This window comes from Actinoplanes sp. NPDC023801, assembly GCF_040639655.1.
GTDB lineage: Bacteria > Actinomycetota > Actinomycetes > Mycobacteriales > Micromonosporaceae > Actinoplanes.
Genome location: NZ_JBFAAI010000002.1, coordinates 1 through 55644, shown reverse-complemented (window position 1 = coordinate 55644; position 55644 = coordinate 1). Strand labels below are relative to the sequence as shown.

At 72.2% G+C, this 55644-nt stretch carries 54 protein-coding genes (1 of these 54 only partly in view); 35 read left to right on the top strand and 19 right to left on the bottom strand.

Annotated features, from left to right (window positions below; genetic code table 11):
• Together AB0G04_RS04780 and AB0G04_RS04775 are read left to right on the top strand one after the other, a co-directional pair.
• Positions 1-529: the 3' end of a glycosyltransferase gene (locus tag AB0G04_RS04780; protein WP_360976446.1), read on the top strand. The gene continues 731 nt to the left of window position 1, outside the view; 529 of the gene's 1260 nt are visible here — the last part of the coding sequence; the start codon falls outside the window, past its left edge; it ends in the stop codon at positions 527-529.
• A 58-nt stretch (positions 530-587) separates the two neighbouring features.
• Positions 588-968: a hypothetical protein gene (locus AB0G04_RS04775; RefSeq protein ID WP_360976444.1), complete on the top strand. Its 381-nt coding sequence runs from the start codon at positions 588-590 to the stop codon at positions 966-968.
• Here the strand turns inward: AB0G04_RS04775 and AB0G04_RS04770 are convergent.
• On the bottom strand, positions 851-1348 hold the full coding sequence (locus AB0G04_RS04770) for an SRPBCC family protein (protein WP_360976441.1): 498 nt from the start codon (positions 1346-1348) through the stop codon (positions 851-853). The two genes, AB0G04_RS04775 and AB0G04_RS04770, sit on opposite strands and share 118 nt — an antisense overlap.
• Positions 1345-1719, bottom strand: a complete 375-nt coding sequence (locus tag AB0G04_RS04765) for a metalloregulator ArsR/SmtB family transcription factor (protein WP_360976438.1) — start codon at positions 1717-1719, stop codon at positions 1345-1347. Before AB0G04_RS04765 ends, AB0G04_RS04770 begins: the two co-directional genes overlap by 4 nt.
• Positions 1720-1964: 245 nt before the next feature.
• Here AB0G04_RS04765 and AB0G04_RS04760 point away from each other — a divergent pair, with 245 nt between their 5' ends.
• On the top strand, positions 1965-2219 hold the full coding sequence (locus AB0G04_RS04760) for a hypothetical protein (protein WP_360976435.1): 255 nt from the start codon (positions 1965-1967) through the stop codon (positions 2217-2219).
• A gap of 131 nt (positions 2220-2350) precedes the next feature.
• On the opposite strand, the gene AB0G04_RS04755 is transcribed toward AB0G04_RS04760, so the two are convergent.
• The gene (locus AB0G04_RS04755) at positions 2351-3505 is read right to left on the bottom strand and encodes a glutamate-cysteine ligase family protein (RefSeq protein WP_360976432.1); all 1155 of its coding nucleotides are present in this window, start codon (positions 3503-3505) and stop codon (positions 2351-2353) included.
• A 514-nt stretch (positions 3506-4019) separates the two neighbouring features.
• Here AB0G04_RS04755 and AB0G04_RS04750 point away from each other — a divergent pair.
• A complete protein-coding gene (locus AB0G04_RS04750) occupies positions 4020-4598 on the top strand; it encodes a hypothetical protein (protein ID WP_360976429.1) in 579 nt (192 codons plus the stop codon).
• 75 nt (positions 4599-4673) lie between these two features.
• Positions 4674-5519 (top strand): ATP-grasp domain-containing protein, encoded by an 846-nt coding sequence (locus AB0G04_RS04745; RefSeq protein WP_360977850.1) that lies wholly within the window; start codon positions 4674-4676, stop codon positions 5517-5519.
• Between the two features lie 58 nt (positions 5520-5577).
• Here the strand turns inward: AB0G04_RS04745 and AB0G04_RS04740 are convergent, their stop codons facing one another.
• The gene (locus tag AB0G04_RS04740; RefSeq protein WP_360976426.1) at positions 5578-6042 is read right to left on the bottom strand and encodes an SHOCT domain-containing protein; all 465 of its coding nucleotides are present in this window, start codon (positions 6040-6042) and stop codon (positions 5578-5580) included.
• Between the two features lie 56 nt (positions 6043-6098).
• On the opposite strand from AB0G04_RS04740, the gene AB0G04_RS04735 reads away from it, so the two are divergent.
• On the top strand, positions 6099-6776 hold the full coding sequence (locus tag AB0G04_RS04735; protein ID WP_360976423.1) for a spermidine synthase: 678 nt from the start codon (positions 6099-6101) through the stop codon (positions 6774-6776).
• Here the strand turns inward: AB0G04_RS04735 and AB0G04_RS04730 are convergent.
• A complete protein-coding gene (locus AB0G04_RS04730) occupies positions 6751-7215 on the bottom strand; it encodes a GNAT family protein (protein WP_360976420.1) in 465 nt (154 codons plus the stop codon). The genes AB0G04_RS04735 and AB0G04_RS04730 overlap by 26 nt on opposite strands.
• A 376-nt stretch (positions 7216-7591) precedes the next feature.
• Here AB0G04_RS04730 and AB0G04_RS04725 point away from each other — a divergent pair, with 376 nt between their 5' ends.
• The 3 genes from AB0G04_RS04725 to AB0G04_RS04715 all read left to right on the top strand — a co-directional run bounded on the left by AB0G04_RS04725 (position 7592) and on the right by AB0G04_RS04715 (position 10199).
• The gene (locus AB0G04_RS04725) at positions 7592-8596 is read left to right on the top strand and encodes a LacI family DNA-binding transcriptional regulator (RefSeq protein ID WP_360976417.1); all 1005 of its coding nucleotides are present in this window, start codon (positions 7592-7594) and stop codon (positions 8594-8596) included.
• 125 nt (positions 8597-8721) lie between these two features.
• On the top strand, positions 8722-9345 hold the full coding sequence (gene bluB, locus AB0G04_RS04720) for a 5,6-dimethylbenzimidazole synthase (protein WP_360977847.1): 624 nt from the start codon (positions 8722-8724) through the stop codon (positions 9343-9345).
• Positions 9346-9380: 35 nt separating this feature from the next.
• A complete protein-coding gene (locus AB0G04_RS04715; protein WP_360976414.1) occupies positions 9381-10199 on the top strand; it encodes a DUF72 domain-containing protein in 819 nt (272 codons plus the stop codon).
• A gap of 56 nt (positions 10200-10255) precedes the next feature.
• Here the strand turns inward: AB0G04_RS04715 and AB0G04_RS04710 are convergent, their stop codons facing one another.
• The 3 genes from AB0G04_RS04710 to AB0G04_RS04700 form a co-directional block, all read right to left on the bottom strand.
• On the bottom strand, positions 10256-10480 hold the full coding sequence (locus tag AB0G04_RS04710) for a PLD nuclease N-terminal domain-containing protein (protein ID WP_360976411.1): 225 nt from the start codon (positions 10478-10480) through the stop codon (positions 10256-10258).
• Between the two features lie 100 nt (positions 10481-10580).
• Positions 10581-11402: an ABC transporter permease gene (locus AB0G04_RS04705; protein WP_360976408.1), complete on the bottom strand. Its 822-nt coding sequence runs from the start codon at positions 11400-11402 to the stop codon at positions 10581-10583.
• A complete protein-coding gene (locus AB0G04_RS04700) occupies positions 11399-12325 on the bottom strand; it encodes an ATP-binding cassette domain-containing protein (RefSeq protein ID WP_360976405.1) in 927 nt (308 codons plus the stop codon). Before AB0G04_RS04700 ends, AB0G04_RS04705 begins: the two co-directional genes overlap by 4 nt.
• 110 nt (positions 12326-12435) lie before the next feature.
• Between AB0G04_RS04700 and AB0G04_RS04695 the strand changes: the two genes are divergently transcribed.
• The 3 genes from AB0G04_RS04695 to AB0G04_RS04685 are packed head-to-tail and all read left to right on the top strand — an operon-like array spanning position 12436 to position 14790.
• Entirely contained in the window at positions 12436-13632 is a 1197-nt protein-coding gene (locus AB0G04_RS04695; protein ID WP_360976402.1) for a sensor histidine kinase, read from the top strand.
• The gene (locus tag AB0G04_RS04690; RefSeq protein ID WP_360976399.1) at positions 13629-14321 is read left to right on the top strand and encodes a response regulator transcription factor; all 693 of its coding nucleotides are present in this window, start codon (positions 13629-13631) and stop codon (positions 14319-14321) included. Before AB0G04_RS04695 ends, AB0G04_RS04690 begins: the two co-directional genes overlap by 4 nt.
• A gap of 37 nt (positions 14322-14358) precedes the next feature.
• Positions 14359-14790, top strand: a complete 432-nt coding sequence (locus AB0G04_RS04685; protein ID WP_360976396.1) for a hypothetical protein — start codon at positions 14359-14361, stop codon at positions 14788-14790.
• 74 nt (positions 14791-14864) lie between these two features.
• Here the strand turns inward: AB0G04_RS04685 and AB0G04_RS04680 are convergent, their stop codons facing one another.
• Positions 14865-15737 (bottom strand): alpha/beta hydrolase, encoded by an 873-nt coding sequence (locus tag AB0G04_RS04680; protein WP_360976393.1) that lies wholly within the window; start codon positions 15735-15737, stop codon positions 14865-14867.
• Positions 15738-16116: 379 nt separating this feature from the next.
• On the opposite strand from AB0G04_RS04680, the gene AB0G04_RS04675 reads away from it, so the two are divergent.
• Complete coding sequence (locus AB0G04_RS04675; protein WP_360976390.1) at positions 16117-17265, top strand: RNA ligase RtcB family protein; 1149 nt, start codon at positions 16117-16119, stop codon at positions 17263-17265.
• Between the two features lie 450 nt (positions 17266-17715).
• A complete protein-coding gene (gene prfH, locus AB0G04_RS04670) occupies positions 17716-18309 on the top strand; it encodes a peptide chain release factor H (RefSeq protein ID WP_360977844.1) in 594 nt (197 codons plus the stop codon).
• Positions 18310-18573: 264 nt separating this feature from the next.
• On the opposite strand, the gene AB0G04_RS04665 is transcribed toward prfH, so the two are convergent.
• A complete protein-coding gene (locus AB0G04_RS04665) occupies positions 18574-19533 on the bottom strand; it encodes an Lrp/AsnC family transcriptional regulator (protein ID WP_360976387.1) in 960 nt (319 codons plus the stop codon).
• Positions 19534-19619: 86 nt separating this feature from the next.
• On the opposite strand from AB0G04_RS04665, the gene AB0G04_RS04660 reads away from it, so the two are divergent.
• From AB0G04_RS04660 to AB0G04_RS04650, 3 genes are all read left to right on the top strand, one after another.
• Positions 19620-20984, top strand: coding sequence for an MFS transporter (locus tag AB0G04_RS04660; RefSeq protein WP_360976384.1), 1365 nt, complete (start codon positions 19620-19622; stop codon positions 20982-20984).
• Positions 20985-21110: 126 nt separating this feature from the next.
• Positions 21111-22712 (top strand): ABC transporter ATP-binding protein, encoded by a 1602-nt coding sequence (locus AB0G04_RS04655; protein WP_360977840.1) that lies wholly within the window; start codon positions 21111-21113, stop codon positions 22710-22712.
• On the top strand, positions 22709-24460 hold the full coding sequence (locus AB0G04_RS04650) for an ABC transporter ATP-binding protein (protein WP_360976381.1): 1752 nt from the start codon (positions 22709-22711) through the stop codon (positions 24458-24460). The genes AB0G04_RS04655 and AB0G04_RS04650 overlap by 4 nt, the downstream gene beginning before the upstream one ends.
• Before the next feature lie 23 nt (positions 24461-24483).
• Here the strand turns inward: AB0G04_RS04650 and AB0G04_RS04645 are convergent, their stop codons facing one another.
• Positions 24484-25056: a GNAT family N-acetyltransferase gene (locus AB0G04_RS04645; RefSeq protein ID WP_360976378.1), complete on the bottom strand. Its 573-nt coding sequence runs from the start codon at positions 25054-25056 to the stop codon at positions 24484-24486.
• Between the two features lie 165 nt (positions 25057-25221).
• On the opposite strand from AB0G04_RS04645, the gene AB0G04_RS04640 reads away from it, so the two are divergent.
• The 5 genes from AB0G04_RS04640 to AB0G04_RS04620 are packed head-to-tail and all read left to right on the top strand — an operon-like array spanning position 25222 to position 31526.
• Positions 25222-27252, top strand: a complete 2031-nt coding sequence (locus tag AB0G04_RS04640) for a bifunctional aldolase/short-chain dehydrogenase (protein ID WP_360976375.1) — start codon at positions 25222-25224, stop codon at positions 27250-27252.
• The gene (locus AB0G04_RS04635; protein WP_360976372.1) at positions 27249-28628 is read left to right on the top strand and encodes a rhamnulokinase family protein; all 1380 of its coding nucleotides are present in this window, start codon (positions 27249-27251) and stop codon (positions 28626-28628) included. The genes AB0G04_RS04640 and AB0G04_RS04635 overlap by 4 nt, the downstream gene beginning before the upstream one ends.
• A gap of 2 nt (positions 28629-28630) precedes the next feature.
• Entirely contained in the window at positions 28631-29365 is a 735-nt protein-coding gene (locus tag AB0G04_RS04630) for a (Fe-S)-binding protein (RefSeq protein ID WP_360976369.1), read from the top strand.
• Positions 29362-30930, top strand: coding sequence for a LutB/LldF family L-lactate oxidation iron-sulfur protein (locus tag AB0G04_RS04625; protein ID WP_360976366.1), 1569 nt, complete (start codon positions 29362-29364; stop codon positions 30928-30930). The genes AB0G04_RS04630 and AB0G04_RS04625 overlap by 4 nt, the downstream gene beginning before the upstream one ends.
• Positions 30927-31526, top strand: coding sequence for a lactate utilization protein C (locus tag AB0G04_RS04620; protein ID WP_360976363.1), 600 nt, complete (start codon positions 30927-30929; stop codon positions 31524-31526). Before AB0G04_RS04625 ends, AB0G04_RS04620 begins: the two co-directional genes overlap by 4 nt.
• Positions 31527-31556: 30 nt before the next feature.
• Here AB0G04_RS04620 and AB0G04_RS04615 read toward each other — a convergent pair whose 3' ends face one another.
• The gene (locus AB0G04_RS04615) at positions 31557-32366 is read right to left on the bottom strand and encodes an inositol monophosphatase family protein (protein WP_360976360.1); all 810 of its coding nucleotides are present in this window, start codon (positions 32364-32366) and stop codon (positions 31557-31559) included.
• Positions 32367-32403: 37 nt separating this feature from the next.
• Positions 32404-34533 carry a response regulator gene (locus tag AB0G04_RS04610; RefSeq protein WP_360976357.1) on the bottom strand — a complete coding sequence of 710 codons (2130 nt, stop codon included), beginning with the start codon at positions 34531-34533 and terminating at the stop codon, positions 32404-32406.
• A 65-nt stretch (positions 34534-34598) separates the two neighbouring features.
• On the opposite strand from AB0G04_RS04610, the gene AB0G04_RS04605 reads away from it, so the two are divergent.
• The 7 genes from AB0G04_RS04605 to AB0G04_RS04575 all read left to right on the top strand — a co-directional run bounded on the left by AB0G04_RS04605 (position 34599) and on the right by AB0G04_RS04575 (position 41021).
• The gene (locus tag AB0G04_RS04605) at positions 34599-34976 is read left to right on the top strand and encodes a response regulator (protein WP_360976354.1); all 378 of its coding nucleotides are present in this window, start codon (positions 34599-34601) and stop codon (positions 34974-34976) included.
• A gap of 134 nt (positions 34977-35110) precedes the next feature.
• Positions 35111-36298 (top strand): HlyD family efflux transporter periplasmic adaptor subunit, encoded by a 1188-nt coding sequence (locus tag AB0G04_RS04600; protein ID WP_360976351.1) that lies wholly within the window; start codon positions 35111-35113, stop codon positions 36296-36298.
• Positions 36299-36373: 75 nt separating this feature from the next.
• A complete protein-coding gene (locus AB0G04_RS04595; protein ID WP_360976348.1) occupies positions 36374-37492 on the top strand; it encodes an efflux RND transporter periplasmic adaptor subunit in 1119 nt (372 codons plus the stop codon).
• Between the two features lie 2 nt (positions 37493-37494).
• Positions 37495-38220, top strand: a complete 726-nt coding sequence (locus AB0G04_RS04590) for an ABC transporter ATP-binding protein (RefSeq protein ID WP_360976345.1) — start codon at positions 37495-37497, stop codon at positions 38218-38220.
• Positions 38217-39389: an ABC transporter permease gene (locus tag AB0G04_RS04585; RefSeq protein WP_360976342.1), complete on the top strand. Its 1173-nt coding sequence runs from the start codon at positions 38217-38219 to the stop codon at positions 39387-39389. The genes AB0G04_RS04590 and AB0G04_RS04585 overlap by 4 nt, the downstream gene beginning before the upstream one ends.
• 294 nt (positions 39390-39683) lie before the next feature.
• Positions 39684-40265: a hypothetical protein gene (locus AB0G04_RS04580; RefSeq protein ID WP_360976339.1), complete on the top strand. Its 582-nt coding sequence runs from the start codon at positions 39684-39686 to the stop codon at positions 40263-40265.
• A 261-nt stretch (positions 40266-40526) separates the two neighbouring features.
• A complete protein-coding gene (locus tag AB0G04_RS04575) occupies positions 40527-41021 on the top strand; it encodes a hypothetical protein (RefSeq protein ID WP_360976337.1) in 495 nt (164 codons plus the stop codon).
• 118 nt (positions 41022-41139) lie between these two features.
• On the opposite strand, the gene AB0G04_RS04570 is transcribed toward AB0G04_RS04575, so the two are convergent.
• Entirely contained in the window at positions 41140-41397 is a 258-nt protein-coding gene (locus AB0G04_RS04570) for a DUF3040 domain-containing protein (protein ID WP_360976334.1), read from the bottom strand.
• Between the two features lie 90 nt (positions 41398-41487).
• Between AB0G04_RS04570 and AB0G04_RS04565 the strand changes: the two genes are divergently transcribed.
• Positions 41488-41670 carry a hypothetical protein gene (locus tag AB0G04_RS04565; RefSeq protein WP_360976331.1) on the top strand — a complete coding sequence of 61 codons (183 nt, stop codon included), beginning with the start codon at positions 41488-41490 and terminating at the stop codon, positions 41668-41670.
• A 62-nt stretch (positions 41671-41732) separates the two neighbouring features.
• Here AB0G04_RS04565 and AB0G04_RS04560 read toward each other — a convergent pair whose 3' ends face one another.
• Positions 41733-42848 (bottom strand): M20/M25/M40 family metallo-hydrolase, encoded by a 1116-nt coding sequence (locus AB0G04_RS04560; protein WP_360976329.1) that lies wholly within the window; start codon positions 42846-42848, stop codon positions 41733-41735.
• Positions 42849-42944: 96 nt separating this feature from the next.
• Here AB0G04_RS04560 and AB0G04_RS04555 point away from each other — a divergent pair, with 96 nt between their 5' ends.
• From AB0G04_RS04555 to menC, 3 genes are read left to right on the top strand one after another with little or no spacing between them, the layout of a single operon-like run.
• Complete coding sequence (locus AB0G04_RS04555) at positions 42945-43601, top strand: GNAT family N-acetyltransferase (protein ID WP_360976326.1); 657 nt, start codon at positions 42945-42947, stop codon at positions 43599-43601.
• Complete coding sequence (locus tag AB0G04_RS04550) at positions 43598-44254, top strand: SIS domain-containing protein (RefSeq protein ID WP_360976323.1); 657 nt, start codon at positions 43598-43600, stop codon at positions 44252-44254. The genes AB0G04_RS04555 and AB0G04_RS04550 overlap by 4 nt, the downstream gene beginning before the upstream one ends.
• Positions 44251-45369, top strand: a complete 1119-nt coding sequence (gene menC, locus AB0G04_RS04545) for an o-succinylbenzoate synthase (protein WP_360976320.1) — start codon at positions 44251-44253, stop codon at positions 45367-45369. The genes AB0G04_RS04550 and menC overlap by 4 nt, the downstream gene beginning before the upstream one ends.
• A 37-nt stretch (positions 45370-45406) precedes the next feature.
• Here menC and AB0G04_RS04540 read toward each other — a convergent pair whose 3' ends face one another.
• Positions 45407-46201, bottom strand: a complete 795-nt coding sequence (locus AB0G04_RS04540) for an isocitrate lyase/phosphoenolpyruvate mutase family protein (RefSeq protein WP_360976317.1) — start codon at positions 46199-46201, stop codon at positions 45407-45409.
• Between the two features lie 37 nt (positions 46202-46238).
• On the opposite strand from AB0G04_RS04540, the gene AB0G04_RS04535 reads away from it, so the two are divergent.
• Positions 46239-46748 carry an NUDIX domain-containing protein gene (locus AB0G04_RS04535; protein WP_360976314.1) on the top strand — a complete coding sequence of 170 codons (510 nt, stop codon included), beginning with the start codon at positions 46239-46241 and terminating at the stop codon, positions 46746-46748.
• A 60-nt stretch (positions 46749-46808) separates the two neighbouring features.
• On the opposite strand, the gene AB0G04_RS04530 is transcribed toward AB0G04_RS04535, so the two are convergent.
• Positions 46809-47459, bottom strand: coding sequence for an NAD(P)H-binding protein (locus AB0G04_RS04530; RefSeq protein WP_360976311.1), 651 nt, complete (start codon positions 47457-47459; stop codon positions 46809-46811).
• Positions 47460-47521: 62 nt separating this feature from the next.
• Between AB0G04_RS04530 and AB0G04_RS04525 the strand changes: the two genes are divergently transcribed.
• Complete coding sequence (locus AB0G04_RS04525; RefSeq protein ID WP_360976308.1) at positions 47522-47887, top strand: helix-turn-helix domain-containing protein; 366 nt, start codon at positions 47522-47524, stop codon at positions 47885-47887.
• Here AB0G04_RS04525 and AB0G04_RS04520 read toward each other — a convergent pair.
• Together AB0G04_RS04520 and AB0G04_RS04515 are read right to left on the bottom strand one after the other, a co-directional pair.
• Positions 47884-49242: a transaminase gene (locus AB0G04_RS04520; RefSeq protein ID WP_360976305.1), complete on the bottom strand. Its 1359-nt coding sequence runs from the start codon at positions 49240-49242 to the stop codon at positions 47884-47886. The two genes, AB0G04_RS04525 and AB0G04_RS04520, sit on opposite strands and share 4 nt — an antisense overlap.
• Before the next feature lie 23 nt (positions 49243-49265).
• Positions 49266-55022 carry a beta-propeller fold lactonase family protein gene (locus tag AB0G04_RS04515; RefSeq protein ID WP_360976302.1) on the bottom strand — a complete coding sequence of 1919 codons (5757 nt, stop codon included), beginning with the start codon at positions 55020-55022 and terminating at the stop codon, positions 49266-49268.
• Between the last annotated feature and the right edge of the window lie 622 nt (positions 55023-55644).

Below are 55644 nucleotides of genomic sequence, written 5' to 3'. Positions count from 1 at the left end.
CGTTCTCTTCCTGTCCCGGGTGGCCCGGGCCAAGGGCATCTACGACCTGGTCATCGCGTACGGCCAGATGCGCTGCCGCGACGACGTGAAGCTCGTCGTCGCCGGCACCGGACCGGCGCTCGAGCACGTGCGGGCAATGGCCAAGGAGGACGACCGGATCATCTTCCTGACCGACGTGGACGACGACGAGAAACCGCTGCTGATGGCCGGGTGCGCGGCGTACGTGCTGCCCACCAAGCCGGAGCCGGACTTCGTCGAGACGTTCGGCATCGCCCTGGCCGAGAAGGGCCTGGCCGGCGGCGGGCCGATCATCACGACCACGACCGGTGGCGTTCTGGAGGCGGTCGGCGACGCCGCGGTGATCGTGGAGGCCGGCGACATCGCCGCCATCGCGGACGCGGTCGACCGCGTGGTCCTGGACATGTCCGCGGAGGAGCGCACGGACCTGGAGATCCGGGCACGGGAACATGCCATGACCTTCGATCGGGTCGCGGTCTTCGACCAGCTGTTCACCGCAAAAACCCACTAATCGGTACGGGGTGCGCCGGTTCCGCCGGCGCACCCGCGTCCCGCTGTTCACTGTGACGATGATCTCCGATATGGTCTCCTCCGCTGTGGAGAGCTCGTATCGGGGGACTCGCATGTTCAAGTGGATCGGTGCCTGGTTCGGCGAGCGCGTCGACCCCGCGCCCAACCCGCTGCGCACCACGGTCGCCGCCATCGACGAGGAACTCGCCACGCTGCGTGCCGTGCCCGGCTGGGAGCGGGACAGGTTCGCCCGGGAGCGGGCCGACCAGCTGCTCGACGTGCGTGCCGTGCTGGCGCGTCACGAGGCCGAGGACGCGGCCGCTCAGATGCGGCCCTCGGCGGCCAGCCGCTCCAGCTTGGCGTACCCCTCGTTGACACCGACCTCCATGCCGCTCTGCAGCCAGGCGTCCCTGCCCTCGAAGCTGTCCACCAGCGACTGAGCGTGCAGCCGGGTGCGGCCGTCACCCAGGTCCTCGAACCGCAGCGTCTCCAGGGCGACGCCCTCCGGCTGGCCCTCGAACGTGAACGTCTGCACGATCCGGTCCGGGCCGACCTCGTGGAACGTGCCGCGGAACGCATACTCCTCGTCGCCCCGGCCGGCGATGTAACGCCAGCTGCCACCGGTCCGTGCGTCCCAGTGGTCGATCCTGGTGGTGAGCGAGTCCGGCCCGACCCAGAGTGCGAACACCTCAGGATCGGTGTGTGCCCGGAACAGCTGCTCCGGGGTGGCCGCGAAGTCACGGGTCAGCCTGATGATCGGCAGCTTCGGGTCGGCCTCGATGGTGGTCTCGGCGTTCTTGGTGTCCAGGGTCCCGGTCACTTCTGCTCTCCTTCGTTCGCTTTGTCGCGTACATCAAAGGTCTTGTCGGTCTTGTCCATCGCGGCCAGTACCGCGTCGAGCCGGGTGTAACGCTCCTCGGCCCGCCGTCGGTAACGCTCGATCCACTCGTCCATCCGGTCGAACACCTCCGTCTCCAGGCGCACCACGCGGGGCTGGGGTCCGGGCGGGCGGCTCACCAGGCCGGCGTCCTCGAGGACGCGCAGGTGCTTGTAGACCGCCTGCAGCGATATCCGATACGGCTCGGCCAGCTGGTTGACCGTCGCGTCGCCGCCGGCCAGCCGCGCCACCATGTCGAGGCGCGTCGGGTCGGCGAGAGCGCCGAAGACCCGTGCCATCGTGTCCGCCGACATCAGCCCCTCATTTCAACTTCTTGGTTGAAAGCCAACCTAGATTCTGCGGTACGGTGCTGTCAACCGAAAAGTTGAAACACCTGATCAGCGGCTGCTGTGCTGCCCCGAATAACCGTCCGTAAACGGAATCCAGGCGACGAGTCACCGGAACCCATGTCCGGGTGACGTCCCGGAACTACGATCAATCTCGCTCGGTGCGCGGCACACGGCCCGCCGTGTCCAGCCGCTGGCGAGAGGAGTTCCCCGTGCACGACGAGGTGCTGACACTCTTCGACGACTGCATCGACAGGATGCTCCACCTCCGCGGGCACCTCGCCGCCACGCGCCGCGTCCACCCCGGGGAACGGCACACGACCGTGCTGGCCGCCATCGAGGTGGCCGAGCACTTCGCCTCCGAAGCCCGCCGGACCGTCGCCTCCGAAGGCGGCCGGACCGTCAGTGCCGAAGCCGGCCGGACCGTCAGCGCCGTCCCCGATCAGGACCTCGCCGCAGCCGTCTGACCGGTGCCGCTCGCGGCCCGTCTCCGGCCTGCCTCTACCGCGGTCCGTCCTGGGCGTGCCTTCCGCTCGCGGCCTGTCGTCTCCGCTCGTGGCCCGTCTCTGACGTGTCTCCGCTTGCGGCCCATCTCCTGTCAGGGGCGGGCCGTGACACTGTCCAGGACGTCGTCGGCGGGGCAGCGGTTGCGATGGACGTACCGCTCGGTGAACTCGGCCACCGCATCGCGCAACTCGCGGGAGACGCCCTGGCGGGCGAGGGCCGCGTAGGCCGCCATGAAACAGTCCCGCGCGGCCGCGGCCAGTACCGGATCGGTCAGCGCGTCCCGAGCCGCACGCTCCCACAGGGCCGGCTCGGCGGCCAGGCCCGCGGTAGCGGCAGCGGCCTCCTCGGCAGCGCGCGCATCGTCCAGCAGCACCGCGATGACGGCCGCCGGGATTCGCCAGCCGCTACCCGGCTGCCGGTCGGCCACGTCGAGCTCGAGGTGCCCGCGGGCAGCCACGGGCGGGCGCAGAGCGGCCATGTGCCGTTCCAGGTCGCCGCTCGTCAACCGGCCGCCGTGACGTAGCACCTGCCGCGGCGTGGTCCCGGTGCTTCCGGCGGTGTCCATGACGTACGCCGCCCAGGCCTCCCGAGGATCCACGCCTTCCCGGACCTCCCGCTGCTTCAGGTCGTCCCGGATCTTCCGGGGCTCCGCGTCTTCTCGGATTGTGCCCGCTCCCTCGCCGGCATCGCCCGGCCCGCCCGGTCCCGGCCGCACCGGAAGATCGCGGCGCAGAGCCTGGCGAACACTGCGCCAACCGGTCGGCCGTCCGTGCCGCAGCGGCGAGTTCGCGAACGCGGCCGCCAGGACCGGAGCCAGCGTGTGCGCCAGCTCCCACCGGCGGCGAAGCCCAAGCGGCCCGCCCTCGTCCAGACCCGCCTCCAGTCCGACCCGGATGCCGGCCGTGGCCGTACCGAGCGCATGTGCCGGCCCCTCCGGGTGAACCGTGCCGGCGGCCTGCGGCAACACGGTGAGCCGATGCTGATCGACGATGCGCTCCGAGGCGGCCAGGTCGTGGCTCATCCGGAGCAGCCCCACCTCGAGCCCGGGGGAGGGTGGCCCGCTGACCGCCAGAACGCGGGGTGACCGGGTGTCGAGGAACCCGTGCCGGAGCGGTCGCCGTCCGGAGGGTGCGCACGCCGGATCGACCAGCAGATCCACGGCTATGCCCACGAAACCCGGCAAGCTCGGCGAGAACGCCCGCGCCGCGATGAACTCCTCGGCCGCCTGCTCGCTCAGGATGTCCACGCCCGCCTCATTTTCCCTCACCCGCCCACCGGAGCGCCGAGCATATCATTCCTATCTGCCGAATAGGAGATGTCATTCGGCGTCCCCACCGACCCGGTTCCGCCTCTGATCGCCCCAGTCTTCCCGCCGCGTCCGACTGACACGACGATTCCAGCCGGATGCCGCAATTCCCGACACCCACACGCCGTCCGCATCCTTGTCCCTGTGGAGTTTCGCCATTCAACTGTGCGCGACGCCCCGAACCGCAGGTCACCACGCTGCCCCCACGTGGTGCTCCACGGTCCAATCCACCAGTCATCTGCCGGGCCGAGCCGTCCGCGTGGCGACCCGCGGCTCTTGACGTGCCGGAGAGGGGTCGGCGTTCCCATCTGACGTGCCGGATGGGCGTCGGCTTTCGGGATGGGTTCCTAGGATGCCTTAGGGGTGGTGTGGGGGCTCCTCGGGGGCGGAATCGGGGTAGAAGCAGGGAATGCGCCGGAACCGATGATTTGCCGCACGGCCATACGGTCAGGCCATGCCACCGAACAGCGCCACCGTCCGTCACCTCGCCTTGGACGCGCCGCTTCTCCTGCTGGCGTACGGTCTGCTGCACCTGATCGACGGCCTCGATGGAACGTACGGCCCCGGTCTTGCTCAGAACCTGTCCTACCTGGCCTTCCTCGCCGCCATGGTGCTGTTCGGAGTGCTCGCCGCGGCGGTCTGCCCGCTGGTCCCGCCCGATGCCCGGACGGTGGCCGCGGTCGCCGCGACGGTGACCCTCGCCGGCACGGGATGCTTCCTCTGGGCGATCGCCGGCGATCTGACCGGCGCCTTCCCGGATGCGACCCCGGTCCGTATCGCCGGTCTGCTGCTCTTCGCGCTCGGCATGCTGACGCTGCTCGGTCTGCTCGTGGCGGCCCGGCGCACCCCGGCGTGGAGCCCGTTGCTGTTCGGGGCCGGCATCGCGGCGATCATCGTCGAGGTCGGCTACCTTCCGCTGGGTGCCCTGATCGTGGTGGCCGCCCTGGCGCCGCTGGCACGTCCCGCCCCGGTTCGGACCGTCGCCGCCACCAGCCTGAACGTCAGGCGTCTCGAGCGGGTCGCCTCCGAGTAGGCACGTACCGGGAGACGGCCGCTGCAGTCCCCGCCCCCACGCGCCGGGCGGGGGGAGAGGATCATCTCCGGCGTGATGTTGCTGGTGCCCTCCGACGTACTCCGCCCCCGCCGCCCGGACGAACACTTCGCCGAGGAGGCCCGCGCCGCTCGCGACGCCGGTGTGACGGTCGCGCTCGTGGACCACGACGCCCTTGCCGGTGGCGGCGACGCCGATGCGGCGGTCGCTCGGGTCCCTGCCGGGGCGGACGCCGTCTATCGGGGCTGGATGCTGGGCAGTGACCGCTATGCCGTGCTGGCCGGGGCCCTGGCCGCCCGGGGCGTGACGTTGCGGACCGGCCCGGAGCAGTACCGGCGGACGCACGAACTGCCGGGCTGGTACGCGGCGATCGCCGGCGACACCCCGGAGACGGTCTGGACGGAGGGCGACGACCGGGCCGGGTTCGACCGGGTCCGGGAACGGCTGGTGGCCGGCCCGGCGGTGCTGCGTGACTACACCAAGTCGATGAAGCACTACTGGCACGAGGCGGCGTTCATCCCGGACGTCGCCGACGCGGCAGCCGCGTGGGCAGTCGCGAGCCGCTTCCGGGAGTTGCGGGGCGACGGCTTCACCGGGGGCTTCGTGTTGCGCCGGTTCGAGCGGTTCACCGGTGCGGAGGTGCGTACCTGGTGGATCGGGGGTTCGTGCCGTCTGGTCACCGCCCACCCGGACACGCCGGACGCGGTGCCGCCGGCTGATCTGCGTCCGGCTGACGTGACGGTCGCCGGGTTCGGCTCGCTGGATCTGCCGTTCGCGGCCATCGACCTGGCCCGGCACGAGGACGGCCGCTGGCGGGTCGTCGAGATCGGCGACGGCCAGGTCAGTGATCGGCCCGGCAGTACCCCGCCGGAGACGCTGATCGCGGCTCTGCGCAACGCCTGACGCACTGCCCCGATGGAGGAGCCCCGAGGGAGCAGTACGGCGCCGGCGGTGGGTGTCCTCACTCGAGCAGGGCGGCCCGTTTCGCGGCGTACTCGTCGTCGTCGAGGACTCCGGCGGCGTGGAGTTCCGCGAGGTGGTGCAGCAGGGCGGTGTTGTCCGGGCGGGTGGTCATCCGCTGCCGGATGAGTTGGGCCAGGTACGCGGCGGTGTCGCGGCCGGCACTGAAGGACAGGGTGTGCCCGGCGGTGTCGATGTCGACCGAGGACCGGAACAGGCGATCACGCGCGGTCACCCGGTCGACGGCGGTGAGCGGGACGGTTTCCCGGCCGGCGCCGGTGCGCAGCAGACCGCCGGTGCTGGCGAGCTCCAGGCGGTCGGGATAGATCAGCAGGTACAGGTCGGCGCCGCCGTCTCGGGTGTGTGCGGCGGCCAGGGCTCCGGCGGTGTCGACGCTGTGCCGCCGGGCCCGTTCGAGAGCCTGTACGCAGTGATCGGGAACCGTCATACCGCCGTCGGAGCTCACGATGAGTCACCGTAGCTCATCGACGTCGGTCCATCTGTTGCGTAGGCTTTCCGCCCATGGAGGAACGGGTCTTCACCGGTCGGGGGGAGCTGGTCCTGCGGAGCCGGGGTGGGCACTTCGAGCTGATCAGCAACGGCGTCTTCCTGATGGACACCCGGTCGGGCCGGTCGGAACGGGTGCTGGTGCGTGCCGCCCTGGCCGCGACGGGCCCACGGCCGAGGCTGCTGATCGGTGGGCTGGGAGTGGGGTTCTCGCTGGCCGAGGCGGTTCGTACGGATGCTTCGGAGATCATCGTCGTGGAGGTCGAGCCGGCCGTGGTGGCGTGGCATCACGGGGTGCTGCGCCGGTTCAGTGAGGGCGCCCTCGACGATCCGCGGGTACGGGTGGTGACGGGTGATCTGGCCGTCTGGTGCACCGGTACCAGCGACCGGTTCGACGCGATCTGCCTGGACGTCGACAACGGGCCGAGCTGGACGGTCTTCGACCACAACACCGGCCTGTACCGGCGGTCGGGGCTGGCGATGCTCCGGGAGCACCTGAGGCCCGGCGGGGTTCTCGCGGTGTGGAGCGCATTGGCGGAGCCGGGCTTCGAGGCGACCTTGACGAGGGTGGTGGGCCCGGTGCATACGGTCCGGATCCCGGGGGAGCGTGGCCGGCCGGATGTCGTGTACGTGGCGTCGTGCGCGAGTGGCGACCGCCTTGATGCGATCACCCGGATCGCTGGTACTCCATGAGTTCCGGGTGCGGCGGGAAGTCGTCGGGCACCGAGCGGCCGGTCGGTTTCCAGCCCACCTTCTCGTAGAAGCGGCGCGCCCGCTGGTTGCCGGCCAGCACCCACAGGTGGGCGGCCGGGTCCAGCAGGCCGATGATCTCGTCGTGCGCGGTCGTGGCGAGGCCGGTGCCCCAGGTGCGCGGGGCCGTACCGAAATGGAGAAGTTGATCGTGGGTGATGGCGGCGAACCCGGCCACCGCGCCGTCCTGCAGGATCACCAGCACCCGCATCGCCGGATCGTTGATCTCGCGCGCCCATCGGGCGGTGAGCTCGGCCCGCGGAAACGGGTATTCGTCCTGCGGGAAGATGCCGGACAGCGCGAGGACCGATCCCTCCTGCTGCACATCCATGATCGCCTCGAGGTCGGCCGCGGTGGCGGGACGCAGCAGATGGTCGCGCATGATTCCAGTGTGCGGCAGGCGCCGGCCGCCCCGGATCATGCCGGACCGCGCCGGCCGCGCCGAGGTTCCCGGCGGGCGCCGCAGGTCTCCGGCCGGCCGCGCCGCAAGTCTCCGACGCGCCCGGATCCAGGCCTTCCGGGCTCACCTCGGCCCAGTCGCCGGCCCGGCGTCGCGGGCTCGGCAGGGTGGCCGGTCGGGCCGCGATCGGCGGCGGTGGGGTCATAGGGGACCATGGTGTGCGCGCTGGTGCACCCGCGTGCCTCCCGGGTGGGATTGAAATGTTTCAACGATCCTGCTTACCATCAGGTCGCCCGCCCCGCCTCGGTTAGGAAGGCCCAGGTTGACACAGCAGCCACGCAATGGTCGAGCCCCGTCGGTGAAAGACGTCGCCGCGGCGGCCGGAGTCTCCCTCGGAACCGTCTCCAACGTGCTCAACCGGCCCGCCGTGGTCAGCTCCGCCACCCGGGAACGGGTCGAGCGGGCGATGGCCGAACTCGGTTTCGTGCGCAACGAGTCGGCCCGCCAGCTGCGTGCCGGCACCAGCCGGGCACTCGCCTACGTGATGCTCGACGGCGGCAACCCGTTCTTCCACGACGTCGCCGAGGGCATCGAGACCGCCGCCGAGGACGCCGACCTGTCGCTGTTCGTCTGCAACAGCAGCGGCCGCTCGGAGCGGGAGGCCAAGCACCTCGACCGTCTCCTGCAGCAGCGCGTCCAGGGCATCCTGATCACCCCGGTCGACCCGGACGCCCCGCACCTCGCCGATCTCGCGCAGCGCGGCCTTCCGTTCGTCATGGTCGACCGGTTCAGCCGGGCCGGGGGGCACTGCTCGGTCGCCGTCGACGACGTGCTCGGCGGGCGCATCGCCGTCGAGCATCTGATCGATCGCGGACACCGGCGCGTCGCGTTCGTCGGCGGGCCGGCCAGCATCGGCCAGGTCCGGGAGCGGCTGGAGGGTGCGCGTGCGGTCTGGGCCGAGTTCGGCATGCCCGAGGAGGACCTGATCCACCTGCCGACCGAGGCGCTCACCGTCAACGAGGGCCGCTCGGCCGGTGAACGGCTGGCCGGGCTGCCGTCGCGGCGGCGGCCGACCGCGGCGTTCTGCGCCAACGACCTGCTGGCGCTCGGGTTGCTGCAGCATGCCGTCACCGCCGGGCTGCGGGTTCCCGACGACCTGGCGATCGTCGGGTTCGACGACATCGACTTCGCGGCGGCCGCTGCCGTGCCGCTGACCTCGGTCCGCCAGCCACGGCAGGAGCTGGGGCGTACGGCGGCGCGTCTCGTCCTCGACGAGGCCACCAACCCCGGCCACGTCCACGAGCAGGCCACCTTCGTGCCGGCGCTGGTGGCACGAGCGTCCACGGGCACAGTCCGGCGCTGATCGGGGCGGCCCAGGCGCGGAAAGGGGCGGCCCGCGCTGATCGGGCTGTCCGGCGGGGACCGAGGTCGGCCCGCGGTGACCGGACGGTGGCGGGCGGTGGCCGGGCTGGTACCGTCCGGCCGGTGATTCACGGGCTCTACGACGTCATCCACCGCCGCCGCGACGTCCGTGCGGAGTTCACCGGGGCGCCCGTCGAGCGCGATGTCCTCGACCGGATCCTCGGCGCCGCGCACGCCGCCCCCAGTGTCGGCCTCTCCCAGCCGTGGGATTTCGTCCTGATCCGCTCCGACGCGGTGCGCAAGGCCTTCCACCAGCACGTCCGCACCGAGCGGGACGTCTTCGCCGCGACGCTGACCGGGGAGGCCGCCGAGAGGTTCACCCGTATCAAGATCGACGGGGTGCTGGAGGCGGGACTGTCGGTCGTGGTCACCTACGACCCGGAGCGCGGCGGACCCGCGATCCTCGGCCGGCACGCCATCGCCGACGCCGGTCTCTACTCGGTCTGCCTCGCCATCCAGAACCTGTGGCTGGCCGCGACCGCCGAAGGCCTCGGCGTCGGCTGGGTCTCGTTCTACCGCGAGGCGTTCCTGCGTGACCTGCTCGGCATCCCGGCCGGGATCCGGCCGGTCGCCTGGCTCTGCATCGGCCCGGTCAGCCATCTCGAAGACGTCCCGGACCTGGAACGACACGGCTGGCGGCAGCGGCGGCCGGTCGCCGAGGTCGTCCACGAGGACCGGTGGGCCGGATGAGGCCCGGCGGGCCGAGGCTCCACGTCGGCTGCGCGATGTGGAGCCTCAAATCCTGGCAGGGCCGGTTCATCCCGTCGTCCGGCGCTGATCGTCTCCGGTCGTACGCCGGGTGGTGCAACGCGGTCGAGGGCAACACGACGTTCTACGCGACGCCCACTTGCGCGACCGTGACCGGCTGGGCGTCACAGACCCCCGCGGACTTCCGGTTCGTCCTGAAGCTGCCGCGCGAAATCACCCACGGTGGCGGCTTGGGTGACATCTCCGGCCTGTCGGACTTCCTGCGGGTGATCGAGCCACTCGGCGACCGCGTCCACGCCCTCTGGGCCCAGCTTCCGGGATCCTTCGGACCCGGTGACCTGCCGGCGCTCTCCCGGTTGCTGCGGAGCCTGCCCGATTCTTTCCGGTACGCCGTGGAGGTGCGCGATCCCGCCTTCTTCAGCGACCCGCGCCGTCTCGAGGACCTGCTCGCCGAGACCGGCGCCGAGTGGGTCCCGTTCGACACCACCGAGTTCTTCCGTACGCCTCCGACCAGCGACGCCGAACGCGACGCCTGGCTCAAGAAGCCTCGGATGCCGCTGCGTACCGAGGCCCTCACCGACCGGCCGATCGTCCGCTACCTGGGCCGCGACGCCACCGACCGGACCGTCGGCGGGTGGCGCCGGTGGGTGCCGATCGTGGCCGGCTGGCTGCGGGAGGGCCGGTCGCCGACGTTCTTCGTGCACACGCCCGACAACGCCGACGCCCCCGAGCTGTGCCGCCGCTTCCACGACGAGGTGCGGGTCCTGGTGCCGGATCTCGAGCCGCTGCCGGTGCCGCCCGAGCCGCCGGCACCGGCCGAGATGACGCTGTTCTGACTCACCCGCTCCGACTCACCCGCGCGGGTGAACTGCTGGGCCGGCACCGTCACCCCTCATCGGGCGGAGTGCTGCTTGCGGCCGATCGTGAACCACAGGATGATGCCGACGCCCGGGACGAGGACCACGAGAAGAATCCAGCGGGTACGTGATCGCCGGTCCAGAGGCGCACGGACGACGCTGACGAGCGTGACGACGAACAGGGCGAGGCCGGCGGCCAGGATCGCCGTCCAGAACGCGATACCGGCGAGCGTGGGCAGAAGGTCGGCGGCGAAAATCATCGGAACTCTCCTTGCATCGGGTAGAGCGGTGGGTGTCAGGCCGAGCGGGTGTCGGGCCGAGCGGTGCGGATCGGGTCGAGCGGGTGTCGGGTCGAGGGGGTCAGGAGTCGCGGCGGCGGGAACTGATCGCGCCGGCGGCGAGGGCGAGCAGCACGTACCCGGCCGTCACCGCCGCCGCGCCGCCCTGCGAGAGCAGGTAGGGGTGATTGCTGCCGGCCAGCTGCGGCGTCAGGTTGGGCAGCAGCACCGAGGCGAGCCGCAACTGCCAGACCGTCGGCAGGAAGTGCGCGAAGATCGGGGCCACCAGCACGAGCCCGCCGAGCGTGGTCAGTGCCGCCGCGGTGGACCGGACGACCGCGCCGATGCCCATCGCGACCATGCAGGTGACCATCACGACGAGGGTCGCGCAGAGCACCGTCGGGACGGCGTCGGTCCACTGCGGCCACGGGTTGATCGGCTGCGGGCGGTTGCCGAGCAGCAGCCGCGCGTCGGCGAAGGCCAGCAGCGCGAACACCGCACCGCAGACCAGTCCGGTGAGCCCGGCCACGGTCGCCTTGGCACCGAACAGCAGATACCGCTGCGGTACGGCCAGCAGAGCCGGGCCGATCGAGCGGGTGGTGTACTCGCTGGTGATCAGCATCGCGCCGATCGCGCCGACGAAGAACATCACGAACGGCATGGTCACCACGGTCGGGTCGGCCGTCTCGTAGTTCGCCCGCTCGGCCGGGGTCGCGGCGTCGTAGGACTGCACCAGGAAGAACAGAATCAGCGCGCCCAGCGCGGTGGCGATCACGCCGCCGGCCAGGAACGCCCAGGTCGAGCGCAGGGTGCGCACCTTCATCCACTCGGCGGCCACCGCGTCACGGAACGGGTGCGACGGCGCGGCGGCCTCGGTGGCCGGGCGGGTCTGCAGCAGTGTCATCGGTGGTTCTCCTCCGGGGTGGCGGAGGCGGCCCGGTACTCGGCGGCCTCCTCGGTCATCTGCAGGTAGACGTCCTCGAGCGTGGCGCTGCGCGGGGTCAGTCCGTGGATCGGGATCCCGGCCGCCGCGGCGGCGTCACCGATGGCCGGCGCGTCCACTCCGGCCGCGATCAGGTCGCCGTCACCGGTGCCCGTCACCGTGGCGCCGAGCCGGATCAGCAGCGTGGTGAGTTCGGCGGGGCGCGGTGTGCGTACCAGAACGTCTCTCTCGAATCGATGGCGCATCTCGGCCACCGACGTGTCCTCGAGCAGCCGTCCCCGGCCGATGATCAGCACCCGGTCCACGGTGAGCGCCATCTCGCTCATCAGGTGGCTGGAAAGCAGCACCGTGCGGCCCTCCGCGGCCAGCGCGCGCAGCGTCGAGCGGATCCACCGGATACCGGCCGCGTCCAGGCCGTTGACCGGCTCGTCGAGCAGCACCACCGCCGGATCGCCGAGCAGGGCGCCGGCGATGCCCAGCCGCTGCCGCATGCCGAGGGAGAACCCGCCGACCCGCTTGCGCGCCACTCCGGACAGTCCGACCTGCTCCAGGACCCCGTGCACCCGGGCCCGGCCGATGCCGTTGCTGCGGGCCAGGCAGGCGAGGTGGGTGAAGGCGCTGCGGCCGGGGTGCGCGGCGTCGGCGTCGAGGACCGCTCCGACCTCGTGCAGGGGGCGGCGGATCCGGTCGTACCGGCGTCCGCCGATCAGCGCCTCGCCCGAGGTCGGGCGGTGCAGGCCGAGCATCATCCGCATGGTGGTCGACTTCCCGGCGCCGTTGGGCCCGAGGAAGCCGGTCACCACACCGGGACGGACCTCGAACGACAACCGGTCGACGGCCGTGGTGCCGCCGTACCGTTTGGTCAGCTCTCGTAGCTCGATCATGGATTCCATGGTGTCGGCGCGGGCCGGGCGGGGAGTCTGCCCGAGGTCGGAAATCGATGTATGACCTGGGTCAGACGTGCCGTCCGGTTCCGTCCGGATAGCGTGTCCCGGTGACCCGGCCCGATCGATCGCGGATACGCGGCGCGCTCATCGACGTTCCCGTCTCCGCCGTGCTCACCCAGCAGATCGCCTTCGCGACCCTGGACGGCCCCGGCCCCGAATGGACCGGTCCGGCCGTGGTGGCGTGGCTGGTCGCGGTGGCCCTGGGGCTACCGCTGCCGGCCCGCCGCAGGTGGCCGCTGCCGGTATTCGCCTTCGTGGCCACGGTCGCCGCGGCGGCCACCGCCACCGGCGTCACCGCGTTCGGCGTCATCTTCCTGACCTGGATCCCGGTCGCGCTCGCGCTGTACTCGGCGGCCGCCGCGTCCGGCCGGACCGGTGCCGTGCTGACCCTGGCCGGTGCTCTGGCCGCCCCGGCCGTCACCATTCCCGGGCTCTATCTGCGCACCGGCGTCACGCCCGCCTCCGCGCCGGGCAGTGAGGCGCCACTGTGGTGGCAGGTCGAGACCGGCGTGGTCGTCGTCATGCTGTCCGTCGCGTGGGCCACCGGCCGGCTGATCCGGTGGCGGCGCGTCCTCGCGGCCGACACCGCCCGCAGGCTGGCCCGCGACGCGGTCGCCGACGAACGGCTGCGGATCGCCCGCGAGCTGCACGACATCGTCGGCCACAGTCTCAGCCTGATCGCGGTGAAGGCCACCGTGGCGAACCACATCGCCGAGGAGCGGCCGGCCGAGACCAGGGCCGCCCTGCTGACGATCGAGAGGACCAGCCGGTCGGCGCTGACCGAGATCCGGCGGCTGCTCGACATCCTGCGCGAGGACGACGACCCGGCGGCCGAGCTCGCACCCGCGCCCGGCGTGGGCGACCTGCCCGAGCTGGTGGAACGCCTGCGACCGGCCGGCCCCGGCATCGACCTGGACCTCAGTGGTGCCGGGGACCTGCCGCCCGCGGTCGGTCTCACCGTCTACCGCATCGTTCAGGAGTCCCTCACCAACGTGATCAAGCATGCGGACGCGAGCCGATGCCGGGTGCAGGTGCGGGCCGCCGACGGCATGGTGCACATCGAGGTGACCGACGACGGCCGGGGCGGCCGGCAGTCGTCCCGCCGGCCGGGGGGCGGTCAGGGCCTGATCGGCATGCGCGAGCGTGTGACCATGTACGGCGGCAGCCTGACCGCGGACACCCGCCCGGAAGGCGGATTCCGGGTGGTCGCCGCGATTCCGTACACCGCCGAGGAGCCCGCATGACCGAGGTACCGGACATCAGCGTCGTCCTGGCCGACGATCATCCGCTCATGCGGGAGAGTTTCCGGGCCCTGCTCGACGCGACGCCCGGCATCACCCCGATCGGTGAGGCCGGTACTGGGGCCGAGGCCGTCCGCCTGGCCCGGCAGCTGCGACCCGACGTGGTCCTGATGGACGTCCGGATGCCGGAGATGGACGGCATCGAGGCGACCCGGCAGATCTGTTCCTCGCCCGGGACCGAGCTCGTCCGGGTGCTCATCCTCACCACCTTCGACCTCGACGAGTACGTGTTCGCCGCGCTCCGGGCCGGTGCCAGCGGCTTCCTGGTCAAGGACGCCACGGCCGCCGAGCTGCTCAACGGTGTCCGGCTGGTGGCCGCCGGCGAGGCACTGCTCGCGCCCCGCGTCACCCGCCGGCTCATCGACGCCTTCACCACACCGGGCAAATCCTCCTCCGGTACGCCGCGCGGCCTCGAGACGATCACGGAACGCGAACGTGAGGTGCTCACCCTGATCGCCGGTGGCCTCTCCAACTCCGAGATCGCGGAGCACCTGCACCTGGGCATCGGCACCGTGAAGACCCACATCGGACGTCTGCTGCACAAGCTCGCCGCCCGCGACCGCGCCCAGCTGGTGATCACCGCCTACGAGTCGGGCCTGGTGACCGCCCGGGGCACCGGCGGGTTCCGGTGACCCGCCGGGCCGGGCGCGATGGGATAGGTTGCCGCCTATGATCGGGACTCGGCGTGCCGGCGGCGGCCGTCTGCGGTATGCGGCACAGTGGGCGCTGGTCGGCATGTACCTGCTCGGCGGTTTCGGGGTGCTGCTGCTGGCGGTGATCCGCAGCGGCGACTGGGGCGCCCTGCTCGACCCGCGCCTCGAGCGGCTCGACGATCCGAAGGTTTCGATGACGGCCGGGTGGGACTCGATCTGGAACCCGTTCGCGTTCGTCCTGGCGATCGCCAGGCTCACCGCCATGCTCGTCGTCCCGGTCACCACCATCGGTGTACTCCTCGGACTGTCGTCGCTGGTGGTGGCGTTCCAGGCACGGGACCGGCGGGGGATCGGCGGGTCGTTGCTGCTGATCGTGGTGTGGGTGGGGCTGTTCGCGCTCGCGTTCACCCCGTACGGCGGCCGGCTGCACCACTGGCTCGCCGACTAGCCCGAACGCGCCGGCCGTACCTCGCGCAGGTCCGGCCCGCAACGCTGTGCGTCGCGGGCCGGGATTGCCGGGGATCAGGCGTGCGGGCAGGTGGCGCGGTACTCCTGGATGGCGGAACCGGACGGTGCCGGGCAGAGGAACTGGTCGTAGCGGGTGTCGTTGTCGATGAACCGCTTGATCCAGGACAGGCTGTACTTGGCGACCGTGACGTTGCCGCCCGAGGTCGGTGCCGAGTGGCTGGCGTTGTTCAGTTCCAGGTACGCCTTGTCCGGCGCGACGGTCAGGCTCGTGTAGAACGGCTCCGAGTGCGACGAGACCGGGGCGACCGTGTCGTTCTCCGCGCCGATGATCATCGTGGGGACGCGGACCGTGGACCAGCTCTTGGTGCCGTGCCACGGGGTCAGCGGGACGGCCGCCTGCAGTGCCGGGCGGGTACGGGCCGCGGCCAGGCTGCCGCCACCACCCATCGAGTGGCCCATCACGCCGAGCCGGGTCGCGTCGATGCGGCTGCGCACCGAGCTGGTCCTCGTCAGGTAGTCGAGGGCTCCGAGCAGCTGCGTGCCACGGCTGTCCGGCTGGTCCAGGGTGCTGCGGGTGTCGATGGTGATCACCACGAAGCCCTGTGAGGCCAGGCGCGGCCCGAGCCACGCGATGCTCGACTGCGAGGCGGTGAACCCGGGGGAGATGGCGACGGCGCCGAACGTGCCCGCGCTGGTGTCGGTCGGGTAGTAGATGGTGCCGCCACCGAAGGTGGACACGCTCGACCGGGCCACCGTGACCTGGGCGATGGCGAACGGGCCGCGGGAGGCCTCGATGCTCGCGTTGGTGGGTGCGGGACCCCGCTCGTACGGGTTGGCGGCGGAGGCGGGTGCGCTGGGCGCGGCCAGGACGGCGGCGGCGCACAGGGCGGTGAGGACGGAGAACCGGCGACGGGTGGGAACGGGCATGGGGAACTCCCTGGGATGTGGGGCTCCGAATTGACGGATGTGAATACGGTGCGTCGTTTTGTTACCGGCTGGTAATCCCAGGGCGTACCTGCCGCGGTGATATGTGAACGCGGTGTTACATCAGGTCATAGATATGTCGACCGATAGATACGTCATCATGTCCCGACGTAGGCCCGTCCCCCTCCGGTAAATCGGTTGCGGCACGGGGGAGGCGTCCACGAGGGTGGTCGCCATGACGACGTACTGAGGACCTTCCGCCAGCGCACTCGATGCGGCATCTCCGCCGCCGGCACGCCCCGTGCCGTTCTCGTGCACTCAGCCCTCGGCGCCCCCGGGAATCCCGGCCGCGCCTCCTCGTCATGGGAAAGAAGACACCCTCTTGTCTCAGCAGCACTCTGTCTCCACCTCGCGGGCCACGGTCCGCGTCCTCGCCGCGCCCGACAGCTGGATCGAGTCGGACGCCGTCGACCAGTGCCACCAGGTCGCCGCCCTGGACGGCATGATCCACGTCGCCGGGATGCCCGACCTGCACCCCGGCAAAGGCGCCCCGATCGGCGCCGCCATGCTCTCGTCGGTGCTGTATCCGCTGCTGGTCGGGTCCGACATCGGCTGCGGTATCGCGGTGTTCCCGTTCCGGCTCAAGCGCGTCGTCCCGGAGCGGCTGGCCGGCCGCTTCCCCGACCTCGACGAGCCCGTCGGCCCGGCCGTCCTCGACGGCATCGACATCCCCGGCGGGTACGCCGAGCAGCTCGGCACCCTCGGCCGCGGTAACCACTTCGTCGAGCTGGCCCGGGTCGACGAGGTCCGGCACGCCGGGCACGCGGCCCGGCTCGGACTGGCCGCCGGCGACACGGTCCTCATCGTGCACAGCGGCTCCCGCGGCCTCGGCCAGCGGATCCTGCGCGCGCACACCGAGCAGCACGGCGCCGGACCGGCCGCCGACCCCGCTGCCTACCTCACCGCCCACGACGAGGCGGTCCGCTGGGGGCACCTCAACCGGCGTCTGATGGCCGGCCGGGTCGCCGACGCACTCGGCGCCGAACTGGGCGAGCCGGTCACCGACGTCTGCCACAACTCGGTCGAGGTCCGCTCCGGGCTGGACCGGCACGGCGAGCACGCCGACGGGCTCTACCTGCACCGCAAGGGAGCCGCACCCGGCGACGGGCAGGACGTGCTCATCGCCGGCACCCGCGGCACCCACTCGTTCCTGGTGGCCGGGCACGCCGGCCCGGAAGCGGGGCACTCCGTCGCCCACGGTGCCGGGCGCAAGATGTCCCGGGCCGACGCCCTGCGGCGCGGCAAGGCCAAACACCGGGTGGAGGAGCTCCGGCGTACGGCCGTCGGCTCCCTCGTCGTCTGCGGCGACCGGCAGCTGCTCTTCGAGGAGGCGCCGACCGCCTACAAACGGATCGAGCAGGTGATCGGCGACCTCGTCACGCACGGGCTCGCCACTCCGATCGTGAGCACCCTGCCGCTGGTCACCTACAAGACCGCCGAACTCGGGACACGTCCGGGAGGCCGCCGGTGAACGCGTCCGGGCAGCCACTGACGAGCCGGTGCGTGTCCCGGCTGCGGCCGCGGTTCGGCGACCGTCCGCGGCGGCCGGTGCTCCTCACCCGCCCGCCCCGGCGCGGAGCGGAACGACGCGGGCAGGAACGACACGGAGGTGAGCAGCGATGATCGGCTGGTGGAACCGGGCGGCCCACCCGGCGCCGTGGACCGGGTTCCGGCGCAGTCCCGGCTTCGGCGGGCCGCCGCCCCGCATCGGCACGGACGCCGTCGGCAAGGGCTGCCGCAGCGCCGGGTCACGTCCCCCGGGCACCGCTCGGATCGCGCCGTTCCGCAGGTGGGCATGATGGCCGGGAACCGGGGTGCGGCCGGCGATCGCGCCGTTCCGCGGGTGGGCGTGACGGCCGGGAACCGGGGTGCGGCCGGCGATCCCGCCGGCACCGAAGGGGACGCGACGACCGTACAGCTGATGTTGTCGGCCGGACGCGGGCCGCAGGAATGCGCATGGGCCCTGGCCCGCCTGGTCTCCCGGCTGGAGGCCGATGCCGCGAAGCGCATGGTTCCGGTCCGCCGGCGCGAGACCGTGGCGGGGGAGCGGCCCGGTACGTTCCGGTCGGTGCTGCTGGAGATCGGCGGGGACGGCGCGGCCGAGTTCGCCGCGTCGTGGAGCGGGACGCTGTGCTGGCAGGCGCCCAGCCCGTACCGGACCGGGCACGGGCGCAAGAACTGGTACGTGACGGCCCGGCCCTGCGAGACCGGTGTTCAGCGGACCGTCTTCGACGAGGCCGATGTGGAGATCGTGCCGACCCGCACCGGCGGCCCCGGCGGGCAGCACCGCAACAAGGCCAGTACCGCGGTCCGAGCGACCCACCGGCCGAGCGGGACCGTGGTGGTGGTCGACACCGAGCGGCAGTTCACCCTCAACCGGGGTATCGCGATGCGCCTGCTGCGGGAACGCCTCGAAGCGGGTGACGCGGCCGTCGAGCGGGCGGCCGAGACGGCTCGCTGGCGGATCCACGACGAGCTGGTACGCGGCAACCCGGCGCGCGTCGAACGGCCGTGACCCGGACCGGGCCCTGACTGGATCGGCCCTGACCCGGACCGGCCGTGATCGGGGCCGGCCTCGAGTGGGGGGCTGGCCTGATCCGGTGCGGTGCCGGGGCCGGGCGGCGGCCCGAATCGGTGCCGCCGCCCGCGAACAAGAGCCCCGGCGACGAGGAGGGGGGATCACGAACCGTGATCCATGCCGCCGGGTGTTCGGCCCTCATGACTAGGACGCCACCCGGGCCGGAACGGTTGCTCTCCACGCCGGAAGGTAACGAGGTGTTCACAACCCGACGGTGCCGAGTTGTTTGACGTGCCGCAGCAGCGGTGCCGACTCGACCCGGTCGACGCCGTCCAGGCCGCTGATCCGCTCCGTCAGATAACGGTAGAACTCGGCCATGTCGTGGCAGATCACGGTTGCCACGAGATTGGTCGCGCCGGTGGTGGCCGCCGCGAACACCACTTCGTCGTGCCCGGCGAGCGCCGTGCCGACAGCGGCCAGCCGGGCCGGCGCGACCGTCACCCAGAGCAGCACCGGGGCCAGGAAACCGAAGGTCTGCGGCCTTACCTCGACGTCGTAGTACACGGCCCCCGTGCGGCGCAGCTCGCGCATCCGGCGGCGGACCGTCGACTCCGGCCAGCCGGTCGCCGCCGCCAGCTCGGCATACCCGGCGCGGCCGTCCCGGGACAGGACCTCCAGCAGCGCGGCGTCACCCCCGGACAGGCGCACCGTCGTCGCGCCGGGCGCCACCTCCGGGGTCAGGGCGGCCTTCTGCTCGGCGGTGAGGGCGTCGTCGCGGCGGTCCGGCCCGACCGCGCCGCCGACGAAGTGGTGGATCACGCAGTGCGCGCTCACCGACACCAGCCGGGGCGTACGCGGCAGCTTGCGCAGCAGCAGCGACTCCCGGTCGGCGTGCGCGGCCATCCGGACCAGAGCGGAGATCTCGGTGCCGCCGGAGAACAGGCTCACCCAGGCCGTGTCGGGCCGGCGGGCCAGCGATTCGGCCAGCGTGGCGGCCATGTCGGGAGCGGTGTGCAGGCGCAGCATCCACGACTCGTACCCGAGCCGGATCGGGTTGGGCAGGCCGATCACCCGTACACCGGCCTCCGCGCGCAACCGCCGGTAGCGGCGTGCCACGGTCTGGTCGGAGACGCCGAGCACCGCACCGATCTCCCGGTAACCGGCCCGGCCGTCGATCCGCATCGCGTGCACGATCTGCCGATCCAGCATGTCGATTTCCACCAGGCGACCGTACGCGAATGTCGAGATTCGCAGTCCGGTGCCGAAAGCGTGGTGGACCATGCCGTACGGGCGGCAGGGTGCGGCCCATGCACAAGTGGACACCGCTGGTCGCCGTCTGTCTCGGCACCTTCCTCCTGCTCGTCGACGTCACCATCGTGGTCGTCGCGCTGCCTCGCATCGCCACCAGCCTGCGTGCCACCGGCCCGGACGATCTCGCCTGGGTGCTCGACGGCTACGCGCTCGCGCTGGCCGCCCTGCTGCTCGGCGCCGGGGCGCTCGCCGACCGGTACGGACGGCGCGTCACGTACCTCACCGGGCTCCTGATCTTCGGGGTGTCGTCGCTGCTCTGCGCCCTGGCGCCGGACGTGCCGGCCCTGATCGCGGCCCGCGTCCTGCAGGGCGTCGGCGGCGCCGCGATGTTCGCGACCACCGTGGCCATCCTGAACGTCACCTACCGGGGCCGGGACCGCGGCGTCGCCTTCGGGGTGTGGGGTGCCGTCAACGGTGCCGCGACCGCCGCCGGGCCACTCGTCGGCGGGCTGCTCACCGAGCACTTCGGCTGGCGCTGGATCTTCCTGGTCAACCTGCCGGTCTGCGTGATCGCGGTGTGGTTCACGCTGCGTGCCGTGGCCGAGTCCCGGTCGCCGTCCTCGTCCCGTTTCGACGTGCCCGGCACCGTCACCTTCACCCTCGGCGCCACCGCGGCCGTCTACGGACTGATCCGGGCGGCCGATGACGGCTGGGCGTCGCCCGTCGTGCTCGGCACGCTCGCTCTCGGACTGGCCGGGTTCGCGTCGTTCATCCTCGTGGAACGCCGGTCCGCGGCCCCGATGCTCGATCTGGCGCTGTTCCGGCGCCCGGCGTTCAGCGGCATGATCGTCGCGGCGTTCCTGTGCCAGGCGGCCGCATTCGCCTACCTGCCGTACACGACCATGTGGCTGCAGGGGGTTCTCGGATACGGGCCGGTCGACGCCGGGCTGCTCGGCGCCCTGCCGCTGAGCGGGGCCGCGCTGCTGGTCGGCGCGTTCGCGGGGCGGCACCTGCAGCGGGTCCGCCCGTGGCTCGCGATCGGCGGCGGGCTGCTGCTGATCACGGCGGGTGATGTGGCCCAGTCCGCGGTCGGCGCGGGAAGCGGGGCCACCGTACTCGTCCCGGGACTCGTCCTGGTCGGGCTCGGCGCCGGGGTGGTGCTTCCGGTGCTGTCGTCGGCGGTGCTGGCCGAGGTACCGCCGGAGCGCAGCGGCATGGCCGGCGGGGCGTTGAACACGTTCCGCCAGCTCGGGTTCGCGTTCGGTGTTGCGATCTTCGGCACAGTCGTCGCCGAGCGGGACGCCTATGCGGACGGGCTCTCCGGCGCGGTCACTCTTGCGGCGGTATTCGCCCTGGTGGCGGCCGTGACCGTGGTTGCTACGCGTCGGCGGCGGGCTGAGCAGCGGGTGAAAATGGGGTGACATGCCCCGGCGTCGGTGGGGCAGCATGGCGGCGTGGTGGTTACGAGCGTGGCTGAGGCAAGCGGGGTGGACGCGCGTGGACCAGGTCGGTTCCTGTGGTGGCTGGCGTTACAGGTCAAAGGCCGGGTGGCGCTCGGGGCGCTGTTCGGGACGCTCTGGTTCGTCAGTCTGGCCGTCACGCCGTACCTGATCTCCCAGGCCATCGACCGCGGCCTCACCCCGCGTCATGCGAACGTGCTGTTCATCTGGGCCGGCGTCGTGCTGGCCGTCGGCGTCACCAGCGCGTGGCTCGGCATCATGCGGCACCGCAGCATGACCAGGCTGCGCCTGGCGGCCGCGCTGAGAACCGCCGACCTGGTGATGGGTCACGCCACCCGGCTCGGCGCGGCCCTGCCCCGGCGGGTAACCGCGGGTGAGGTCGTCACCATCGGCATCTCCGACGTGTGGACGGTCGGCCGGGCCATGAACGCGGGCGGCGTCGGCATCGCCTCGATCGTCGCGGTCAGCGTGGTCGCGTACCTGCTCCAGCGGACCTCCGGCCTGCTCGCCGCGGTCGTCCTGATCGGCGTGCCGGTGCTGGCCCTGATCATCGCGCCGCTGCTGCGGCGCACCCAGCGGGCCGCCGGACATTACCGGAGCCACCAGGGTGAACTCAACGGCCGGCTCGTCGACGTGATCACCGGTCTGCGGGTGCTCAACGGGCTCGGTGGCAAGGAGACCCACCTGACCCGGTACGAACGCGAGTCGGCGAAACTGCGGGACCAGGGCTACCGGGTCGGCGGACCGTCCAGCTGGATCGGCGCGCTCGGCGACGGCCTGCCGGTGGTGTTCCTCGCCGTCGTGATCTGGATCGCCGCGCGGATCGCGGTCACCGGCGACCTCACCGCCGGCGAGCTCGTGGCGGTGTACGGGTACACCGCCATGCTCGTCATCCCGGTCAATGTGCTGATCTTCGTGAGCTTCGACCTGACCCGTGGGTTCGTCGCCGCCCGGCGGATCACCGACTTCCTGCGGCTGCCCGAGGACGACCCGTCGGGCTCACCCGGCCCGGACGGCCCCGCGGTCCTGCACGACCCGGAATCCGGGGTGCGGGCCGAACCCGGCCGGTTCACCGCCCTCGCCGGCGACCGGCCCGCCGACGCCGCCGAGGTCCTCGACCGTCTCGGCCGCTACCAGACCGGCGAGGCCACGTGGGGCGGACGCCCGCTCGCCGGGATCGCCCGGGCCGAGATCCGCTCCCGCATCCTGGTCGCCGGCCACGACGCCGACCTGTTCGCCGGCTCGCTGCGCGAAATCGTCGCCGGACCGGACGACCCCGACGACGACCGTGTCCGCCGGGCATTGGACACCGCCGTCGCCCACGACGTGGGTACCGACCTCACCAGACACGTCGACTGGGGCGGGCGCAACCTGTCCGGTGGCCAGCGGCAGCGGGTCCGGCTGGCCCGCGCCGTCTACGCCGACCCGGAGATGCTGCTCGCCGCCGAACCGACCTCGGCCGTCGACGCGCACACCGAGGCCGCCATCGCCGACCGGCTCAGCGCCGCCCGCGCCGGCCGCGGCACCGTCCTGGCCACCACCTCACCGGTGCTGCTGGACCGCGCCGACACCGTCCACTACCTGGTCGGCGGCCGGGTTGCCGCCACCGGTACCCACCGGGAACTGCTCGCCTCCGTTCCCGGTTACCGCGCCCTCGTGGCCCGCGCGTTCGGAGACGAGCAATCGTGACGACCCTGCTTCCCGTCGCCGGCCCCCGCGAGGTCCTCCGCGCCGCCCGCAAGCTGATCGCCGCCGACTCCCGTGCCGTCGCCACCCTGCTCACCCTCAGCTCGCTGGCCGCACTCGCCGGGCTCGGCGGCCCGTGGCTGCTCGGACGGATCATCGACACCGTCGCCGCGGGCGGAGGCGTCACCGACATCGACCGGCTCGCCCTCGCCGTCCTGCTCTGCGCCGTGGCACAGACCCTGCTGTCGCGGTACGCGCTGGTGGCCGCCTACCGTTTCGGTGAACGCACCGCCGCCCGGATCCGGCAGACCTTCCTGCGCCGGGTGCTCGGGCTGCCGGCCTCCGTCGTGGAACGGGTCCCCGCCGGTGACCTCGCCGCCCGCGGCAGCACCGACGTCGACGGCGTCGCCACCGCACTGCGCGACTTCATGCCACCGATCTTCATCGGCATCGTGCAGATGGTGTTCCTGATCGTCGCCGTGGTGATCCTCGACCCGCTGCTCGGCGTCGTCGGCGTCATCGGCTTCTCCGGCATCTGGTTCGTCACCCGGTGGTACCTGCGCCGCGCCCGCGACGCGTACCTCACCGAAGGCGCCGCCAACTCCCGCCTCGCCGACGAACTCGCCGCCACCACCGACGGCGCCCGCACCGTCGAGGCGTTCCGGCTGCACGACCGCCGGATCTCCGCCGGTGACTCCGCCCTCGCCGAGACCCGGCGCACCCGGCTGCTCACCCTCCGGCTGCGCAGTGTGTTCTTCCCGGTGGCCGAGACCTCGTACGCCATCCCGGCCGTTCTCGTCCTGGTCCTCGGCGGACTGATGCACATCGACGGCCGCGTCAGCGTCGGCACCGTCGCGGCCGCCGTTCTGTATCTACGGCAGCTCGTCAGCCCGATCGACACCATCCTGATCTTCCTCGACCAGCTGCAGGCCGGCGGCGCGTCGTTCGCCCGTGTCGAGGGCATCGCCACGGTGCCGGCCCCCCCGCCCTACTCCGATCGGGTTCCGGACAACGAGCGGATCGAGGTACGCGCGGTGCGCTACGCGTACGACGGGGGTCCCGACGTGCTGCACGACGTCGACCTGACCGTCCGTCCCGGCGAACGGCTCGCCGTCGTCGGCCTCTCCGGCGCCGGCAAGTCCACCCTCGGCCGGCTGATCGCCGGCGTGGACCGGCCCACCGCGGGCAGCGTCACCGTCGGCGGCACCCCGATCGCCGACCTGCCACCCGACGAGCTGCGCCGCCACGTCGTCCTGGTCACCCAGGAACACCACGTCTTCCGGGAGACTCTGCGCGACAACCTGATGGTCGCCGCCTCCGACGAGCAGCGGCGGGCCGCCCTGCGCACGGTCGGCGCCGACTGGGCCGAGCCACGTTCGCCCGACGAGGACCCCCTCGACCGTGACCTGGGTGACCACCCGCTCGACGGCGCGCAGTCCCAGCAGCTGGCCCTGGCCCGGGTGGTGCTTGCCGACCCGCACACCGTGATCCTCGACGAGGCGACCGCGCTGCTCGACCCGACCGCCGCCCGCACCGCCGAGCGGGCGCTGGCCGCGGTGCTGCACTCGCGTACGGTCATCGCGATCGCCCACCGCCTGCAGACCGCACACGACGCTGACCGGGTCGCCGTCATGGACGGCGGCCGCATCATCGAACTCGGCACCCACGACGAACTGGTCGCCGCCAACGGCCCGTACGCGGCGCTGTGGCGCTCCTGGCACGGCGGTGAGAGCATGCCCGCCACCGCTTGACGCCGACCCGATCGCCGACGCGATCAGTCCCCGGCTCCGGGTGCTTCGCCCGTGCCCTGGACCGGGGACGCCGGGCTGACGTAGACCCATAGGTCCAGGACGGCCGGCGGGTCGAGGTAGTTCAGTGGCAGGTGCAGTTCGCCGACGCGCGACCAGCCCTCGGACTCGTAGAGGGCGACCGCGGAGTCCAGCGTCCGGCCCACGTCGAGGACCGCCCGCCGGCCCAGCGCCGGCGCCTGCGCGGTGGCGTGCCGGACCAGGGCGCGGCCCAGTCCGGAGCGGCGGAGCGTGGGTGCCACGAACAGCCGGGACAGCAGCACCAGGCGGTCCGCCGGCAGGCCGGTCGCTTCGGCCGCCGCCGTCAGGGTCGGGTCCTCCGGCGGGCAGTGCAACGCCACGTGGCCGACGATCTCGCCGTCCCGCTCGGCCACCCAGGCGGCCGCCTCGTAGCCGCCCTTCGCGGCGGAGCGGTAGAAGCCGGGCACCTCGTCGGGCCGCAGGTGCAGCGGGTAGCGGTCGTTGCTGTGCACCCGCATCAGCAGGGCCAGACAGGCGTCCGCGTCGGTGGCGGTCTTCTCCCGGATGTCGATGCGCACTGCCGGATCGTAGAGCCGGGCCGCGCGTACGGCCTTCAAATTTTCCGCCGGGCGAGCGCGGACTCCGGCCTTGACCGGGGTGAGCGGGCGTGCGTAATCTACCGGTAACTCTGAAACGTTTCACGACCCCGTACGAGACACGACGCCGAAGAGAAGCGGAACCCCATGACCAACCCCGTAGTCTCCGAGCTCATCGCCCGCTCCAACCGCCTCGGCGCGGACCCGCGGACCACCAACTACGCCGGCGGCAACACCTCGGCCAAGGGCACCGACACCGACCCGGTCACCGGTGACGCGGTCGACCTGGTGTGGGTGAAGGGCTCCGGCGGGGACCTCGGCACGCTGACCGGCAAGGGCCTGGCCGTGCTGCGGCTGGACCGGCTGCGGGCACTGCCCGGCGTCTACCCGGGGCTGGACCGTGAGGACGAGATGGTGGCCGCCTTCGACTACTGCCTGCACGGGCGGGGCGGCGCAGCGCCGAGCATCGACACCGCCATGCACGGACTGGTCGGCGCGCCGCACGTCGACCACCTGCACCCGGACGCCGGCATCGCGATCGCCACGGCCGCCGACGGACCGGCGCTGACCAAGGAGATCTTCGGCGACCGGGTGCTGTGGGTGGACTGGCGGCGCCCCGGTTTCCAGCTGGGCCTGGACATCGCGGCCGTGCACCGGGCGAACCCACAGGCGATCGGCGTCATCCTCGGCGGCCACGGCATCACCGCGTGGGGCGCGACAAGCGACGAGTGCGAGGCGAACTCGCGGGAGATCATCGACACCGCCGCGGCGTACATCGCGGAGCACGGCCGCAGCGCACCTTTCGGTGCGACGGTGCATCAGACCCTTCCCGCTGAGGTACGGCGTGCGCGTGCCGCCGCACTCTTCCCGGTGATCCGGGGCCTCGCCTCCACGGACCGCCCGCAGGTGGGGCACTTCGACGACTCCGATGTGGTCCTGGACTTCGTGGCCGCCGAGCGTCTCGGTGAACTGGCCGCACTCGGCACCTCCTGCCCGGACCACTTCCTGCGGACCAAGGTGAAGCCGCTGGTCCTGGACACCGCCCCGGACGCTCCGCTGGACGAGGTGACCGCCCGCCTGAAGGAGCTGCACGAGGCGTACCGGGCCGACTACCGCGGCTACTACGAGCGGCACGCGACCCCCGACAGCCCGGCCATCCGCGGCGCCGACCCGGCGATCGTGCTGGTCCCGGGCGTGGGCATGTTCTCGTTCGGCGCCAACAAGCAGACCGCGCGGGTGGCCGGCGAGTTCTACGTCAACGCGATCAACGTGATGCGCGGCGCCGAGGCGATCTCCCGGTACGCGCCGATCGACGAGGCCGAGAAGTTCCGCATCGAGTACTGGGCGCTCGAGGAGGCCAAACTCCAGCGGATGCCGAAGCCGAAGGCTCTCGCGACCCGGATCGCGCTGGTCACCGGAGCCGGCTCGGGCATCGGCCGGGCGATCGCGCTGCGCCTGGCCGCCGAGGGCGCCTGCGTCGTGGTCAGCGATCGCGACACCGAGGCCGCCGCGAACGTGGCCGCCGAGATCGGTGGCCCGGACGTCGCGGTGTCCGTATCGCTCGACGTCACCGACGAGGACGCGGTCGCCTCCGCCGTCCGGGAGGCGGTGCTCGCGTTCGGCGGGGTCGACCTCGTCGTCAACAACGCCGGCCTGTCGCTGTCGAAATCGCTGCTGGACACCACGGCCCGCGACTGGGACCTGCAGCACGACGTGATGGCCAAGGGCTCGTTCCTGGTGTCGCGGGAGACCGCCCGGGTGCTGATCGCCCAGGGCATGGGCGGCGACATCATCTACATCTCCAGCAAGAACTCGATCTTCGCGGGACCCAACAACGTCGCCTACGGCGCGGCCAAGGCCGACCAGGCCCACCAGGTGCGGCTGCTGGCGGCCGAGCTCGGCCCGCACGGCATCCGGGTCAACGGCATCAACCCGGACGGAGTCGTACGCGGCTCCGGCATCTTCGCCGGCGGCTGGGGCGCCGACCGGGCGGCCGTGTACGGCGTGCCGGAGGAGAAGCTGGGCGAGTTCTACGCGCAGCGCACCCTGCTCAAGCGGGAGGTGCTGCCCGAGCACATCGCCAACGCGGTCTTCGCCGTCACCGGCGGCGACCTCACCCACACCACCGGGCTGCACGTTCCGGTGGACGCGGGTGTCGCGGCGGCGTTCCTGCGATGAACGACTCCTTCGCCGCTGTAGATCTCGGGGCGTCCAGCGGACGTGTCGTCGTCGGCCGGTTCGGCGGCGGGACGCTCGGCCTCGACGTGGTGCACCGGTTCCCTAACGAGCCGGTGCGCGTCGGCGGGACACTGCACTGGGACATCCTCGCCCTCTACCGGGGCGTCGTCGAAGGCCTCTGCAAGGCCGGGCCGGTACGCAGCATCGGCATCGACTCGTGGGCGGTCGACTACGGGCTGCTCGACGCCAGTGGGGCGCTGCTCGGCAACCCGGTGCACTACCGCGACTCGCGCACCGACGGCATCGCCGGGCGGGTCCGGGACCTGTACCAGATCTGCGGGCTGCAGAGACTGCCGTTCAACACCGTCTACCAGCTGCTCGCGGCCGAACCGACGCCACAGTACGCGGCCGCCGAGCGGCTCCTGATGATCCCGGACCTGCTGGCGTACTGGCTGACCGGGGAGATCGGCGCCGAGTACACCAACGCGTCGACCACCGGGCTGCTCGACGTCCGTACCCGCGAATGGTCCTCGTCGTTGATCTCCGAACTGGGGTTGCGGGAGAAGTTGCTGCCGCCGGTACGGCATCCGGGCGAGCGGATCGGATTCTTCGAAGGCACGCCGGTCGTCGCGGTCGGGTCGCACGACACCGCCAGCGCGGTCGTCGCCGTTCCGGCGGACGGCCCGGACTTCGCGTACATCTCGTGCGGCACCTGGTCACTCGTCGGCCTGGAGCTGGACGAACCGGTGCTCAGCGAGGAGTCGCGGGCGGCGAACTTCACCAACGAGGGCGGCGTCGACGGGACGATCCGCTACCTGCGCAACGTCATGGGCCTGTGGCCGCTGCAGGAGTGCCTGCGCGAATGGGGCTCGCCGGACCTGCCCTCGTTGCTCGCCGCGGCCGCCGGGGTGCCGGCGCTCGCGTACGTGGCCGACCTCGACGACCCGGTGTTCCTGCCGCCCGGCGACATGGAGGGGCGGCTGCGCAAGGCGGCCGGACTGCCGGACTCCGCCGATCGCGCCGTCGTCGTGCGCTGCATCCTGGACAGCCTGGCGCTCGCTCAGCGCCGCGCGGTACGCCAGGCCCGGGAGCTCGCCGGTCGTGACGTCGGCGTGGTGCACCTGGTTGGCGGGGGAGCGCGGAACGAGCTGCTCTGCCAGTTGACCGCGGACGCCTGCGGGCTGCCGGTGCTCGCCGGGCCGGTCGAGGCCACCGCCATCGGCAACCTGCTCGTACAGGCGCGGGCCGCCGGTGTGGTCGAAGGCGGACTGGATGCGATGCGGGCGCTGGTGCGCAAGACTCAACGGATCGTGCGCTACTCGCCTTCCGGCCCCGGAACAGACTGGGACGTCGCGGCCGCACGAGTGGGGAGGTGACCGTGCGGATCGCGCTCTTCGCCACCTGCCTGGCCGACACCCTCTTCCCGGAGGCGGCCAAGGCCACGGTGCGGCTGCTCGAACGGCTCGGGCACGAGGTGGTGTTCCCGTCCGGCCAGACCTGCTGCGGGCAGATGCACATCAACACCGGATACCAGAAGGAGTCGCTTCCGCTCGTCCGGCGGTACGCGTCCACCTTCGACCCGTACGACGTGACCGTCGTGCCGAGCGGATCGTGCGCCGGCTCCATCCGGCATCAGCACGCCATGGTCGCCGCCGCGTACGGCGACAAGGGGCTGGCGGCCCGCAGCGAATCGGTCGCGGCCCGCACCTACGAACTGTCCGAACTGCTCGTCGACGTGCTCCAGGTCGAGGACGTGGGGGCGTACTACCCGCACCGGGTCACCTACCACCCGACCTGCCACAGCCTGCGGATGACGCGGGTCGGTGACAAACCGCTGCGGCTGCTGCGCCGGGTACGCGGCCTGGACCTGGTCGAACTGCCGGCCGCCGAGCAGTGCTGCGGCTTCGGCGGCACGTTCGCCATCAAGAACGCGGACACGTCCACGGCGATGCTCGCCGACAAGATGACCAGCATCGTCGCCACCGGGGCCGACGTCTGCACCGCCGGTGACAGCTCCTGCCTCATGCACATCGGAGGCGGACTGTCCCGGCTGCGCAGCGGTGTGCGGACCGTCCACCTCGCCGAGATCCTGGCCGCTACGGAGTCGTCATGAACACCTTCCTGGGGATGCCCGTCACCGCCCCGCGCGGCGTCGGTCACCTGCGCGGTGACCAGTCGTTCCCGGCAGCCGCGCGGGAGGCACTCGGCAACGCGCAGCTGCGGCGCAACCTGCGGCACGCCACCACCACGATCCGCGGCAAGTCCGGCCGCGTCATCGCGGAACTGCCGGACTGGCAGCAACTGCGCGACGCCGGCTCGGCGATCAAGGCCGACGCGATGGCCCGCCTCCCCTCGCTCCTTGAACAGCTCGAGGAGAACGTCACGGCCGCGGGCGGCGTCGTGCACTGGGCGGCCGACGCCAACGAGGCCAACGCCATCGTCACCGACCTGGTCCGGCGGACCGGCTCCGAGCGGGTCATCAAGGTCAAGTCGATGGCCACCCAGGAGATCGGGCTCAACGAGGCCCTCGAAGCGGCAGGCATCACGCCCGTCGAGACCGACCTGGCCGAACTGATCGTGCAGCTCGGCGACGACAAACCGAGCCACATCCTGGTACCGGCCATCCACCGGAACCGCTCCGAGATCCGGGAGATCTTCCTGCGGGCCATGCCGGGCGTCGACCCGGCGCTGACCGACGACCCGCCGGTGCTCGCCGCGGCGGCCCGGCGCTACCTGCGCGAGACGTTCCTGTCCACGAAGGTCGCCGTCAGCGGTGCGAACTTCGCGATCGCCGACAGCGGGACGCTCGGTGTCGTCGAGTCCGAGGGCAACGGGCGGATGTGCCTCACCCTGCCGGACACCCTGATCACCGTGATGGGCATCGAGAAGGTGCTGCCCACCTGGGCCGACCTCGAAGTGTTCCTGCAGCTGCTGCCGCGGTCGTCGACCGGGGAACGGATGAACCCGTACACCACCATGTGGACCGGCGTGACACCCGGCGACGGGCCGCAGAACTTCCACCTCGTGCTGCTCGACAACGGGCGCAGTGCCGTCCTCGCCGACCCCACCGGGCGGCAGGCGCTGCACTGCATCCGCTGCTCGGCCTGCCTCAACGTGTGCCCCGTGTACGAACGGACCGGCGGGCACTCGTACGGCTCGGTCTATCCCGGCCCGATCGGCGCGGTCCTGTCGCCGCAGCTCACCGGCATCGCCGACAACGCGTCGCTGCCGTACGCGTCGTCGCTCTGCGGAGCCTGTTTCGACGCCTGCCCCGTGAAGATCGACATTCCGTCGCTGCTGGTGCACCTCCGCAACAAGGTGCCGCACCCGCCGGCCGAGAGAGCCGCCATGGCGGCCGCCGCCTACACCATGGACCGGCCCCGGCTGTACGCGTCCGCGCAGCGCGCCGCCAAGTTCGCCCGCATCGCCGGGCGCCGCGGCCGGGGGCTGCCCCCGCCGTTGTCCGGCTGGACGGCCGGGCGCGACCTGCCGGAGTTCCCGAAACAGACGTTCCGTGACTGGTGGGCGGCCCGGACCCCGCCGCCGCCTTCACCCACACCGCCCACGCCGCCCGTGGCGCCTTCGCCCGGGTCGCCCACGCCGCCCGTGTCGCCTTCGCCCGGGTCGCCGGGGTCGGCCGGGTCGTCTTCGCCGGTACAGCTCGGGGAGGATCGGTGAGTTCCCGTGAGCTGATCCTCGGACGGGTGCGGGCCGCGCTCCGCGACGCGCCCGTGGTGGGCGACGTGCCTCGCGAGTACCGGCCCGCCGGGACGAATACGGCAGACCTCGAGGTGCTCGTCGACCGGCTCGTGGACTACAAGGCCGAGGTGTACCGAGTGACGTCGGCAGAGGTGGCGGCCACCGCGGCGCGACTGGCGGGGGAGGGCGGCGCGGTGCTCGTACCGCCGGGTCTGCCCGAGCAGTGGCGCCCGGAGGGTGCCTATGCCGACGAGGACCTGACACCCGACCGCATCGCCGAGGCCGGCGCCGTGCTCACCGCCGCGGCCGTCGCCGTCGCCGAGACCGGGACCATCGTGCTGGACGCCTCCCCGGACCAGGGCCGGCGGATCATTACGCTGCTGCCGGACGTGCACGTCTGCGTGCTGCGCCCGGAGCAGGTGGTCGCCTCGGTCCCGGACGCCATCGCCCGCCTCGACGCGCGGCGGCCGCTGACCTGGATCAGCGGGCCGTCCGCCACCAGCGACATCGAGCTCAACCGGGTCGAGGGGGTGCACGGCCCGCGCCACCTGCACGTCCTGATCCTCACCGACTGAGCCCGGGGGTGGCGTGTCACCCCGGCTGAGCTACGGCCGGCGGTCTCCGGGCCGCTGCGCCGCGATCAGGGACAGCAGGGTGGCGTGGGTGGCGTCGTTGGCGGCGGCGATCAGGCCGCCGCGGCCGGAATGCGGGGGCCGGCCGTCGAGGTCGGTGACGACGCAGCCGGCCGCCCGGCAGAGCGCGATTCCGGCCGCGAAGTGAACGCTGTCCTCCAGATGGCCGTCGGTCACATAGGCGGCGCGGCGCCCCGCCGCCACCCACGCCACGGCCAGCGTCGTGGAGACGACACGCGGGCGGAACCGTTCGACGAAGACGTCGTCGGACAGCATCCGCGCGGCCAGGAAATCCGGCCGGTTCGGGAACGGCGGGTCGAGATTGAGGTCGACCAGACGCGACGCGGCCGAGGGCGCGAGCGGCCGGTCGACGCCGTCGTGGCGGACGTACGCGGTGTCGCCGCCGGTCCAGAACACCTCGTCGTTGAACGGGTCGGCGCAGGCCGCCACGGTGACCCGGCCACCGGTCCGCAGCGCCACGTTCGTCGAGGCCAGCATGCTGCGGACGGCATAGTTGAGGGTTCCGCAGAGCGGGTCCACCAGCCACGTCCGGCCGTTGCCGCCGTCGCCGGTGCGGCCGCTCTCCTCACCGAGCACCAGGTCGTCCGGGCGCGCGGCCCGCAGGATCGCGAGGATCGCCCGCTCCGCCTCGATGTCCGCAACCGTGGCGAAGTCGTCCCCGTCCTTGCCGAACCGGGCCAGCTCCGCGCCGTAGTGGGAGCGGACCACGGCGGCCCCGGCCTCGGCGGCCCGGACCGCGAGATCCTCATCATTGATCGACATGTGTGCACCCTAGGCCGACCTGTCCGGACCAGGGTGATCACGCCGCGCGGGCCAGCTGGCGGGAGATCGTCTCCATGGTGTCGCTGATCTCGCCGGCCCGTTCGTGCAGGTCGCGCAAGGCCTCGCCGGAGGAGTCAGGCCGATGGTGGGCGCGGTCCTCGAGGTCCGCGCAGATGGCCGCGAACCGGTTCGCTCCGAGGGTGGCCGAGGACGCCTTCAGACCGTGCGCCAGCCGGGCCAGATTGCGGGTGTCGCCGTCGGCGGCGGCCTCGTCCATGCGCTGGAGCAGGCCGGGCAGGCGGTCGGCGAAGTTGTGCAGGATCTCGGCGAGCCGGTGGCGGTCGCCGGGTTCGGCGTCCGGTCCGGCGATCACGTCGACGCAGGCACGGATGGTGGCCGGCTCGCCGTCGTCGGGTCCCGGCAGCGGTCCGGCGCCGGCCAGGCGGACGTCGGCGTAGGCGGCGGCGGTGGCCAGTACGGCGTCCAGTTCGGCGGCGTCGACGGGGCGGGTGAGTACGCCGTTCACGCCCTCCGCCACGAAGTCCTCCGTCTCCTCCGGGTCGGTGCAGACCGCGACGATGCGGGGCGGGCCGTGCGGGGGCGGGTCCGCGTGGATCAGGCGCACCGCGGTCGGGCCGTCCAGCACCAGCAGTCCGGAACCGAGAAGTACCAGGTCGTAGCGGTCACGCTGGACGGCCTCCAGCGCCGCCTCACCGTCGGCGACGGTCCGGACCCGGTGGCCGCGGCGTTCGAGCAGGCGGCGGGTCAGCCGCTGATCGACCGGGTCGTCCTCGGCCACCAGCACCAGCAGTGACTGTTTGCGTCCGGCCACCGGGTGGTGCCCGGAGCGGTCCGGCTGGATCGACGGGTCCACGCGCACGGTGACGGTGACGGTGGTGCCCTGCCCGGGACGGCTCTCGGTGGTGACGCCGCCGCCCATCGACTCCGCCAAGCGGCGGGCCAGCAGTACGCCGGGCTCGGACTGCCGGTCGGCGGGCATGCCGAGGCCGGTGTCCCGGATCGCGAACCGTAGCTCCAGGTTCTGGCCGCCGCCCGGATGGGTGGACACGCTGACGGTGACGGCACCGTGTTCGGTGCTGGCGACCGCCTGCCGCAGCAACGCGGTCAGGATCCGGCGGACCAGCCGCTCGTCGCCGCGAACCCGTTCCGGGCAGCCGGTGGCCAGGTGCGCGGACAGGTGCAGGCCCTTGGCCTCGGCGGCGGGCGCGACCGGGTCGAGGGCCCGGCGCACACAGCCGCGCAACGAGAACGGCCGTCGTTCCAGGTGCAGGTCCCCGGTCTCGGCCCGGGCGAGGTCGAGCAGGTCGTCGACGGTGCCCAGCAGTGCGGTCCCGCTGGTGTGCGCGGTGGTGGCGAGTTCCCGCTGCCGCTCGTCCAGCCCGGTCTCCAGGAGCATCCCGGTCATCCCGGTGAGGGCGGTCATCGGCGTCCGGATCTCGTGGTTCATCGCGTCCAGGAACGCGGAGCCCGCGGCTGTCGCGGCGGACGCCTCGTCCCGCGCCCTCGCCAGTTCGGTCATCGAGGAGTTGACGGCGGTGGCCAGTTCGCCGAGCTCGCGTGGTGCGCGTACGTCCGCGAGCCGGGTCAGGTCGCCGCCCCGCGCCCGCCGGGCGGCGGCCGCGATCTGGTCCGCGACCGCTGTCAGACGCTTCTCGATCTTGCGCGCACCGAGCAGCGACAGCAGTGCCGCCAGCACGGAGACCCAGGCGATCATCCACCGATTGGTACGGGCCACGGCGCCCGCCTCGGCGATGTGCCGGTCGAGCCGGGCCTGCTCGTGCCGCGCCATCCCGTCGGCCACGGCCCGTACGTCGGCGGCGCCGGACTCGGGCGTGATCCGCTGGAGGAGGTCGCGGTGCACCGGGTCCGAGCCGGCCAGCGCGCCGAGGCCGGCCGCGTGCGCGCGCAGGGTGTCCCCGGCGGACGGTCGCGCTCTCGGTTCGGCCACGGTCTCCGCGACGACCCGCAGATCGCCGATCCGGCCGAGGATCTGACTCGAACGGCGTACGCCGTCCTGTGCCTGAAGGGTCTCGTTGTTGCGCACGAGACCGGTGACCGCCACGACCGTGATCGCCACCAGCACGAACAGCACCGCGGCGCGCAGCAGGCGTCGCGCGCCCCAGATCCGGTCACCGATCTCCGGCACGGCCTTTACTGTATGGAGCGATCAAGGGGATCGTGGCCGCTTCAGTGATCGCCGGGGGTGACGGGGTGTCTTCGGTTCTCGTGGTCGACGACGATCCGACGCTGCTGCGCATCATCGAGACGGTGCTCTCCTCGGCCGGGCTGGACGTGTCGTCCCGCCGCACCGGGCATGCCGCACTCCGCGCCGCCCACGCCCATCGGCCGGACTGCGCGATCCTGGACGCGGCTCTCGATCCGGCCGGTCATGACATGGACGCCGCGACGCTGTGCCGGGCGCTGCGGAACGGCGCGGGCACCGCGGACGTGCCGATTCTCCTGCTCACCGGGCGCGGCCGCTGGCTGGAGGTGGCGGCCGCGTTCGACGCCGGTGCGGACGACTATCTGCCCAAGCCGTTCACCGCGCAGGATCTGCTGAGCCGGGTCGCCTCCCTCACCTCTGCCTGAGCCCGTTCGGACGGATCCCATGGGAGGCCATCGATTCAAGGCTGGGATCTACGGACAAACGGTAACAATCTACGTTCGTGACCGAAAAAACGGGGCAAAGCAGAGGTAGGCGGCGTATCCGGTTCATCGGGGCCGTGATCGTCGTGACCGGAGCCGTCGCCGGTGGCGTCATCGCGGCACTCGTCAAGGACGATCCTCCCCGGCCGGCCGCGATCGTCGTCGCGGTCGTCGACCGGGGCGCCGTCACCCTCGACGTGGCCACCACCGGCACCGTCGAACCGGCCACCGTCCGCAGCCTGTCCTTCCCGGTGGCGGGCACGGTCGAGGCGGTCAAGGTCCGGGCCGGCAACCGGGTCAGCAAGGGGCAGACCCTCGCCGCGCTGGACGACACCGAAGCGGCCGGCGACGTGAACGCCGCCGCCGCCGCCCTGGCCGCCGCACAGGCCGAGCTGGGCGAGGCGCGGACCGTCGCGGCCCGCGCCACCGCCAGCGCCACGACGTGTGCCCAAACCGGTGCGGCCCTGGCCGGCGGTGCCATAGCCGGTGATGCCCTGGCCGGCGGTGCCATAGCCGGTGATGCCCTGGCCGGCGGTGCCATAGCCGGTGATGCCCTGGCCGCTGATGTCCCAGCCGGTGATGTCCGGGCCGGTGACGCCCGGCCCGCCGGTGCGGCCGGCCCCTGCGTGACCATGGGCTACCCGGACAGCGGCGGCGACCCGCTGCTCACCGCGGAACAGCAGGTCAACCGGGCGGCACGGGCAGTCGAGGTGGCCAGGAAGGCGCTGGACGGGACGAGCCTCACCGCACCGATCGCCGGAACGGTGGTCGCCGTCGAGGGCAAGGTCGGCGATCAGATCCGAGGCGGGTCGACGTTCATCAGCCTGGCCGACACGTACGCCATGCAGGTCCGCGCCGAATTCCCGGAGGCCGACGCCGGCGCGCTGGCCGGCGGGCAGAGCGCGACTGTGGCCCTGGCCGACGCCGACGACGTGTACGAGGCACAGGTGATCCAGGTCGACCCGGCCGGCACGTCCGACGGCACCCTGGTCCGCTACGGTGTGCGGCTCGCCTTCGCCGACGCCCCGGACGGCCTGCTCGTCGGGCAGAGCGCCCAGGTCCGGGTGCGTACCGGTGAGGTGGCCGACGCGCTCCGCGTGCCGTCGACCGCGGTGCACGACGTATCCGGTGGATCGGGCACTGTGCTGGTTCGTGCTGCGGACCGGTCGACCGAGCGCGTTGTCGCCGTCGGGCTCCGCGGAGACCGATACACCGAGATAACCGGCGGACTGGAGCAGGGGGAGCAGGTCGTACGTTCCTGGTAGTACGGGAATGCAAGGGTATGCCGGTTATTCCGCGGAACACCGGAACAGGAACCGGCCGGAAGGCATGATGACGGTGTGAAAGCGCTGCGTCGACCCAGCACCGCCGTGAACGCCCTGCTGGCCCTCCTGATCGTCGGTGCCGCGTTCTGGGGCTGGACCCTGCTGCGGGACACCTCGCAGACCAGCGGTGCGAGCGCGTCCGAGGTACGGACCGTGACCGCCACCCAGGGCACGGTCACCCGCACCGTGTCGGCCGGCGGGTCGGTGGTCAGTGCGGCCACCGCCACCGCCACCTTCGGCACCCCCGGTACGGTCACCGCGATTCCGGTGAAGGTCGGTCAGGAGGTCAAGGCGGGAGCCCTGCTGGCCAAGGTGGACCCGGCCGACGCCAAACGCGATCTCGACCTGGCGCGGGCCGACCTGGCGGCGGCCCAGGACGCGCTCGGCCGGGCACGGGCTGCCGGAACCGACACCGGCAACGCGGCGAACGCGGTCACCGAGGCGCAGCTGGCCGTCGACGAGGCGGAGGCGGCGGTTGCCGGCACCCAGCTGATCGCCCCGATGGCCGGCACGGTGGTCGCCGTCAACGGAACCCTCGGCGGCTCGTCGGTCGTCAGCGCGCAGGACTCGAGCGGTGGCTTCGTCGACCTGGCCGATCTGAAGAAGCTGCAGATCACCGCGGCCTTCTCGGAGGCGGACGCGACCGAGCTGAAGGAGGGGCAGAGCGCCACCGTCGTCTGGAACGCCCTGCAGAACGCCGAGACGACCGGGCAGGTGGTCGCCGTCGACCCCACCGCGACAGGCTCCGCGGGCGGTCGGGGCGGCACGGAGGACGCGGTCACCTACGGTGTCACGGTCAGTCTGCCCAACCCGCCGGACGGTGCCAAGCCGGGCCAGACCGTCACCGTCTCGGTGGTCACCGGCAGTGTGGACAACGCGGTCATGATCAACTCGGCCGCTGTCACCGCCAACGGCAACCGGCGGACCGTGACCGTCCTGGACAGCGCCGGCAAGCAGGAAAGTCGCCAGGTCCAGGTCGGGCTGGAGGGCGACGACGCCACCCAGATCACCTCGGGGCTGGCCTCCGGGGAGCGGGTGGTGCTGCCGATCGCCGGCACCACGAACCGCGCCGGCACCGGACCGCGTGGTGGTGGAGGGTTCGCTCCTCCCGGCGGCGGAACGGGCGGACGCTGACCATGATCCGGCCGGTTATCGACGTGCGGGACATCACCAAGGTGTACGGCGACGGCGACACCCGGGTTCGCGCCCTCGACGGCGTGACCCTGCAGGTCGAGCGGGGCGACTACGTGGCCGTCATGGGCCCGTCCGGCTCCGGCAAGTCGACACTGATGAACATCCTGGGCTGCCTGGACGTCCCCACGACGGGTGCCTGTCTGCTGGACGGGGTCGACGTCAGCTCGCTCAGTGACGAACAGCTGGCCCTGGCCCGGAACCGGTTGATCGGGTTCGTCTTCCAGGCGTTCAACCTGATTCCGCGGACCAGTGCCGTGGCCAATGTGGAGCTGCCACTGGCGTACTCCGGGACGAGAGCCGCCGAGAGGCGCCGCAGGGCCATGTTCGCCCTGGACCTGGTGGGTCTCGCGGACCGTGCCGACCACGAGCCGCACCAGCTCTCCGGCGGCCAGCAGCAGCGGGTCGCGATAGCCCGTGCGCTGGTCACCGAGCCGGCGCTGCTGCTCGCCGACGAGCCGACCGGCAACCTCGACAGCCATGCCGGCGAGGAGGTGCTGGCGGTTCTCGACGACCTGAACGCGGCCGGCCACACCATCGTGCTGATCACCCACGAGGAGGAGATCGGTGCCCGCGCCGATCGGCTGATCAGGCTCTTCGACGGCCGGGTCGCCAGTGACTCCCGGCGGGAGCCGCGGGGCAGGCATGCGGCTTCGGGAGTTTTATCATGAATTTCTTAGAGATTGTGCGCTTTGCGCTGCGCGGTATCGGAGCCAACAAACTCCGCTCCACCCTGACCATGCTCGGCATCCTGATCGGCGTCGCCGCGGTGATTCTCCTGGTGGCCGTGGGCAACGGGTCGTCACGGGCGGTCACCAGCCGGATCGAGGCACTGGGCACCAACACGCTGACCGTGATGAGCACCAGCCGGGAGAGCGGCGGCCTCACCATGAGAATCGCCGAGGCGCTCGACGACCCGGTCCTCGCCCCCGGCGTCCGCTCGGTCTCGCCCGTGGTCAGCACGGCGGCCACCCTCAGCTACGAGGGCGCCGGGCACGAGATCAGCTCCTTCGTCGGCACCACACCCAGCTGGTTCGCCGCCTCCAACTCCCCGGTCGGCACCGGCGCGATCTTCACGGCCGACGACGAGGCCCAGGCCCGCCGGGTCGTCGTGCTCGGCCGGACCGTGGCCGACGAACTGTTCGCCGGCGCCGACCCGGTCGGTCAGCAGGTCACCGTCGGCGGTGCCCTGTTCACCGTCACCGGCGTACTGAAGGAGAAGAACTCGCCCGGTTCGCAGGACCTCAACGACACCGCGATCGCCCCGATCGGTGCCGTCCGACAGGTGCTCGCCGGGTTCGGTCCGCTCAGCTCGATCCTGGTCGAGGCGTCCGGCCCGTCGATGGTCGGCACCGTCCAGGGCGAGATCACCACCATCCTCGACACGAGGCTGGAGCCCGGCGGCTACCGGGTGCAGAGTGCCTCCCAGCTGCTGGAGACGCAGACCGAGACCGCCGGCACGTTCACCACCCTGCTCGGGGCGGTGGCCGCGATCAGCCTGCTGGTCGGCGGCATCGGTATCACCAACATCATGCTGGTCACCGTCACCGAGCGGACCCGCGAGATCGGCATCCGCAAGGCCCTGGGCGCGCCCCGCCGGGTGATCCTCACCCAGTTCCTCATCGAGGCGACGCTGCTCAGTGTTATCGGTGGAGTTCTGGGTGTCGCGGCCGCCGTCCTGGGCAGCCGCTTCTCGATCGTCGGTGTGCAGCCGGTGATCGTGCCCGGTTCGGTGGTGCTGGCCCTGGGCGTCTCCGTGCTGATCGGGCTCTTCTTCGGCGGACTGCCCGCGGCCCGCGCCGCCCGCCTGCGCCCGATCGACGCCCTCCGCTACGAGTGAGCAGCCATGAATGAGGAACCGCCCGTGACATCAGACGGCACCGCTACTCCGGACCGAACCGCTACTCCGGACCGAACCGCTACTCCGGACCGAACCCCTACCCCGGACAGCGCCGCTACCCCGGACAGCGCCGCGACTTCGGACCGAACCGCTACCCCGGACAGCGCCGCGACTTCGGTCAGCCCCGCGACATCCGACAGCGCCGCGACCGGAGACAATGCCAGAACCTCGAACAGAGCCAGAACCCCGGACAGCGCCCGGGGCTCGGACAGCACCGCTACGGCCGACGACGGTGTGCACTCCGGGGTCCACGACACCGAAGTGCTGCCCCGCGCGTACGGCGGCCGCTCCGATCTCAACGAGGCGCTGGCCGCGGCCGCCCCGCGCCGCTGGTGGAACCGGACCACCGTCGGCCTGATCGGCCTGGCCCTGCTGGCCGGTGGCTTCCTGGGTGGCGTCCAGGCCCACGAGCGCTGGGGCATCGAGGAGACGCAGGCCGGCGGAGCCCCGGACGGTGCGGGCATGCCCACCGGCTCCGGCGGCTCACTCGGGCCCGCCGCTCCGGGTGGTCGGCCCGCGGTCTCCGGGAGTGGACCGGCGCAGGACGGATCAGCGCAGGGCGGGCCTGTGCAGGGCGGTGGAGCCCAGCCCGCCATGGGTGGAACCGCCGGAACGGTCAAGATGGTCGACGGCACGACCCTCTACGTGCAGACCGACGCCGGTGAGACGGTGACGGTGCGGACCGGCGAACAGACGACCGTGAAGGTCAGCCAGACCGCCTCGCTGGAGAGCATCACGTCGGGCCTCCCGGTGACCGTCGAGGGCGTTCCCGATGCGGAGGGAGTCATCACCGCGACCGCGATCACCGCCGGCTGAGTCCCCGAAAAGCCACAGGAGTGGCCCTCCCCAGCCGATGCCTCCCCGCAGCGCGAGACGACAGGCGTCCCGCGACGGGCCACGGACGGCGATGAACCCGCGGACAGCGATGAGCCGCGGACAGCGATGAGCCGCGGACAGCATCGAACCGCTGACGGCGATGAACCGCCAACGGCAATGAGCCGCTGACGGCGATGACCCGCGGACGACAGCGAACGGGGACGGCGATGAATGGGGAACTGGGATGAGCGGGGGACTGCGATGAGTGGGATCAGTGGTGTCTCGGCGTCCCCCGGCCACTACTCGTATCAGTGGTCTCCGGCGGCAGGCCAGCGCCGGGAGAACCTGTTGTCCCGGCTGGCCGAGACGCTGGGGCTGACCGTCGACGAGCTGAGGACGCAGCTCGGCAACGGCAGCAGCCTCAACGACATCGCCACCGCCCGGGGTGTCCCGCACGACGATCTGATCGCCGCGATCCGAGCCGGGCTGTCCGCCGGCAATCCGGAGGAGTTCGCCGCCAGGCGGGGCGCTCCCCCGGCACCCCCGGCCCGGGAACCCCGTGGCGAGAACGCCGGCCTGCGCGACGAGGTCAAACTCGCCGCCCTGAGCCGCCTGCTCGGCATGGACAGCGAGGCCGTCACCGCGGCCGCCACCGGCGCGTCCAGCCTGGTCACCCTGATGCGCCAGAAAGGCATCGACCTGTACGCGCTCCGCGGAGTCCTCACCGGCGGCGACCTGATCGACGTGACCGTGTAGAACCGCGACGGCGTGACGGCAAGGTGCCGATCCGGAATGGGCGATGGAGCAACGTGCCGATCCCGGACCGGGCGATGGAGCAACGTGCCGGTGCGGACGGCTGCGAGGATGCCGGTCGTCAGCCGTACAGGCGGCGCCGGATCAGGACGACCGCGACCGCGGCGAGGAAGACGTCAAGCGTGACGATCAGGCCGAACCAGCCGAACAGCAGCATCACCGGTGGAACCAGGATGAACAGCGCGGCGCACAGCAACGCCAAGGTGGGGAAACGGACCTCGGCATGCACGCCCGCGGTCATCCGGGCGGCGAACTCAGGGTCGGACAGGTGGATCCGGCGTTCCAACTCGGCGATTGTGCGAAGGTCGTTATCGTTCATCGTCGATCGCTCCTGTCGGAGGCTCCTGGGCGTCCCGTGTACCCGGAGTTCCGCGAGTCTAAACGCCTCGTCCGTGGGAAGTCTGTCCGTATGACGAACGAACATGGGGCGAGCGAGAACGACAAGCGGCCCGACAGCCGCTCCGGGAACCGGCCGGAGGATCTGCCGCGTCATCCGGCGGCACGCCCGCGGGCCGAGGCGGACCGGGAGCTGGTGCCGCCGGACGCGGACCTCGACATGGCGGCCGCGGATGACGGGGCGAACCCGAAATGACAGGTTGAGCCGGGACTGACAGCCCCGGAAGGGCGGTGGTGCCGTGCCGGTGGGAGCGACGGTCAGGGTTCGATCGGAGCGGTCAGGAGGGCGGCGAGCAAGGCGGTCCGCTCGATGACGCCTTCGGCGGAGACCCATTCGGTACGGGCATGCGCACCCCCGCCTCGCGGGGCCAGACCGTCCACCGTAGGCCGGCCGAGCGCCCCGGTCGTGTTGGTGTCGGCCGCGCCGTCGGCGGGCCGGCCGTCGATGTCCTGACCGATGCCGGCGGCGATCGTCCGGACCTGTTCCAGCAGCGTGGCGCCGGCCGGGCCGGGCCGCCAGGTGGGCCGGTGCGACAGCAGCCGCGCCGCCACGGTGGCTCGCGCCCGTACCGGCCGCAGCCGCCGGAGCTCGCGGAGTACCGCCTCCTCGTCGTCCGGGTCGGCGAACCGCAGCCCCAGGTCGGCGTGTGCCGTCCCGGCGACCACGTTGGTCCGTCCACCTCCGGCGATCGTGCCGGTGTTGAGCAGGACCGGCCGGGACGTGACCGCCGACCGCACGCGGATCAGCTGGTCGACCAGCTCGTCGATGGCGTTCGCGCCGGCCTCCGGGTCGAGGGCGGCGTGTGCCTCCACCCCGGTCACCTCGATCCGTGCCCGGGTGCTGCCGCGACGGCCGGTCTTCAGGTCGCCGCCCGGGTGCGGCGGCTCGAGGCCGAGCACGGCCCGCGCCCGGCCCGCTTCGGCCCGTACCAGGTCACCGGCGGTCGGGGAGCCGATCTCCTCGTCGGCGACGACGATCACCCGTACCGCGGGACGGGGTTGGTCCTTGATCGTCGCCACGGCGGAGAGCAGCGCCGCGAGGCCGGCCTTGGTGTCGTAGACGCCGGGCCCGCGGATCACGTCGCCGTCGACCGTCCACGGCATCCCGGCGAGCGTGCCCACCGGCCAGACCGTGTCGTAGTGGCTGAGCAGCAGGATCGGATCGCCGGTCACGCCGCGGGCCGGCAGGGACCAGATCAGATGATCGCCGGTCGGGTGCGGCTCGCGGGCGGTGTGGAACCCGGCGCGGGCGGCGTCGGCCTCAAGGACGTCGGAGAGGGCGGCCAGTGCCCGGGCATCCCCGGTCGGCGACTCGTGCAGCGTGTACCGGTGCAGCGCTTCGATCGTTGCTGAGGACTCCGGGGATGGCGGCATATGCGAAAGCTAAGTCGCGTCCCGGCGGTTGTCAACGAGCGGAGATGTTGCGAGGATGGCGGTTATACGAAACGTATCTTTGATCAGGAGGTGGGTATGGAGGTGCTCGTCCGAGAGCTGGACGGCCTGGCCGAGCTGACCGCCGCGGCACGCCTCTACCGCACCGTCTTCGGCTATGAGCAGCCCGAATACGGGCTCAGCCCGCGCCTGCTCGCCGCCCTGCGCCAGAACGCGGGATCGGTGATCGGGGCATTCGTTCCGGGCGGCGCCGATCCGGCCGGCGCCATGGTCGGTTTCTGCTTCGGCTTCTCGGCCGTCGACAGCGGCGAGCTCTACCACTACTCGCAGGCCGCGGTGGTGGCGGCCGAGGCGCAGGGCCTCGGCGTCGGGCGCCGCCTGAAGCAGGCCCAGGCCGAGGTGGCACGGCTCACCGGGGCGCGGACCATGCGGTGGACCTTCGATCCGTACGCGCTGCGCAACGCCCACTTCAACCTGAACGTCCTGGGCGCCACCGGAGTCCGGTTCCTGCCCGACTACTACGGCGGCGGGACCGACCGTGTCCTGGTCACCTGGGATCTGTGGCACGCCCGCAAACCCGGCGTCCCGGCCGGTGTCGTGCACGCCCCGGCCGGCGACCGGGCCCGGCTGCGTGCCGGCCTCGAACGGTATTTCGCCGCGGGCGCCCGCTGGACCGGCGTGACCAGGGACCCGGACGGCGCGGTCGGCTGCACGTTCGAGAATGACGAATCGTGACGACCCATCGCTCCACCCCGTCCGAGCGCTTCGACCGCAACGTCCAGCGCCGCTCCGCGCAGGTCCTCAAGCAGCGTGTCCTGGAACAGCAGCGCGAGGAGTTCGAGAAAGCCCTGGCCTGGGCCGCCGAGCAGGACGCCATCGAACGGGCCGCCGCTCTGATCGTCTCGGCCCGGCGCCGATACCTGCTCGGGTACGGCAAGTCGCTCGCCTACGCGTCGATGCTCGCCACCGACCTGAGCGCCGGCCTGTCCGGGGTCCACCTGGTCGGTGACGGCTCGCTGCGGGCCCTCGACGTGCTCAGCGACGTCCGGCAGGGCGACCTGCTCGTGGCCGTGTCGATGTCCCGGTACCGCCGGGAGACCGTCGATGTCGCCGCGGCCTACGCGCACCGCGGCGGCGACCTGGTGCTGATCACCGACGCCGACGACGCCCCGCTGGCCTCCGCCGCGACCACGAGCATCGTGATCGGCACCGGGAGCGCCTCCTACGCGAACTCGCCCACCTCGGTCGTGCTGGCCCTGCACCTGCTCGCCACCCTCACCATCGCCAGCTCCAAGGGCGCCGGCCGCCGCCTGCACCTGCGCGACGAACTGGCCGCCGGGCTCGGCCTGTACCACCCCGAGACCGACGACCGGACGGGAGAACGATGATCAAGGTGGACCGTGTCGAGCTGCGCCGGGTCCGGCTGCCGCTCGTGCACCAGTTCCGGACCAGCTCGCACGCCAAACGCGAACTCGAACACATCCTGGTGACTTTGACCAGCACCGGCGGTGCCGTCGGCTGGGGCGAGATCGCCTCCCCGAGCGGCCCGTACTACTCGGCCGAGACCGTCGGCAGCTGCTGGGCGATGGCCCGGTCGTTCCTGGCGCCGCTCGTGCTGAACACCGCGTGGGAGCACCCGTCCGGCCTGGCCGCCGCCATGGCGCGGGTAAGAGGTAACCACTTCGCGCGGGCCGGGTTTGACATGGCGGCGTGGGCCCTGTGGTCGGGTGCGTCCGGCGTACCGCTGGCGAAGGCCCTCGGGGGTGATCGGGCCGAGGTGGCGGCCGGTGTCTCGCTCGGGATCGAACCGACCGTCGGCGCACTGCTGGAACAGGTCGCTCTGCGGGTCGGCGAAGGCTACCGGCGGGTCAAGTTGAAGATCGCGCCCGGCTGGGACGTGGAACCGGTCCGCGCCGTGCGTGCGGCGTTCCCGGACGTGCCGGTGCACGTGGACGCCAACGGCGCCTACCCGGCCGAGGAGGTCACCGTCTTCCGGCAGCTCGACGAGCTGGGCCTTCTCATGATCGAGCAGCCGTACGCCCCGCGCGCGCTGCTCGGCCACGCCGCACTGCAGGCGGTCCTGCACACCCCGATCTGCCTTGACGAGTCCGTCGAGGAGGTCGACGACCTGGCCACCGCCCTGCGGCTGGGCGCCGGCCGGATCCTCAACATCAAGGTGTCCCGGATGGGCGGCCTCACCGCCGCGGTACGCGCGCACGACCTGGCCCGCAGTCACGACGTGCCGGTGTGGTGCGGCGGCATGCACGAGTTCGGCATCGGCCGCGCCGCCAACGTGGCCCTCAGTTCACTGCCCGGTTTCACGCTGCCGTCCGACGTCTCGGGCTCCGACAAGTACTACGCCCGCGACATCACCACCGAACCGATCACCTGCGTCGACGGCCACGTCCCCGTCCCGTCCGCTCCCGGCCTGGGCCGCGACCCCGACCTGCCGTTCGTGGAGGCCGTCACCACCGACGTAGCCGTACTCCAGCCGGGCGACTGAACCGCACCCCCGGCTGTCCGCGGTACGCCCGGCGGGGTCAGGCGCCGAAGGCCGCCTCGATCTCGGCGGCCGTCAGATTGCGGGCGCGGAACTCGGTGGTGCCCGACTCCAGCAGCTCGCGGGCCGCGTCGCGCAGCGCGCCGTACGCCGCCCACGCCAGCGCACCACCCGTGGACACCCGGCGCACTCCGAGGGCCGCGAGCTCCGGCACGCTCGGGACGCCGGGCATCATCAGCACGTTGACCGGAGCACCGACGGCCTCGACGACCCGCGTGATGTCCTCCGGTGTGGTGAGCCCCGGCGCGTAGAGCACATCCGCCCCCGCCGCGTGGTAGGCGACCAGCCGGGTGATCGTGTCCTCGAGATCGCCCTGCCCGTACAGATGGTTCTCGGCCCGCGCCGTCAGCACCAGATCGTGGCGCCGCGCCGCCTCGGCCGCCGCCCCGACCCGCTCGACGCCGGCCGGCAGGGTGTCCACCCGGCCGGTGGCCGGGTCGTAGTCCTCGATCGACAAGCCCGCCGCGCCCGCCGCGGCCAGCAGGTCCACCGTCTCGGCGATACCGCCGGCGGTGTCGGCGAACAGGCGCTCGGCGTCCACGCTGACCGGCACGCCGACCGCCGCGGTCACCGCCGTCACGTGCGCGACGAGTTCGTCCCGCGTCACCTGCTGGTCCCGCTTGCCCAGGCTCGCGGCCAGCCCCGACGACGTGGTCGCCACAGCCGCGAACCCGGTGGTGGCCAGCACCCGCGCCGACCCGGCGTCCCACGCGTTCGGCATCACGAACGTCCCTGTCGAGTGCAGCCGGCGGAAACGCTCGCGAACCGATCTCATGCCACACACCATGCCATATCGCTCTAAGGTTTCCGGCGTGGCTGTTTCTGAATACATCGCCCGGATGCGGGCCGCGGTCGGGCACGACCTGCTGCTGCTGCCGGGCGCGAGCGCCGTGGTGACCGACGACGACGGCCGGGTGCTGCTGGCCCGGCGTTCCGACAACGGCCGCTGGTCGGTGCCGGCCGGCCTGGTGGACCCCGGCGAGCAGCCGGCCGACACCGCGGTGCGTGAGGTCTTCGAGGAGACCGGGGTACGAGCCGAGATCGTGCGGCTCGCCGGGGTGGCGACACATCCGGTCGTCTATCCGAACGGTGACCGGTGCGAATACCTGAACGTCTGGTTCCGGTGCCGGGCCGTCGGCGGTGAGGCGGGCGCCACCGACGACGAGTCGCTCGAGGTCGGCTGGTTCGCGCCCGGCGCACTGCCCGAACTGGACGAATGGTCCGTGCTGCGGATCCGGACGGCGCTCGCCGACGACAGCGGCGCCTGGCATACCACGGCGGCCGAGAAGCACCCGGCGCTGAACCAGCCGGACAACCTGTAGCGCCTGTTCCGCGGGGTGGCTGGACCTGCCTCGCTCCCGCCGGCCCCCGCCGGACAGACGCTAGTCGAAGATCGAGATACGGGTGCGGTGGTGGCGCGGGGTCTCGATCTCGTCGGCCACCGCAACCGCCAGATCGGCGTACGACAGATGCGTGCCCCCGCCGGTCTCGCCGCCCGTGCGGTAGGTGCCGAGCCGCGGGCCCTCGGCGTCGAGCTGTGCCGGCGGGGTGAGCATCAGCCAGTCGACCGGGGTGTCCGCGGCTCGCAGACGTTCCAGACCGGCCGTGTGCGCCAGCGCGAACTGGCGGAACTCGTCCGGCAGCACGGCCGGATCGTCGTACAGCGGGTTGCCGGCGCCGTCGAGCAGGTTGACGAACAGGCCGATCACGACGAGCCGGGGTACGCCGGCGGCCGCCAGTCCGCCGAGCAGGGCATCGGTGGCCTTGACGTAGAACTCGGCGTCCAGGGTGGAATTCTCGAGCGCCTCGGGACCGGAGGCCGGCGACACCGCGTTCACGGCTGCGTCGTGCCCGGCGACGAGCTCGGCCATGGACCCGGCGTCGAGTACGTCACCCTGGACGACGCGACCGGGAAGCTGATGTCCGGCGGGATCACGGACGACTGAGGTCACCTGGAAGCCGCGGCGCTCCGCCTCGGCGGACACGGCCCGGCCGGCACGACCACCGGCTCCGAAGACAATGATGCTGGTCATGGGCGGACGCTAACGGCGGACCATCTGGTTACCGCAACGATACCGACGTTAACCTGGGCATCGTGACGACTCTCGATCCGGACATGTTCGCGCCCGAGTGCCCGTCGCGGATGATGCCGCTGCAGATCGGCGACAAGTGGACCGCGATGATCGTCATCTGCCTGGAGCGCGGCCCGCGCCGCTTCGGTGAGCTCCTCGTCCCGCTGCGGTCGATCACCAAGAAGGTGCTGGCCGAGACACTGCGGGCGATGGAACGCGACGGCATGGTCACGCGTACGGAGTACCGGGCGAACCCGCCGCACGTCGAGTACGAACTGACCGCGCTCGGCCGTAGCCTGCTCACCCTGATCGACGCGTCGCGCGACTGGTGCCGCGAGCACCTGCCCGAACTGGCCGAGGCACGTGCCCGCAGCACCGGGAACGGTTAGAGCAGCTCCTTCAGGGCCGCGTCGAAGATGTCGTGGTGCCGGGCCACGTCGGCGAGCGAGGTCGTCGGGCACATCAGCGCCATGTTGTGGAACGGCGTCAGCAGCACGCCCCGGTTCGCCAGGTAGACGTGCAGGAAGTCCTCCAGCTCGGCGTCGGCGCTCGCGGCCGACTCGGTGCCGTTGCGTGGGGCGGGACTGGCGAACCGGTACTCCACCCGGGCGCCCAGACGGCTCACGGACCACGGCAGCCCGTACCCGCCGATGATTTTTGTCAGTCCCCCGGCGAACGCCGAAGCCGTTGCGATCATGCTGTCGAACGCGGCGTCGGTGAGCACGTGCTCCAGCGTGGCGCGGGTTGCGGCCATCGACACCGGGTTGCCGGCGAGCGTGCCACCCACGCCGCCCATGTCGATCAGGTCCAGGTCGGCCCGGCCGTCAAGGGCTTCGACAAGATCGGACCCGAGGCCGTACGCCCCGACGGGCACCCCGCCACCGATGGCCTTGCCGATCGTCACCACGTCCGGCTCCAGGCCCCAGAACGCGGTCGCCCCGCCCGGCCCGGCCGAGAACGTGTGCGTCTCGTCCTTGATCAGGTAAGTCCCGTACTTCCTGGTCAGCTCCCGCACCCCGGCCAGGTAGCCGTCCTCGGGCAGCACGATCCCGATGTTCGTCAGCGCCGGCTCCATCAGCACCGCCGCCACGTCGCCGTGCGCCAGCTCCCGTTCCAGGCCGGCCAGATCGTTGAACTCGGCGACCCGGCTGGTCAGGGTCACGTCCACCGGCGCGCCGACGTTCCCCTCGCGGCTCGTGCCGCGGCCGTCCGGTCCCACCACGATCAGCGACTCGTCGACCGACCCGTGGTAGCAGTAGCTGTTCACCAGGATCTTCGACCGTCCGGTGACCGCGCGCAGCAGCCGGATCGCCCAGCGGTTCGCGTCCGTCGCCGTCAGTGCGAAACTCCAGGCCGGCAACCCGAACCGGCGGGCCAGCTCGGCACCCGCCGCGGCCGCGTCCTCGGTCGGCATCATCGTGCTCAGGCCGTTGCGGACCCGTTCGGTCACGGCGGCGACCACCGGCTCGGGGGAGTGACCGGCCATCGCGCCGGTGTCACCGAGGGCGAAGTCGATGAACTCGTTGCCGTCCACGTCGACGATCCGGTTGCCGTACGCGCGGTCCAGGTAGATCGGGAAGTCCCCGGCGGCCTTGTTCATCCAGGTCATCGGGACCCGGCCGAAGAGATGACGCGCCTCCCCGTAGGCGCGCAGGGAAGAGGCGTGCCGCTCGGCGAAAACGGCACGCTCACGGTCGGCGAGGGTGTGGAGGCGGGCGCGATTGACTCCGGAATCCGTCGACATGGCGCGACGTTATCAGGGAATCGTCACTCCTCGGTCGTCCTCAGCACGGTAACCGTTTTTCCGCGGCCGTCGGTCACATACAGCCGCCGGCCGTCCGGTGACAGCGCGTTCACCCGAGGGCTGTCCCCGACCGCGACCGTGGACACCACCTTCCCGGTACCGATGTCGACCACCGACAGGTTGTCCGAGCCCTCGTTCACCACGTACACGTACTTGCCGTCCGCCGAGATCATCACCGCCTGCGGCTCCCGGCCCACCGCGATCTTGTGGATCAGCCGCTGGTCGCCGGTGTCGTACACCTCCACCGTGTCCAGGTCGTAGTTCGTCGTCACGAGCCGCTTTCCGTCCGGCGTCACCGCCAGCGCATGCGGAGACCTGCCGACCTTGAAATTCTTCCGTACGAGACCGTCCGCCACGTTCACCACCGAGATCTGGCTCGACTCGTGGTTGGCGGTGAACGCCGTCCTGCCGTCCGGTGTGAACGCGATCCAGTGCGGGTTCGGCGGCACCGAGATCCGCGCCGCCTCGGTGAGCGACTGATCGTCGTAGATCTCCACCCGGGCCCCGTTGTGGATCGGCACCCAGACCTGCCCGTCCGGCGCCACCGCGGGCTCGAACGGCCGCGGCCCGGTCCGGATCGTCTTCACCAGAGTCCGGTTCACCGTGTCGATGACGGCGAGCCCGTTACCGGTGAAGTTGTTCTCGAACAGCGACACGTACAACCGGCTGCCGTCCGCCGACAACGTCAGGAACCGCGGCGTGTTCGGCACCTTCACCACGCTGATCTTCTTCGTCGCCACATCGACGACGTGCACATCCTTGGCCGCCTGGTCCGCCACGTAGATCGTCTTGTTGTCCGGCGAGACCGTCACACCCTCCGGCTCCCGGCCCAGAGGAATCCGATCCACCACCACCGGCTTCGCCAGACTCGCCGGCGGCGGCTCCGGGGTGCCGGCCGGCTCCGTGGCCGGCACACTCGCCTCACCACCCGGCTGCTCCGGTGCACTCTGGGTCTGCGCCGGCGTGGTCCGCTGCCCCGCGGCCTCCGGCTCGTCGCCGGCAAGCGTAAACCGCACGCCCGCATACGCCCCGCCGCCGAGCAGCACGAGCACCACGACGGCCGCGGCGATCAGCACACCCCGGCGGCGCGGTTTCTTCTCCTCCGGGTACGGGGAACCGCCCGCGCCCGGCGGGTAGCCCGTGCCGCCCGCGCCCGGCGGGTAGCCCGTGCCGCCCGCGCCCGTGCCGATGCCCGCTCCGGCCGCCTGGGTCGGTCCGGTGTCCCATCCGCTCCCGCTGCCGTCACCATGGCCGGCGCCGTAACCGGCGTCCGAACCGTGGCCGGCGCCGAAACTCGTGCCGGGGCCGCCCTGGTAACCGGCCGGATAGTCGATCCGCGGCTGCTGTCCGGCTCCGGAGTGACCCGGTCGCCGGATCCCGGGCTGTCCAGTGCCATGTTGTCCCGGACCTGCCGCCCAGGCATCCGTTCCGGGCCATGCCGCTGCCGGCGACGTCGGCCACCCTGCCGCCGGCGAGGCGGGCCACGACTCGGTGGGCCCGCTCTGCCCGGGTTCCGGTACTCCGCCAACGGGCGCATGGCCGGCCGGTGTCTGACCGGCGGGCCGCTGACCGGCCGGTCCGTCCCCGAACCCGCCGCTTGTCGGCTCGGAACCCGGATGGTGAGCACCGGGCCCCGCCCCGCTCACGGGGCTTTCGGGTGTACGCGGTCGCGGCACATCACGAGCCGGGGGAGAAGCCGGCCAGGGGACACCGGCGGTCGGTGTCGCATCGTGCTCACCCGGCCACGCCGGTGAACCTGGATCGGGCATACCGGCCGCGACCGGTCCACTGCCCGTAGCCGGTCCACTGCCCGTAGCCGGTCCACTGCCCGCAACTGGTCCGCCGCCCGCAACTGGTCCACCGGCCGTAGCCGGTCCTCCGGTCGTGGCCGATCCGCTCGTCCGGTTCCCCGCGTCGGCCGGTGATGTCCTCCCGGGACTGACTGGGCCCTCCGCCTGCTGTCCGAGGCCGCCCGCCCACACCGCGCCGCCCGCCCGCTGTCCAGGATCGGCAGCCGGTCCGACGCCGGTCTCCGCGAACTCGGACTGCTCCGCTGCCACCGGTTCCGCTTGCGACGGGCCCGCCCGCCAGGACGCACGCTCGTCAGCGGGCTGCCGGGGCGCCGGGATCATCACCCCGTTGCCGGGGGCGCCCGCCGGCGATCCGTCAGCCTGCGGCCGGGCTGCTCCGTCGTTCCCGGCACCGAGCGCCGACACATCGTCCGCCCGGGAAGACACGTCGTCCACCGGGAAAGCAGCCGGCGCCGGGGTGTCCTCGGTCCGCCTGCCCGTACCGGAACCGGCGGAGGACCCGTCGTCCGGCTCCTCGTCCGCCGGCCGTCCGGGCTTGCGCCCCGCCGCCGGCCACACGCCGTCCGGATCGGACCGCCCCCAGGTGCCGGTACTACCGCCCGGCCATGGCGAAACCGATCCGCCGGCCCCTGTTGCCGAACTCGCCGGCGCACCGGCGCCCGATCCGCCAGCCTCTGATGCGGTACCTGGTGGCGCACTGGTGCCTGATCCGCTGGTCTCTGATGCGGAACTAGTCGGCGCATCGGTGCCTGATCCGTCGGCCCTCGTTGCGAGCGTTGCCGAATCAGCGGCACCGGACTCGCCGGCCGAGCTTTGACCCGTTGTAGAGATGATGCCCCACCGGCCGGTGAAGCCGCCGGGCACCGGTTCCGGCCGTGCGTCGGCCGGCGCGGCCGGAGAGCCGAGCGACGTAGGCGGCTGCCCCGTGGTCGGGGTGGGCTCCGGGAGTAGGGCTGATCCGGTGCCTGCCGATCCGGCATCCGAGGATCCGGCGTTTGCCGGATCGGCGCCCACCGGCCCATCGTCCTGCGCGTCCGCATGGCCGGCTTCCGAGGCGATCTCCGCGTCGCTGCCGTTGCTCGTGCTGGGCGACGGCTCCGGCCATGCCGTGGCAGAGACAGGCACCTCCGGACGTGCCTCGGACTTTCCCGAACCACTTGTTGACGCGCCGTCCGTCGAATCCGGGCCGGCGGTAACGGCAGACGCCGGATTCAGAGCGGCGGCAGCAGCGGACACCGGCCCCGGGCCGGCGGCAGCAGCGGATGTCGAGCCTGGATCAGTGGCAGCGGCGGATGCCGAATCCGAGTCTGTGGCAGCGCCGGACACCGGCCCTCTGCCGGCGGCGGATGTCGAGCCTGGATCAGTGGTGGTGGCGGACGCCGAATCCGGGCCTGGGGTGGTGCCCACCGGGTTCGGGCCGGCCGGGGCGGCACTCGCTGTTCGTGTGTCGGCCGTGCCGTGCCCGAACTCCGCCCCGGGCCCTGAGGCCCCCGGCGAAGCGGCGGCCACAGGCGTCACGCCGGTCGGCGGTGTGCCCGGCCGAGCGGCTTCCGTGGAGGTTTTGTTCGCGGGGGGCGAGTAGGTCGCGCTGTCAGCGGTCGCCGGTTCCGGAGCAGGGCTCTGCTCGCGAGGCACTGTCGGGACCTCCGGCTGCGCTGCCACCGGGAACGATCCGCGAACCGTGGCCTTGGGCGCGACCAGAGGCACATCATCGGCGGCCGTGTCCGGACGGCCGGCCATTCCACTGAGGTCCGTGCCGTCGCCCCGGCCGGCCGTGTCATCAGATCCGATGGGACTCCCGGACAGGGGCTCCCGGCCAGCCGCGTCCTCGGATCCGACACGGCTCCCGGGCGGGGTCGCCGGGCCCACCGCACCCGTCGTGACGGCCCGTTCGGGTGGGTGAACCCCACCGGCCGCGGGGGAGTCACCGATGGCAGCCGGTTTGATGCTCGCGCTTCCCCACGATGCGGAGCCGGCTGTCGTCCCGGTGTCCGGCTGAGCGTTCGTGGGACGGTGTGACCACATTCCGGAAGCGGGAGGGCCACTGATCGGAGCCCAGGGCGACTGCCGGGGGACCGTTCCGCTCGAAGGGGGTCCACTCGTCGGCCGCCGCGATGCGGCATCGGTCCTGTCCTCGTTCCCTGGATCACCGGCGTTCGGCGGCCCGCTCGTGGCATCGCGTGGCGATTCGCTCACCGGGATGTTCGGTGGCGCGCCCGTCGGCGAGACAATCTCGGAACCGCCGGCTGCCGGGGAACCGGTGGAGGCCTGGACGGGCCCGGGGTCGCCCGTGGCGCCGGCCGGCTGAGGACCGGCGGCGGCCGGGACAGTTCGCGGCGTCCCGGTGGGCTGAGAGCCGGTGAAGGGCGGGACGGCGCCCGCTGCCCGGGGACCGGTGGTCGTGGGGGCTGTTCCCGGCGTACCGGATGAAGAGGGTTGAGACGCCGCCTGATCGCCTGCCTGGACCGGCGGATGCCCGGCCGTGCCGGGGACCGGTGTCTGCCGGAACGTGTCGTGCCGGCCGGCCGGCGTCTCGTTCGGCCATGCCGCGTCGTTGTTCTCGCCGGGCCAGGGATCGAGCGGCTGTTCGCCGGGCCACGCCGCCTCACCGGGCCAGGCCGGGGTGTGCTCGCCGGATGCGGCCCACGCCACGTCCCAGCCGGCCGGCGGGCCCGGGGGAGGAACCGGCGAAGGAACCATGGGAGACCCGGGAACGCCGGCCGGAGATCCGGGGTGTCCCGCGGGGGATCCGGGCGGCGGTGCCGCAGCCGTGCCGCCACCCGCTGACGGGATCCGCCCGCCGGCGGCGGCGTCGAAGTCCTCCGACACCTCCCCGGTGACCGTGAGCCGGGCGACGCCCGCCGGACCGTCCAGGGTGACCGCGCCGTCGAGCCGGCCCACCGTGGGGAACCAGGTCACCCGCAACACGTTGCCCTCGAGCCGGGCGTGCAGGCCCTCGGCGGAGCTCGACACCACCGACGCGGCGGCCAGCGGAGGGCCCTGCACCGCGATCTCGGCGGCGAGCTGCCGGGTGCCGGGGGCGACCCGGCCGAAGTCCAGGACCGGCTCGGCGATCCGGACCGATGTGCGGCGCAACGCGGCGGACGCGGCGGCAGCGACCCGGCCTTCACCGGTGGTGAGCCGCCGCAGCGCCTCGCGGGCTTCGACGGCACGGGACAGATCTGGTCCGGCTGCGGCCACGGCGAGCTGGGCGATGGTGGCCATCTGGTCGCTGCCGGGGCGGCGGACCCGGGCCAGCCACGGCTGCCGTCCCGACCCGAACACCCACTGCCGCACGCTGGGGTCGCGTTCGCGCAGGTGGTCATAGAGTTCGCTGATGCCGATCCAGCCGTCCCGGTCACGGTCGGCGCCGCCGCCGGACACGCCTTCGGCCATCAGGCCGGCGAAGGTGGGCGGTTCCGGCCGGGCGGTCGCGGCGATCACGACGCGGCTCTGCCACTCGGCGGACCGGGCCGCCCGGAAGTGGTGGCCCGCGTCGACCGGCCCACCGGTACGGCCGTCGAGCAGCACCACGGCCTGCCCGGCACGGCTGCGCTGCATGAGCGCGGCGATCTGGGCGACGTCGACGGCGGTGTCCGCCGGACGGCCCATCACCGTGTCGGCGGCGGCCAGGTAGAGCCCGCCACCCGGGCCGGTCAGCATCACGCCACGGAAATAGACCAGGACACAGTCCTCCTGGTCCCGGCCCTCGAAGAGAGACTTCACCCGCGCGTACGTCTCCCGCGCCCCCGGATCCCGCAGGTAGGCGGTCTCGAACCCGCCGAGCGCCGGATCCCCGAGCACGTCGGTGAACGCGGGCACATCGGCCGACGGCACCGAGAACCTGCGCAACACCGGATCGTCGTGCTGCTCGACGCTAACCACTACTGCCAGTCGTCGCCCGCTCATCGAATGCATCACCCGTCATCCATGGTGCGATGCCGAGGCCGGACACGAAACCCCGAGAAGATTACGAACCGCGATTTCTCCACGGCGAAGCGTTTTTGATCTCGGTTTCCGGTGGTGCATTCATGATCGCTGAATGGTGCGGGCAGGGTCGCTCCACCTGCGGTGATGTTGCTCAGCCGATGCCGGTGAAGGGCCGGATTCCATCGTCCGCCGGGTCGGCCGCGCAGTCACGGAAAATATTTGAGATTCACCGGTTCCGGTGGCATGACGTGGGTCGACGTCAATGTAATGATCTTTTGTACGAGGCCGCGCGCTCAAGGCCTCGCGCACCGGACCGCGTGTGCCGGCGAGGGTGGTTGCATCACCTGCTCCCTCTCCCCGCCGCCGTCGGCCCGGTCAGGGTCGCGGCCGTGCCGGACGCGGCACCTCAACCCGGACGGATGAAGAGTCCGGACTGCCGATCCCGAGCCGCTAAGTGCTCGAGTCCGTAGATCCTTCGGGGGTTATGCGGCCAGGGCGAGTGCGGCAGGCTGGTGATCGCAGCCGGCGGGTTGCTGGAGGTTCTGCTCTTTCTGTTCGTGTCGCTCGATCCGGGCCATGAGGTCCTCGAGGTCGGCCGGAG

What these genes read in the sequence shown, in the direction of transcription:
- AB0G04_RS04715 (WP_360976414.1), top strand. Translation starts at nt 9,381, where the DNA reads ATGTGGAGCCTCAAATCCTGGCAGGGCCGGTTCATCCCGTCGTCCGGC.
- AB0G04_RS04530 (WP_360976311.1), bottom strand. Translation starts at nt 47,459, where the DNA reads ATGACCAGCATCATTGTCTTCGGAGCCGGTGGTCGTGCCGGCCGGGCC.
- AB0G04_RS04750 (WP_360976429.1), top strand. Translation starts at nt 4,020, where the DNA reads ATGCCACCGAACAGCGCCACCGTCCGTCACCTCGCCTTGGACGCGCCG.
- AB0G04_RS04710 (WP_360976411.1), bottom strand. Translation starts at nt 10,480, where the DNA reads ATGATTTTCGCCGCCGACCTTCTGCCCACGCTCGCCGGTATCGCGTTC.
- AB0G04_RS04745 (WP_360977850.1), top strand. Translation starts at nt 4,674, where the DNA reads ATGTTGCTGGTGCCCTCCGACGTACTCCGCCCCCGCCGCCCGGACGAA.
- AB0G04_RS04625 (WP_360976366.1), top strand. Translation starts at nt 29,362, where the DNA reads ATGAACACCTTCCTGGGGATGCCCGTCACCGCCCCGCGCGGCGTCGGT.
- AB0G04_RS04585 (WP_360976342.1), top strand. Translation starts at nt 38,217, where the DNA reads ATGAATTTCTTAGAGATTGTGCGCTTTGCGCTGCGCGGTATCGGAGCC.
- AB0G04_RS04590 (WP_360976345.1), top strand. Translation starts at nt 37,495, where the DNA reads ATGATCCGGCCGGTTATCGACGTGCGGGACATCACCAAGGTGTACGGC.
- AB0G04_RS04685 (WP_360976396.1), top strand. Translation starts at nt 14,359, where the DNA reads ATGATCGGGACTCGGCGTGCCGGCGGCGGCCGTCTGCGGTATGCGGCA.
- AB0G04_RS04560 (WP_360976329.1), bottom strand. Translation starts at nt 42,848, where the DNA reads ATGCCGCCATCCCCGGAGTCCTCAGCAACGATCGAAGCGCTGCACCGG.
- AB0G04_RS04705 (WP_360976408.1), bottom strand. Translation starts at nt 11,402, where the DNA reads ATGACACTGCTGCAGACCCGCCCGGCCACCGAGGCCGCCGCGCCGTCG.
- AB0G04_RS04615 (WP_360976360.1), bottom strand. Translation starts at nt 32,366, where the DNA reads ATGTCGATCAATGATGAGGATCTCGCGGTCCGGGCCGCCGAGGCCGGG.
- AB0G04_RS04555 (WP_360976326.1), top strand. Translation starts at nt 42,945, where the DNA reads ATGGAGGTGCTCGTCCGAGAGCTGGACGGCCTGGCCGAGCTGACCGCC.
- AB0G04_RS04735 (WP_360976423.1), top strand. Translation starts at nt 6,099, where the DNA reads ATGGAGGAACGGGTCTTCACCGGTCGGGGGGAGCTGGTCCTGCGGAGC.
- AB0G04_RS04680 (WP_360976393.1), bottom strand. Translation starts at nt 15,737, where the DNA reads ATGCCCGTTCCCACCCGTCGCCGGTTCTCCGTCCTCACCGCCCTGTGC.
- AB0G04_RS04565 (WP_360976331.1), top strand. Translation starts at nt 41,488, where the DNA reads ATGACGAACGAACATGGGGCGAGCGAGAACGACAAGCGGCCCGACAGC.
- AB0G04_RS04690 (WP_360976399.1), top strand. Translation starts at nt 13,629, where the DNA reads ATGACCGAGGTACCGGACATCAGCGTCGTCCTGGCCGACGATCATCCG.
- AB0G04_RS04700 (WP_360976405.1), bottom strand. Translation starts at nt 12,325, where the DNA reads ATGATCGAGCTACGAGAGCTGACCAAACGGTACGGCGGCACCACGGCC.
- AB0G04_RS04775 (WP_360976444.1), top strand. Translation starts at nt 588, where the DNA reads ATGATCTCCGATATGGTCTCCTCCGCTGTGGAGAGCTCGTATCGGGGG.
- AB0G04_RS04570 (WP_360976334.1), bottom strand. Translation starts at nt 41,397, where the DNA reads ATGAACGATAACGACCTTCGCACAATCGCCGAGTTGGAACGCCGGATC.
- AB0G04_RS04520 (WP_360976305.1), bottom strand. Translation starts at nt 49,242, where the DNA reads ATGTCGACGGATTCCGGAGTCAATCGCGCCCGCCTCCACACCCTCGCC.
- AB0G04_RS04730 (WP_360976420.1), bottom strand. Translation starts at nt 7,215, where the DNA reads ATGCGCGACCATCTGCTGCGTCCCGCCACCGCGGCCGACCTCGAGGCG.
- AB0G04_RS04765 (WP_360976438.1), bottom strand. Translation starts at nt 1,719, where the DNA reads ATGTCGGCGGACACGATGGCACGGGTCTTCGGCGCTCTCGCCGACCCG.
- AB0G04_RS04640 (WP_360976375.1), top strand. Translation starts at nt 25,222, where the DNA reads ATGACCAACCCCGTAGTCTCCGAGCTCATCGCCCGCTCCAACCGCCTC.
- AB0G04_RS04515 (WP_360976302.1), bottom strand. Translation starts at nt 55,022, where the DNA reads ATGAGCGGGCGACGACTGGCAGTAGTGGTTAGCGTCGAGCAGCACGAC.
- AB0G04_RS04660 (WP_360976384.1), top strand. Translation starts at nt 19,620, where the DNA reads ATGCACAAGTGGACACCGCTGGTCGCCGTCTGTCTCGGCACCTTCCTC.
- AB0G04_RS04575 (WP_360976337.1), top strand. Translation starts at nt 40,527, where the DNA reads ATGAGTGGGATCAGTGGTGTCTCGGCGTCCCCCGGCCACTACTCGTAT.
- menC (WP_360976320.1), top strand. Translation starts at nt 44,251, where the DNA reads ATGATCAAGGTGGACCGTGTCGAGCTGCGCCGGGTCCGGCTGCCGCTC.
- AB0G04_RS04635 (WP_360976372.1), top strand. Translation starts at nt 27,249, where the DNA reads ATGAACGACTCCTTCGCCGCTGTAGATCTCGGGGCGTCCAGCGGACGT.
- AB0G04_RS04540 (WP_360976317.1), bottom strand. Translation starts at nt 46,201, where the DNA reads ATGAGATCGGTTCGCGAGCGTTTCCGCCGGCTGCACTCGACAGGGACG.
- prfH (WP_360977844.1), top strand. Translation starts at nt 17,716, where the DNA reads ATGTTGTCGGCCGGACGCGGGCCGCAGGAATGCGCATGGGCCCTGGCC.